The organism is Candidatus Cloacimonas sp., from assembly GCA_035403355.1.
Lineage (GTDB): Bacteria > Cloacimonadota > Cloacimonadia > Cloacimonadales > Cloacimonadaceae > Cloacimonas.
The window spans coordinates 1-46839 of the sequence record DAONFA010000013.1 but is presented as its reverse complement, the minus strand read 5'-3'; the positions used below and the strand labels follow the sequence as shown (position 1 = coordinate 46839).

Annotated in this window: 37 protein-coding genes; 20 read left to right on the top strand and 17 right to left on the bottom strand. The window is 40.4% G+C overall.

The window, feature by feature from the left end; all coding sequences use genetic code 11:
* Positions 1 to 1069: 1069 nt before the first annotated feature.
* From PLE33_04830 to PLE33_04815, 4 genes are all read left to right on the top strand, one after another.
* On the top strand, positions 1070 to 1216 hold the full coding sequence (locus PLE33_04830; GenBank protein ID HPS60568.1) for a hypothetical protein: 147 nt from the start codon (positions 1070 to 1072) through the stop codon (positions 1214 to 1216).
* 337 nt (positions 1217 to 1553) lie between these two features.
* Positions 1554 to 2012, top strand: a complete 459-nt coding sequence (locus PLE33_04825; GenBank protein HPS60567.1) for a Fur family transcriptional regulator — start codon at positions 1554 to 1556, stop codon at positions 2010 to 2012.
* Complete coding sequence (gene feoB, locus PLE33_04820) at positions 2002 to 4182, top strand: ferrous iron transport protein B (GenBank protein HPS60566.1); 2181 nt, start codon at positions 2002 to 2004, stop codon at positions 4180 to 4182. Before PLE33_04825 ends, feoB begins: the two co-directional genes overlap by 11 nt.
* Positions 4163 to 4462: a FeoA family protein gene (locus PLE33_04815; protein HPS60565.1), complete on the top strand. Its 300-nt coding sequence runs from the start codon at positions 4163 to 4165 to the stop codon at positions 4460 to 4462. The genes feoB and PLE33_04815 overlap by 20 nt, the downstream gene beginning before the upstream one ends.
* 92 nt (positions 4463 to 4554) lie before the next feature.
* Here PLE33_04815 and PLE33_04810 read toward each other — a convergent pair whose 3' ends face one another.
* The gene (locus PLE33_04810) at positions 4555 to 4680 is read right to left on the bottom strand and encodes a hypothetical protein (protein HPS60564.1); all 126 of its coding nucleotides are present in this window, start codon (positions 4678 to 4680) and stop codon (positions 4555 to 4557) included.
* On the opposite strand from PLE33_04810, the gene PLE33_04805 reads away from it, so the two are divergent.
* From PLE33_04805 to PLE33_04755, 11 genes are all read left to right on the top strand, one after another.
* Complete coding sequence (locus tag PLE33_04805) at positions 4670 to 7195, top strand: hypothetical protein (GenBank protein HPS60563.1); 2526 nt, start codon at positions 4670 to 4672, stop codon at positions 7193 to 7195. The two genes, PLE33_04810 and PLE33_04805, sit on opposite strands and share 11 nt — an antisense overlap.
* A gap of 38 nt (positions 7196 to 7233) precedes the next feature.
* On the top strand, positions 7234 to 7362 hold the full coding sequence (locus PLE33_04800) for a hypothetical protein (GenBank protein HPS60562.1): 129 nt from the start codon (positions 7234 to 7236) through the stop codon (positions 7360 to 7362).
* Positions 7363 to 7783: 421 nt separating this feature from the next.
* Positions 7784 to 8821 (top strand): rod shape-determining protein, encoded by a 1038-nt coding sequence (locus tag PLE33_04795; protein HPS60561.1) that lies wholly within the window; start codon positions 7784 to 7786, stop codon positions 8819 to 8821.
* A 66-nt stretch (positions 8822 to 8887) separates the two neighbouring features.
* Positions 8888 to 9658 (top strand): rod shape-determining protein MreC, encoded by a 771-nt coding sequence (mreC, locus tag PLE33_04790; protein ID HPS60560.1) that lies wholly within the window; start codon positions 8888 to 8890, stop codon positions 9656 to 9658.
* Complete coding sequence (locus PLE33_04785; GenBank protein ID HPS60559.1) at positions 9645 to 10337, top strand: hypothetical protein; 693 nt, start codon at positions 9645 to 9647, stop codon at positions 10335 to 10337. The genes mreC and PLE33_04785 overlap by 14 nt, the downstream gene beginning before the upstream one ends.
* Positions 10337 to 10831 carry a rod shape-determining protein MreD gene (mreD, locus tag PLE33_04780; GenBank protein HPS60558.1) on the top strand — a complete coding sequence of 165 codons (495 nt, stop codon included), beginning with the start codon at positions 10337 to 10339 and terminating at the stop codon, positions 10829 to 10831. The genes PLE33_04785 and mreD overlap by 1 nt, the downstream gene beginning before the upstream one ends.
* On the top strand, positions 10824 to 12737 hold the full coding sequence (mrdA, locus tag PLE33_04775; GenBank protein HPS60557.1) for a penicillin-binding protein 2: 1914 nt from the start codon (positions 10824 to 10826) through the stop codon (positions 12735 to 12737). Before mreD ends, mrdA begins: the two co-directional genes overlap by 8 nt.
* Positions 12727 to 13947, top strand: a complete 1221-nt coding sequence (gene rodA / locus PLE33_04770; protein ID HPS60556.1) for a rod shape-determining protein RodA — start codon at positions 12727 to 12729, stop codon at positions 13945 to 13947. Before mrdA ends, rodA begins: the two co-directional genes overlap by 11 nt.
* On the top strand, positions 13944 to 14552 hold the full coding sequence (locus PLE33_04765) for a hypothetical protein (GenBank protein HPS60555.1): 609 nt from the start codon (positions 13944 to 13946) through the stop codon (positions 14550 to 14552). The genes rodA and PLE33_04765 overlap by 4 nt, the downstream gene beginning before the upstream one ends.
* Entirely contained in the window at positions 14552 to 14989 is a 438-nt protein-coding gene (gene dtd / locus PLE33_04760) for a D-aminoacyl-tRNA deacylase (protein HPS60554.1), read from the top strand. The genes PLE33_04765 and dtd overlap by 1 nt, the downstream gene beginning before the upstream one ends.
* Positions 14986 to 15744: a carbon-nitrogen hydrolase family protein gene (locus PLE33_04755; GenBank protein HPS60553.1), complete on the top strand. Its 759-nt coding sequence runs from the start codon at positions 14986 to 14988 to the stop codon at positions 15742 to 15744. Before dtd ends, PLE33_04755 begins: the two co-directional genes overlap by 4 nt.
* 904 nt (positions 15745 to 16648) lie before the next feature.
* Here the strand turns inward: PLE33_04755 and PLE33_04750 are convergent.
* The 6 genes from PLE33_04750 to PLE33_04725 are packed head-to-tail and all read right to left on the bottom strand — an operon-like array spanning position 16649 to position 22625.
* Positions 16649 to 18112, bottom strand: a complete 1464-nt coding sequence (locus PLE33_04750) for a bifunctional UDP-sugar hydrolase/5'-nucleotidase (GenBank protein ID HPS60552.1) — start codon at positions 18110 to 18112, stop codon at positions 16649 to 16651.
* A gap of 11 nt (positions 18113 to 18123) precedes the next feature.
* The gene (gene kdsB / locus PLE33_04745; GenBank protein ID HPS60551.1) at positions 18124 to 18852 is read right to left on the bottom strand and encodes a 3-deoxy-manno-octulosonate cytidylyltransferase; all 729 of its coding nucleotides are present in this window, start codon (positions 18850 to 18852) and stop codon (positions 18124 to 18126) included.
* On the bottom strand, positions 18849 to 20696 hold the full coding sequence (mnmG, locus tag PLE33_04740) for a tRNA uridine-5-carboxymethylaminomethyl(34) synthesis enzyme MnmG (GenBank protein ID HPS60550.1): 1848 nt from the start codon (positions 20694 to 20696) through the stop codon (positions 18849 to 18851). The genes kdsB and mnmG overlap by 4 nt, the downstream gene beginning before the upstream one ends.
* A gap of 1 nt (position 20697) precedes the next feature.
* Positions 20698 to 21309 carry a ribosome biogenesis GTP-binding protein YihA/YsxC gene (yihA, locus tag PLE33_04735; GenBank protein HPS60549.1) on the bottom strand — a complete coding sequence of 204 codons (612 nt, stop codon included), beginning with the start codon at positions 21307 to 21309 and terminating at the stop codon, positions 20698 to 20700.
* Complete coding sequence (gene queD, locus PLE33_04730) at positions 21293 to 21673, bottom strand: 6-carboxytetrahydropterin synthase QueD (GenBank protein HPS60548.1); 381 nt, start codon at positions 21671 to 21673, stop codon at positions 21293 to 21295. Before queD ends, yihA begins: the two co-directional genes overlap by 17 nt.
* Positions 21674 to 21692: 19 nt before the next feature.
* Positions 21693 to 22625 carry a magnesium transporter CorA family protein gene (locus tag PLE33_04725; GenBank protein HPS60547.1) on the bottom strand — a complete coding sequence of 311 codons (933 nt, stop codon included), beginning with the start codon at positions 22623 to 22625 and terminating at the stop codon, positions 21693 to 21695.
* Positions 22626 to 22934: 309 nt separating this feature from the next.
* Between PLE33_04725 and PLE33_04720 the strand changes: the two genes are divergently transcribed.
* Positions 22935 to 29036: a carboxypeptidase regulatory-like domain-containing protein gene (locus PLE33_04720; protein HPS60546.1), complete on the top strand. Its 6102-nt coding sequence runs from the start codon at positions 22935 to 22937 to the stop codon at positions 29034 to 29036.
* Between the two features lie 686 nt (positions 29037 to 29722).
* A complete protein-coding gene (locus PLE33_04715) occupies positions 29723 to 32926 on the top strand; it encodes a PDZ domain-containing protein (protein ID HPS60545.1) in 3204 nt (1067 codons plus the stop codon).
* Positions 32927 to 33259: 333 nt separating this feature from the next.
* Here the strand turns inward: PLE33_04715 and PLE33_04710 are convergent, their stop codons facing one another.
* Positions 33260 to 34099, bottom strand: a complete 840-nt coding sequence (locus tag PLE33_04710) for a hypothetical protein (protein ID HPS60544.1) — start codon at positions 34097 to 34099, stop codon at positions 33260 to 33262.
* A gap of 13 nt (positions 34100 to 34112) precedes the next feature.
* The gene (locus tag PLE33_04705; GenBank protein HPS60543.1) at positions 34113 to 35252 is read right to left on the bottom strand and encodes a DNA methyltransferase; all 1140 of its coding nucleotides are present in this window, start codon (positions 35250 to 35252) and stop codon (positions 34113 to 34115) included.
* 622 nt (positions 35253 to 35874) lie between these two features.
* Between PLE33_04705 and PLE33_04700 the strand changes: the two genes are divergently transcribed.
* The 3 genes from PLE33_04700 to PLE33_04690 all read left to right on the top strand — a co-directional run bounded on the left by PLE33_04700 (position 35875) and on the right by PLE33_04690 (position 37738).
* A complete protein-coding gene (locus PLE33_04700) occupies positions 35875 to 36138 on the top strand; it encodes a hypothetical protein (GenBank protein HPS60542.1) in 264 nt (87 codons plus the stop codon).
* Between the two features lie 253 nt (positions 36139 to 36391).
* A complete protein-coding gene (locus PLE33_04695; GenBank protein HPS60541.1) occupies positions 36392 to 36829 on the top strand; it encodes a GNAT family N-acetyltransferase in 438 nt (145 codons plus the stop codon).
* A 3-nt stretch (positions 36830 to 36832) separates the two neighbouring features.
* Positions 36833 to 37738, top strand: a complete 906-nt coding sequence (locus PLE33_04690; GenBank protein ID HPS60540.1) for a phosphatidylglycerol lysyltransferase domain-containing protein — start codon at positions 36833 to 36835, stop codon at positions 37736 to 37738.
* A 20-nt stretch (positions 37739 to 37758) separates the two neighbouring features.
* On the opposite strand, the gene PLE33_04685 is transcribed toward PLE33_04690, so the two are convergent.
* The 8 genes from PLE33_04685 to lptB all read right to left on the bottom strand — a co-directional run bounded on the left by PLE33_04685 (position 37759) and on the right by lptB (position 46464).
* Entirely contained in the window at positions 37759 to 39111 is a 1353-nt protein-coding gene (locus PLE33_04685; protein HPS60539.1) for a glucose-6-phosphate isomerase, read from the bottom strand.
* Positions 39112 to 40845 carry a phosphoenolpyruvate--protein phosphotransferase gene (gene ptsP, locus PLE33_04680; GenBank protein ID HPS60538.1) on the bottom strand — a complete coding sequence of 578 codons (1734 nt, stop codon included), beginning with the start codon at positions 40843 to 40845 and terminating at the stop codon, positions 39112 to 39114.
* Positions 40846 to 41109 carry an HPr family phosphocarrier protein gene (locus PLE33_04675; GenBank protein ID HPS60537.1) on the bottom strand — a complete coding sequence of 88 codons (264 nt, stop codon included), beginning with the start codon at positions 41107 to 41109 and terminating at the stop codon, positions 40846 to 40848.
* Positions 41078 to 42067, bottom strand: a complete 990-nt coding sequence (gene hprK, locus PLE33_04670) for an HPr(Ser) kinase/phosphatase (GenBank protein HPS60536.1) — start codon at positions 42065 to 42067, stop codon at positions 41078 to 41080. Before hprK ends, PLE33_04675 begins: the two co-directional genes overlap by 32 nt.
* A 234-nt stretch (positions 42068 to 42301) precedes the next feature.
* A complete protein-coding gene (gene raiA, locus PLE33_04665; GenBank protein ID HPS60535.1) occupies positions 42302 to 42838 on the bottom strand; it encodes a ribosome-associated translation inhibitor RaiA in 537 nt (178 codons plus the stop codon).
* 15 nt (positions 42839 to 42853) lie between these two features.
* Positions 42854 to 44260, bottom strand: coding sequence for a dihydrolipoyl dehydrogenase (gene lpdA / locus PLE33_04660; protein ID HPS60534.1), 1407 nt, complete (start codon positions 44258 to 44260; stop codon positions 42854 to 42856).
* Positions 44261 to 45718 carry an RNA polymerase factor sigma-54 gene (gene rpoN / locus PLE33_04655; GenBank protein HPS60533.1) on the bottom strand — a complete coding sequence of 486 codons (1458 nt, stop codon included), beginning with the start codon at positions 45716 to 45718 and terminating at the stop codon, positions 44261 to 44263. It lies immediately after the preceding gene.
* On the bottom strand, positions 45715 to 46464 hold the full coding sequence (lptB, locus tag PLE33_04650) for an LPS export ABC transporter ATP-binding protein (protein HPS60532.1): 750 nt from the start codon (positions 46462 to 46464) through the stop codon (positions 45715 to 45717). Before lptB ends, rpoN begins: the two co-directional genes overlap by 4 nt.
* Positions 46465 to 46839: the final 375 nt, after the last annotated feature.

The following is a 46839-nucleotide window of genomic DNA, read 5'->3' as shown; positions in this document are numbered from 1 at the left end:
TCTCAGATCAGATATTTTAGGTTCTTCAAAATAGGGGCTTTGTCAACAGCCTGAGGAACGACATCTTGTCGTTCCACTTGCAGCCGAGCTATTTCTTTATTACGCTTTTTTCAGTAACAAAATAAAAAAAATATAGTGATTGACCAGGAGGTCAACACTTCGGAAAAACGATGTCCTCATCGTCCAATGGGAAACCAGGGTTTTTTTCCTGGATTGGCATTTGGGGTGCGTGCCGGATAATAGTTGTTTTCAAGCGGGGATGATAATAATATATAGCACCACCCATTATGCCGGAAAATCCCTTTTTTCCTTATTTTACAGTTACTTTTATTATAAATTCCATAGCTTTTAGGGTCATATTATATCCTTACCTCAAACTGTCAATCAATTCATTATCATACATTGATCACTCCTTAATTATTAACGCTTGATTAAGGTTTGATTAAGGAGTAATAAACGAGTACAGGTAAGAGACAAAAGAAAATGAAATGGTGCTGACATTTTACGAGGAGCTTTTGGCAGAGGGCAGAGAGCGAAGGGCAAAGGGCAGGGTGCAGAGGGCGAAGAAATATATTTTTCCGCATTTTACGAGGGGCTTACGCCACCATCGCTATTATAGTGTCGCCCTAAGGGGCTTTTGGCAGAGGGCAGAGAGCGAAGGGCGAAGGTCAGGGTGCAGTGGGCGAAGAGATATATTTTTCCGCATTTTACGAGGGGCTTACGCCACCATCGCTATTATAGTGTCGCCCTAAGGGGCTTTTTTATTCCGGAAAAACGAAATCCTCGTCGTTTAGTGGTATCACTGGTTTTTCGTTGCCTCATACCTTCTGGTAAAGAAACAAATCGTAAGAGGTGGGTTGACCGGGAGGTCAACCATCCGATTTTGCCCTTTGGGTTTTTTTTATTCGGAGGAACGACATCTTGTCGTTCATAATTTTCTGCCGGATATACAAATCGGAGGAACGTTTTCCTCATCGTTCATAAGAAACCAGGTTTTTTCGTTACCGATTACTTTGCGGAAGGAAAAAAAGCGTGTGAGGTGGTTGACCAGGAGGTCACCATTGCGGAAATGGAAAAAGCGTGTAAGGTGGTTGACAAGGAGGTCAACATTACGGAAGGGGAAAAAGCGTGTGAGGAGGTTGACGAGGAGGTCACCATTGCGATTTTGCACTTTGGGTTTTTTTTATTCGGAGGAACGACATCTTGTCGTTCATAATTTTCTGCCGGATATACAAATCGGAGGAACGTTTTCCTCATCGTTCATAAGAAACCAGGTTTTTTCGTTACCGATTACTTTGCGGAAGGAAAAAAAGCGTGTGAGGTGGTTGACCAGGAGGTCACCATTGCGGAAAGGCAAATCTACAATTAATACTACTCTGGTAAAAAAATGGTGGTATCAGAAAATAATACTACTCTGGTAATAAAATGTGGGTATCTGAAAGTTATTTCAAATTTATTTCAGCGTTTTTCCCAAAATACTTCTTTACAGAAAATCAGGTTCTGTAAAGTTGAGCAAAGTTGTGAATGATTTTCAATACAAAGAGGAAAAAACGATGGAAGAATATGCAGTTATCTTTAGTCAATACCTAAATCACAAAGGGCTCAAATTAACTGAACCTAGGCGTTGTATATTGGAAACCGTATTCAGTATGCACACCCATTTTAATGCGGAAGAACTGTATGATAAAATCAGGGCAAAGACCAGTTCTATATCTCTGGCGACGGTTTACAGGACTATTCCTCTCTTATTGGATGCAGGTCTTGTGCAACGAGCTATTCGCAGTGAAGGCAGAGAGCGTTATGAACATATTTTTGGTCATCCGAAACACATTCATTGGTTGTGCAGAAATTGCGGTGATTTAATGGAGACGGATTTAAACACACTATATCCTATATTGGAAAAACAGGCGCAGGACTTGAAATTCAAGCCGGAGAGTATAGAATTAAATGTGAAGGGGCTTTGCTGGAAATGCGCTCCAATTGAGAATGAGACGCAATCCGATGAGAAATAGGCCTGTAATTGCTCTGGCGGGAAATCCCAATGTAGGTAAGACCTGCCTTTTTAATGCTTTAACCGGTGCTCATCAAACTGTTGGTAATTGGCCTGGAGTTACGGTAGAACACAAATCCGGAATATGCAAATATAACGGTAAAATTTATGAAGTTGTTGATCTTCCGGGTATTTATTCTCTGGCAGGAGGCAGTCCTGATGAATTGGTAGCCCGTAATTACATTTTAACCGAAAAGCCCGATATAATAATAAACCTGGTAGATGCTTCCAATTTGGAACGCAATCTGTATTTAACCGTGCAATTGATGGAATTGGGTGCTCCTCTTATTATGTGTCTTTCTATGACAGATATAGCGGAGCATAATGGAATTTATATTGATACCGGGCATTTAAGTTCTCATCTTGGTTTTGCCGTTTTTTCTCTGGTTTTGAATAAGCGGATGGATGTTTCTTCTATTCTTAAAAAGGTGGAAGAGTATCTAATTCAGCCACCTGTTCCGGCAACGATTCATTATGATGAAGTAGTGGAAAAACACTTGCAAAATATCTGGCAGATTGTTTTGAAATCGGGTTTAGGAGAGCCGGAAAGTAAAGTTGCTCCGCGTCAATTTTCCGAAAGGGTTTCAACGGCTTATGATATTTTAATTAAAAGTCGCTGGCAGGCATTGAAACTGATTGAAGGGGATGCAGAATTAACTTCCCGGTTAGCGGATGAAGATAGAGCAATTGTAGCAAAGGAGATAGCAGCCATAGCGAAACATAGAGGTCAGGAACCTGCTTTTGTAATTGCTGATGATCGTTATGGTTATATTCGTGGTTTAATTAAAGATGTAGTGAAACGCAAGCGGAAAAACCAATTAACTTTTTCCGATATGGTAGATAAAGTTGTGCTGAACAGTGTTGTGGGTTTGCCGGTCTTTTTTATTGTGATGTATTTGGTTTTCCTGGTTGCAGTTAAACTAAGCCAGCCCTGTATTGACTTGATAGATTTTGCTCTCAGCTGGCTGTTTATAGAGCAGGCGGGAAATTTGTTTAGTTCTTTGTCCTTTCCGCATTGGTTAAATTATTTCTTCAGTGAGGCAATTGGGGGAGGCATTGTAACCATAGGCAGTTTTATTCCTCCTATCTTTTTCATATACATAAGTTTATCCATTTTGGAGGATTCCGGTTATATGGCAAGAGCTGCTTTTATAGCGGATAAATTTATGCGGAAAATTGGGTTGCCGGGAAAGGCATTTATTCCTTTATTAGTTGGTTTTGGCTGCACTGTTCCGGCAATAATGGCTACGCGGACTTTGGATAAACCTCGGGACAGGGTTTTTGCTTCCATTTTAACTCCTTTTATATCTTGTGGAGCTAAACTTCCGGTTTATACCTTTTTAGTAATGTTGTTTTTTCCGCAGCAGGCAGATTTGGTAATTTTCGGGCTGTATCTTTTTGGCATAATTATGGGTGTGTTAACTGGTTTACTCTTAAAAAAGACAATTTTCCTCAGTTCGCCGGGGGATTTTGTAATGGAACTTCCTGCCTATCATCTTCCTACGCTGAATGGCATATTTATGCACACCTGGCAGCGGTTGAAAAGTTTTCTGTTGAGAGCCGGAAAAACCATTTTACTGGTGATTGTGTTAATAAATATCCTGCAAAGCATCCAGATACCGATAGGTAGAGAACAGGAAAAAGCATCAATTCTGGAATTGGGAGGTAAGGTTATTACTCCTGTTTTACAGCCAATAGGGATTAAAAATGATAACTGGCAGGCATCCGTAGCTTTAATCAGCGGACTTTTTGCTAAAGAAGCAATTGTAGGAACTTTGCAGGGTCTCTACCAAAATTCAGAAGGAGAAGAAACAGGAATGAACCTGGAGGAAAATATCAAAACCAGCTTTGGCAGCAATGCCTCTATTTTGGCTTATCTGGTTTTTATTTTGCTATATTCTCCCTGTGCGGCAGCTCTTACAATCCTTTTTAAGGAACACGGTTTTAAATGGATGATTTTTGCTTTTGCCTATTTGACCCTGCTTGCCTGGATGGTGGCTACTCTGGTCTATCAAATTCTGGCTTTTGATATGTTGTCCATCTTCTGGTTTGTGGTTATAGGAGCTATTTTTACCTTCATTTACTTTACTTTACATAATATAGGGAGAAGATATGCTTTCCAGGCGAAATAGAGTAAGAATTCGGAGTTGGGGCAGAAAATTTTCCGGCAGAAAAAGACACGGTGTATATAAAGCAGGTCAATGTATTACTCTGGATCAGCTGCCTGAGGGCAATAGCGCCATCGTTATCCATAATAATAATTTGAAAATAATGGAAAGGGGTTTATATATTGGAGCTTTAATAACAATGTTCCGTAACGATTTTGAAAACAATGTAGTTGTGGCTGTGGGCGATGCAAGATATGTGATAGATAGAAGAATTGCCGGAACGATAAAAGTGAAGGTGGTTTGAGAAGTCAAGAGGTCAAGAGGTCGAGAGGTCTAGGGGGCGAGAGGTCGAGGGGTCAAGAGGGCGAGAGGTCAAGAGGTCAAGAGGGCGAGAGGTCAAGAGGGTGAGGGCTGAATATTTGCTTGACAGTTTTTTCCTGTAGTAAGATACTGAATTAGTTCGTTATCTATCTGAAAAAAGGATAAATACAAAGTAAGGCAAGAGGTGGCTATGCAACGCATAAAATATATTATCTTCGCTCTGATGTTTCTTCTGCTCGGTTCTTTATCCGGAAAGCATTCCGACCAATATTTACTGGCAAATTATTCTTATTTACGGTGCTATCAAAATCTGCCCGGTTTTTACTACGCTTTGCTGGATTCTATGCAAGCGGCAAATTACAACGCTTCAGTAATAACAATGCTTCCTGGCGATTTTCCGCAAAGGTCTGATAAATTACTGAAGGCAATGGATCAGCGAGGTATAGATGTTTTGTTATATGATATGGCATTTACTGAGGGCAGTAAAAATCCCGAATATGGTTCCGAGGCGTTTTCTATAGCCAATTATTGGCGTTTTGAGGCAGAATACGATTCCACCTTTAAAGAAAACATTTTGGATGATATGTATTTTTATAACAATTCGTTAACTACAGGGGTTCCCGTTACTGACGAGCTTGCCTCCGGAAAATATCTGTTGCGGCTAAATAAAGGACAAGCAGGTTTTGCTTTTAACAAACTGGAATTTCGTTGGCAGGATAAAGCCAATACAAATTATAATATCGGCAACGAATTTCGTTTCATTCAAAGAGAAATGAGTGATGGCAGTAAAGGAGATATTAAAGACAATCCGGCGGCAGATGATACTTTATATATTACCCTTGCCTTTAAATGCAGCGATTTTCCTGCCGATCCGAATACGGAATTGATGCGCTTTTCGTTCAACGGATTTGATAAAAACAGGGTTGAACATCAAATTCCGCATTTAAATACTCTCAATTCCAAATCGGGAATGAGCTCACATCTTACTGCAGGAGAATATACTATGCTGCCTCTAATCAGTAAGGACGAAGCTAACAACCGGGTTTGGCAGCATAAGGAAATTGTGTTGCAGGTATCTGTGCAAGACCTTTATAAGGCAGGACTGCTGGATGGAAGTATTTCCTGGAAATATCTGCTTAGCAATCTTAATCCTCAGGTCTATTGGAACGGAAAAGGGATTTTAGAGCTTGATTATGTGGAATTTGAAGATACGATGCATAAGCGTCAGAAAACGGACACAGAACTGATTAAGGCAGTTAAGGATAGAATTCAAGCTCTGGCAATGCGCTATGACAATATCAAGTATTTTTATTTAACGGATGAACCAACTCAGGGACAGTTTGATTCCTTTCGCCGCATAAAAAAGGATATTTTCCCCGATATAAAGACAATTGCTCCTAATTGTTCAGGGTTTTATACCTGCTCTATTTTACACCGGAAAAATGTAAGCAAACCCAATAATATGGGTTACGATCATATTGGTTTATATGCCAAAATTGTTACTCCCGAATTGATTGCCTTTGATATTTATCCTATAAAGGGTTGGATGCAATGGAATAATCCTACGGAAAAAAGGGGAGTTCAAAGACGGCTGGATTACGATATGCTGTCTTATTATAAATACTATAAAGAACTCTGTATGAAAACCGGAGCTCAATATATGCCCTGTCCGCAATCCCACGGGGAATGGAATTACACCAAAGCGGAAAACGGTTTTTGGGCTTTACTGCGGCCTCCTAAATATATGCAGAAATGTTTACAGCTATTACCGCTATGCTATGGTGCTGATGGGATATTAACCTACAAAATTTATGATCGGATTAAAGACCCGCTAACCACCAAACTAACCTTTCAGGAATTTTCTACCATTGATGTTTCTCCTTCAGGGGAATTAACTATGCGTCCCGGTTGGCAGGGTTTGCAAGAGGCGAACCGGAAAATTGTGGCTTATGCGGAGGATATGGAACCCCGGGAATGGCTTGATGCCGATGTTATTCTTACTACCGGTTATCAAAATGCGGAAAAACTGCCAGCAGTGCATACCAAGGCAATTGAAGTTCTGCCTCAGAAACTGGTGCAGAACGAAGTTGACCTATACGATGGCTATGTGCAATGCGGACTTTTTACAGCAGAAGGTAAGTATCCCTATTTTATGTTGGTTAACCGCCGAACTGAATACATTTCTATGGTAAATAACCCCAGTCGTTCAGACAGCTTGTTAAATATAACTCCCGATAAACTGGACAGCTATTTTGTACCGGCACCTCCGCAATCCGTTAAATTCACAATTGATAACAGTGCCAAAGGCATTTTCGGGAAAGATGTGGCTCTTTACGATCCTTTCTCTAAAGAGCTGTTTTATTCGGTTGCCGCTACACCGGAAATAAGTATTGATCCTGGAGACGGACGCTTACTGCAAATGTGTGCTACCCTGCCTAAAAAAGTGGATGGCAAAACGGAAATGAATCACTTGGCTGTTTTACAGGGGGACATCACTTTGGAGAAAAAGACGGAGGTAACCGTTAAACCCGATTGTAAATTGATTATTAAAGAGGGAAGCAAAATAACCCTGAAAAAAGGAGCAAAACTGAATATCCTGGGAGAAACGGAAATTGGTGACAATGTGCAGATTAAACTGCAGAAAGATAGCAATCTCAATTTGAATGAAGCCAGCTGTAAATGGGGAAAGAATGTAAAAATAACAGGAGCAAAGTAAATATTGGGAGCTGGGAAAAAGAGAATGGATTTAGCGAGATGGCGAGATGGCGAGATGGCGAGACGGAAATAGAGGGTGAGAACGAAATAGATTCTTTTTACAAAGAGAGAAAGAGAAAAAGAGAAAAAGAGATTGAATTGAGAATTGAGAATGGAGAATGGATTTAGCGAGATGGCGAGATGGCGAGATGGGAAGAGAGAGATAGCGAAATAGATTTTTTTTACAAAGAGAGAAAGAGAAAAAGAGAAAAAGAGATTGAATTGAGAATGAACGGTGAACGGTGAACGGTGAAAAGTGACGGTGACAGAAGGGAAAAGAAAACTTGGATGCTCATAGCATTTAGAGAAGCATATTCAAGTTTATAAATCCCTTTAGTCCCTATAATCCTGTTCATCCCAGACCTATTATTTCTCTCTGCCCTCAGCCAAAAACTCTTTAGGGCAACATAATCTGCTAAAAAGGGTGCAAGCCGAAAAACCGTTTTTACTTGACATAGCCATCTAAATAAAAAATAAGGTATAAAGTAGCATAACTGTTACTGTAAAAAAACTTACCGCTGCTTGCAAGCAGATAATAGAGAGGTCCTTAATGTCCGTATTTGATTTTTTTGGAATGATGGCAAATGATATTGCAATTGATTTGGGAACCGCCAATACTTTGGTATATAAAAAAAACGGTGGCATTGTAATTAACGAGCCCTCAGTAGTTGCCGTTTCAACAGACAACAAAAAGATTATTGCAATAGGCACTCCGGCAAAACTGATGCTGGGTAAAAATCCTGACGAAGTGCGCGTTATTAAACCTCTGAAAGATGGTGTAATAGCCGATTTTCAGGTGACGGAGCTGATGCTGCGGAATCTTATTTTACGGGCACAAAAAAAACGCCTGTTAGTGCGTCCCAGAGTAATTGTTTGTGTTCCTTCAGGAATAACGGAAGTAGAAAAAAGAGCTGTGCGGGACAGTGCCTTACATGCCGGTTCGCGTGAAGTTCATCTTATTGCAGAACCTATTGCTGCAGCTATTGGAGCCGATTTGCCCATTGATTTGGCTTGTGGAAATATGATTATGGATATTGGCGGAGGAACAAGTGAAATTGCCGTTATTTCCTTATCTCACATTGTAGTGCACAATTCCATTCGCGTGGGCGGAGATAAAATTGATAACGATATTATCAACTATCTACGCAAAAAAAGCAATCTGCATGTTGGCGTGCAGACCGCAGAAAAAATTAAAACTACTATTGGCAGCGCCTATCCTTTGAAGCAGGAATTGACGATGGATGTGCGCGGAAGAGATATCGTATCCGGTTATCCGGTAACAATTAAGATTTCCTCAGAAGAGATTAGAGAGGCAATTTCGGAAACAGTGGTTTCCATTATTGATGCCATTAAGCGTCTCTTTGAAAGAACTGCTCCCGAACTTTCTGCCGATATTGCGGAAAGGGGAATTTTCTTAACCGGGGGCGGTGCACTTTTGAAAGGACTGGATGAAAAGATACGCAAAACGGTAGATTTACCTGTCCATGTAGTTCCCGATGCCTTAGAATGTGTAGTTAAGGGTGCCGGAAAGGTTTTAGATGATATAGACCGCTATCGTCAAGTGCTGATCAAAAGAATTGAGGACTAAAGCCCGATTTATTAACCTCCGCTACGCTATTAAGCTAAAAAAACCTTATTTGGAAAGGGATAGAAGATGTTAAAGAAGAACCTTGTTCCCCTTATTCTGATAGTCCTTTCGCTTTTTATGCTCATTGGCAGCAATGAAAGCCGCGTTAAAAAAGCCGGCTGGATGAGTAATACGGTTTTCTTACCTTTTACCAGGTCTTTGAAAGCGGTGGAAACCAGACAGGAACTAAAGCAGGAGGTCTTTTCCCTAAGCAAAAAATTGGCGGAAACAACGCTGGAAAACCTGTCGCTGCAAAACAAATTGAAGCAATATACCGGGGCTTTTGCCATTACTTTGGATATTGGAGAGGTGGAAATAGTGCAAGCGGAAATTATTGGTATTTCGGGTCAGTATCAGGAACTGAATTTGATTGTGGATAAAGGTATCGGTTCCGGCATTCAACAGGATGCGCCTGTAATTTCGGCAGATGGCATTGTGGGCAAAATTATTCAGGTGGCAGCAGATCATTCCATAGTCCTGCCGTTTTCCAATCCCCGTTTTCAATTGCCGGTAATGGATTCCCGCACCTCCGTGCAGGGCATTTTACAATCCGACATTAGTGGAACCATTTCAATGAATTTAATTAAGCTTGGTTCTGATATTGCCGTTGGGGATACAATTGTAACTTCCAATCTTTCGCGTCTCTTTCCAAAATCCTATCCGGTAGGAAGCATAAAACGCATTCGGGAATCGCAGGATAACTTATTTGTGAGTGCAGATATCTCACCCTTCACTTTGGTGGAAAACCTGGAACATATCTTTATCCTGAAAAAGGCAGTAAAAAATGAGTCACAGTAAACAGACGGAACCAATTATTACAGTCGGGGGTGTAAAATTTGAACGCATTCCTGTTAAAACCGGAATTCTAACCCCGCAGGATGACATTGGCGTAGTTATTAGCAATTATGCTTTGCCTTTGATGCAACCGGGAGATATTTTAACTATCAGCGAAAGCCCTTTGGCTATTACTCAGGGTCGTGCCATTCCCGTTACGGAAATTAAGGTGACGCCGCTGGCAAAACTGCTTAGTCATTTTGTAGCCAAAGTCCCTTATGGCATTGGTTTAGGAGCTCCAACAAGTATGCAATGTGCCATTGAAGAAACAGGAGTGCCGCGCATTCTGTTTGCCGCTTTTATTGGTGCAGTAGGTAAACTTCTTAAGCGGAAGGGTGCCTTTTATAAAGTGGCAGGAATGCAGGCAGCGTTAATTGATGCTGCAACTACTTCTCCCGTGCCTCCATATACCGATACAGTTATCAAAGGTCCGCTGTATCCCGAGAAAGTATGTGCAGAATTGCATTCCCGCTTTGGTTATGAATTTGCCGTGATGGATATTAATGATATTGGTGGTTGTTGGATGATTGGAGGAAGCCCGGGGGTCAGCAAACACTTTATAGAAACGGTGATGAAAGATAATCCTCAGGGTCAGGGAGACGAGCTTACCCCTTTTTGCATTGTGCGGAGAGTGACTGACTGATGATTGGGAAAGGAATTTGGAGTTTTATTCTGGGTTTGTTGTTTTTATATCTCCAAATTCTGGTGATGCCTGCTTTAGCAATCTGGAGCGTTATTCCCAATATTCTTATTCCCTGGCTGATTTATATCGTGTGGACTCGTCCCCGAGACCTGGCTTTAGTTTTGGTTTTTTTAATAGGACTGATGTTGGATACGGTTAATCCGATGACTTTTGGCTTTTATGCTTTTGTGTTTTGTTTGCTGGCATTAGCGATTAACGAATTTCGCAAGCCCTTTGAAGTAGAAAGCGTTGTAGCCAAAATGCTTACAATTGCAATTATCAATTTGCTGTTTTCTATCATTCAATTGCTTGTTTACGGAGTAACTTTCAGTTTTGCCAGTCCGCTCTTAGCAAAATCGCTGTTTGGATTTGGCTATAATGTTCTGCTGTCCATAGTTGTTTTTTGGGGTTTGCAACTTTTAAGCAAAGTCCGGTTAAGCATTAGCAATGATTAAAAACCAAACGAACATTACCTTTTCTCTTGTTCTGGCAATCCTCTTTCTTTTTTTGGCAGGGTCTCTTTTCCGCTTGCAGGTTGTGGAAGGAGCAAAATATCAACGCATTGCCGAAAGCAACTTTATCAGGATTAGGAGAATAACAGCTACCAGAGGAGAAATTTACGACCATAAATACAGACCTATAGTGCAAAATGTGCCCTCCCAAAATCTCTATTTAACAAGCGGAAAAATAAAGGATTTAAATGCCTTAAGCCAATTCCTGCAACGCAATTTCGGCATCGCGGACAAGGACTTGAAAGAACTCGTTATCAAGCAGCGGTTTAAAACCTACGAAGAAATATTGCTGGCAGATAATATTCCTTACGAGACGGTGCTTACTTTAAGTGAAGAACTGAATTACTTTCCGGAGCTTTCCTTCCGCATTGGTTCTACTCGCAATTATCTATATCCTAATCATTTTACCGGTTATGTGGGAAGGATTAACGAGAAGGAATATGGGCTTTATCAAAAAGAGGATTATTCCCTCAATAGCTATATCGGGAAAACGGGTCTGGAACGCTATTATGAAGTTCTTTTAAGAGGAAAAGACGGCAGGGAAATTGTGCAGGTAGATGTTAAAGGCAGGAGTTTGCAGCTCTTTGAAGAAGGGGGAAATATTGAACCCTTAAACGGACTTTCCCTTATTTTAACTATAGATAACGATTTGCAGGAATTTGTTTCCGGCATTTTTCCGGAAGGGATGAAGGGAGCAATTGTTGTTAGCGATGTGCGTAGTGGCGGCATTCTTGCCTATGTAAGCAAGCCGGATTACGATCCCAACCTCTTTATGCAAAAAATCTCGCCCGAAACCTGGGAATATTTGAATCGGGAAGAAAAGCCAATGATGGATAGGATTATTTACGGCACCTATCCTCCAGGTTCTGTCTTTAAACCTGTAACCGCAGGAATCGGTTTGGACAGGGGTTTGGTTACTCCGGAAACGCGTTTGGCTTTTTGTTCCGGAGGATTAAAGGTTGGCAATCGTTTTTTCCGTTGCTGGTATAGTGGAGGGCACGGTAGCAATAATGTTATTGACGCTTTACGGCTTTCCTGTGATACCTATTTTTATGACCTTTCCCTGAAGATAAATATGGAAGATTTTCATAACTATGTAGGCGAATCACATTTGTATGGAAGAACAGGGATTGATTTGCCCAATGAAAGGCAGGGTTTTTTCCCTACTACGAGTTGGTATAAAAAGACCTTTGGCAAGCAGGAAGGTGTTATAGGGCATAAAGTTAACCTGGCAATTGGTCAGGGTGAAGTTTTAACAACTCCCCTGCAGATTAATGCTTTCTATGCTGCAATTGCCAATAACGGTTTATGGATTCAACCGCATTTATTAAAACAAACTGCAGGTAGAGGGCGTCTTACCCGGGAACAGGTTATGCCTTTAGTTAAAAAAAGATTACCGATGCAAATGCAAACCCTGAAAACGATTCAACAGGGTTTATGGTCTGTAGTTAATGCCCCTGGCGGAACAGGAGCTAATGCGAAAATTAACGGAGCCACGATTTACGGAAAAACCGGCTCCGCAGAAAATGTGATGGGCAGAAAAACCCATGCCTGGTTTTGCGGATATTTGGTGAAGGATAAACCGGAAATAGCAGTTACGGTTTTTTTGGAAAATGCAGGCGGGGGTGGAGCAATGGCAGCTCCTTTAACGGCAAAAATATTTAACTATTATCTGGGCAATCTGGAAACTATCAAGCAGGTAACACCCTTACCTCCTCAATTTAAAACTGCCGAAGGAATTGAAACGGAAGAACCGGAACAGGACACTAAGGAAGAGGATATTTCCCCTGCCGAAACTGAAATTGACCCTTCCGCAAACCAAGCTATGGAAGAGAACAATGTTCATTAACCGGAAGAAGTTTGATTTTGTGCTCTTTGCCCTTTTTCTGCTACTGATTATTGTTGGTTGCATAGTAATTTTCAGTGCTTCTACAACCGTTATCGGCAAGCAGATACATCTGCAAAACAGCTGGTGGAAACAAATCCTTTTTGCTTTCCTGGCTTTGGGAGTAATTGCATTGCTGTTACGCCTTCCTATGCCTGTTTTTGATTTGCTTGTTGTTCCGCTGTATATTCTTAATATCCTGGCATTAAGCTTAGTGTTTTTTACCCCTGCAGTGAACGGAGCTCACCGATGGTTTCCTTTAGGAGGCATCAATTATCAGCCCTCGGAAAGCGCTAAGCTGCTAACTATTTTAATGGTCGCCAGAATAATTTCCAAAGAGAATTTGAATGAATATCGGCAAATACTCTATGGTTTTTTATTAACTCTTTTGCCGGTGCTGTTAATTATGCTGGAACCTGATTTTGGCACTACCCTTGTTTTTTGGGCAGCGCTGATTGCAATGTTGATAGCTGCAGAAGTTCCCTTGTTTTATATTTTACTGTGCATCAGTCCTATCGTAAGTATAATAAGTTCTGTCTGGTTTCCTGCTATTCCAATTTGGATATTGATTTTGGTTATTTTATTGTTGAAAGCTCATCTTTCCTGGGTAGCAATCACTGTTTCCGGCATCATCAATGTTTTTATAGCATTAATCACACCTGTTTTTTGGATGGGGCTGAAGGACTATCAGCAGAATAGGATTTTAACTTTTATGGATCCTACGCGGGATCCCTTAGGAGCCGGTTATCAAATTATTCAGGCAAAAATAGCGATAGGCAGTGGCTCCGTTTTTGGCAAGGGTTGGCTGAAAGGAACGCAAAAGAATATGAATTTTTTACCGGAGCACCGCACCGATTTTATTTTTTCGGTGTTAGGAGAAGAATTCGGTTTTGTCGGTTGTATGTTTTTGTTATTGTTGTTTATAGCATTTTTCTTGCGTCTAATCCATAATATAGGGGAATTAAAGGTGCGCGAAAGAAAAGTTGCCACGGCAGGCATTTTGGCTTATCTTATGTTTCAGACCTTCATTAATATTGGAATGAATATCGGTTTAGTTCCAGCCACGGGAATTCCGTTGCCGTTTATCAGTTATGGTGGCTCCAATTTATTGATAAATTCCATCGCCGTGGGAGTTGTGCTTAAATATTTGAATGAAAGAGGTTTTATTAAATGATTAAACGCTTAGGTGGTCCTTGTTTACTGGTCCTGTTGTTAATTTTCATCGGTTCCTGTGCAACGGTTACTACGCTTAGTTTCACAGAACGGGATGTGAAAGATAGCCCCAACCTGATTCAGAATAACAGTTTCAGTCCCTTTTCCACAATTGCCGAAGAGGCATTGAAGGGTTGGATGTTAATGATAAGCCCTCAAAGTATTACTGAAAGCCCGGTTATTATTGATCCGGATGTAGCTTTGGAAGGGAAAACCTCGCTTCGGATTGATGCTTCCGATAAAGCAGTTTTAATTTTGAGCTCTCCATTTAATGTCCGTCGCTATGGTGGTTATTACTTAAGATGTTATTTCAAAACGAATTCCCCTAATCCGCCACGACCGCAATTACGCTTTATTGTTTTTAAAGAAAACGGCAAAATCGTTAATCGTTTTAAAGTAAAAGCCAAATTAAATGAGGACTGGGAACGCGCTACTATCAGTGCCGGTTTTATTAAACCAGGTGCTCGCTTTGGACGCCTCGGAATTTATATTCCTCCTTTTAAAGAAGGGTCTATTTGGATAGACGATACCGGCTGCTTTGAAGTGCACGGTTTTAAGATTGACTGATGCGTATTACCCTGCAAAGAGTTAGCAAAGCAATTTGCCGTGTAGATAATGAAATTGTCGGCAAAATAGAGAACGGTCTTTTAATTTTTGTCGGCTTTGCTGCTTCCGATACCTTTGAAATTTTGCATTATGCAGTGCGGAAATGTTTGGAACTGCGTATTTTTAATGATGAAAACGGTAAAATGAATAACAGCGTTAAAGATATTCAGGGCTCGGTTTTGGTTATTTCTCAATTTACCCTCTATGCCAATTGTAAAAGGGGACGCAGACCTGATTTTACCCAATCTGCCCCTCCGGAGAAAGCAAAAGAGCTCTATGAGGAATTCCTTCAATTGCTGAAAAAGGAAAAGATAACTGTCCAAACAGGTATCTTTGCTGCCAATATGCAAATAGAACTGGTAAATGAAGGTCCTGTTACCATCAACCTGGAATTATGAAAATATCCGCTTGTATCTTTCCGGTCATTGAAAATATTGACCAGGCACTTGCTGAAATGCATAAGTATATAAACATAGCAAGCGCCCAAAAAAACGACCTGATTATTTTTCCTGAAGCCAGTTTAGGGGGTTTGAACATAACAGGTATATACTCCCAGGACAGTCAAAATTGCCTTGCAATAAATTCTCCGGAAATAAAATCCTTACAGCAAAAAGCGAAGCAACACTCAATAGGCATCGGTTTTGGCTTTTTGGAAATAGAAAAATGCTGCATCTATGACAGCTTTGTGCTTTTTGATAAATTTGGGCATATTGCTGTTCATTATCAGAGAATATCCAAGGGGTGGCTGCCTTCTGAAGTTACTGCAAACGATTATTCCTGCGGAGTTAAACCCGGATTTGCAGATACTGTTTACGGAAAAATCGGTATTTTAATCTGCGGGGATTTGTTTGAACCGGAGATACTTAATCAGCTTATCCGGGCAAATCCTGATTTTTATTTCCATATAATGGCAAGGAGTTTTCCCTGTATAAATGACTTTCAGAAAAATTGGGATGAAGAAGAATTTCCCTTCTATCTGAATGAATATCAAAAACTTGGTAAACCAGTTATTGTATGCAATTGCATTGAGGAAAATGCAAAAGAGGAGATAAGATACTGTGGAGGTGCCTGGTTTATTAAAAGTAATCAGATTATTGCAAGGATGCCTTTGTTACAAAGCGGGATATTAAATGTAGAGTTATTGCCTGAATGAAGAAGCGAAGTTTTAACTTACAATTTTCACCTAAATTTTTGTTTTAACTCTAAACCGAGCTTCAGCTTTGACAGTATCGGACAAAGGATAAATTTCCTGTTGCTTCTGCAGATAGTTTCAAACACAAAAAGAATCGGTTTAGAGTCAAAACCAACTGCTTTCCGCAGCATTCATCCCCAAGATATTTGTTTATCAATTCCTTCTCGTTTCTGCTATGCCGCGAATGAGATTCCCGTATCTTTCCCATATCGCGATACCGGAACGATACGGGAGTCATATCGGAATGTTATAGGAAGAATTCCGGGATTTCTTTGGGAACGAGATATCCAGTTTGCTAATGGCTTGCTTTTGTTTTAACTCACAATTTTGCGGTGGTGGAGTTTTGACTCTAAACCGACCCTTTTTGTGGTTGCAACGAGATTTAGAGGTAACAGGAAATTTATTCATTGTCCGATACTGTCAAAGCTGAAGCTCGGTTTAGAGTTAAAACAAAAATTGAGGGGTTGGTGTAACTCGGTTGCCAGTGTTCGGAGTTCTTGTTTTAACTCACAATTTTGAAATGAGGAAATCAGTTGCAGTGCGGTTGCCATTGTTTACAATTTGTGGGTTGTGGTTTCTGTGATGGCATTGGCAAAATTGTAAGTCAAAACCTCCCGCCGTTGAAATCGTGAATTTAACGAGGGGCTTACGCACCCATCGCTATTTTTGTGTTGCCCTTTGGGGTTTTTTTTCCGGAAAAACGGCGTCCTCGTCGTTTAGTGGTAACACTGGTGTTTCGTTGCCGTTTGCCATTCGGTAAAGAAAGAAAGCGTAGAGGTGGTTGACCGGGAGGTCAACCCTCCGGAAAAAAAGAAAGCGTAGAGGTGGTTGACCGGGAGGTCAACCCTCCGGAATTAAACCTTTTTCAATGGGGCTCTTTTATTTGTCTAATCATCACTTCGGGAAAAAGGTCTCCCGTTTCCTGCACCTCAAAGGGTTTAAAATTAAGGTATTTATCCCACTGCCCCAAAATATAGTCAATGCTTACAACCCGGTAAATTTTATCCGGGTCAACCGGTTTTCCATTAATATAATAAACCTCTTTGGGCTTTAGCAAACCAAAAAACCGTTTTTTCTTTTTCCATTGAGTAGAGCTTGTTTGCACAATATCGTAGGGTTTATTTTTGGCGATTTCTTTATTCAGGGCTTCCATAGCCAATAAATCTCTTCCATAACAGGAAAATAGAACTATGTAGTTATTGAAAGGAAATAATTCGGACATATCTTTCAGGGTAACAGGTCCTGCGGGAACAGCTTTTCTGATGCCCCCGTTATTGATAATTGCCAAATCGGGTTTACAGGTTTCATAATATTCCTGTTTTAATGCTTCAGCAGCCCATTTGGAGACGGCTGTCTCTTTAAATTTATCCGGAATCCAGTCCACTGGTATCTGGGTAATAACTTTTCCTGTTTCTTTTTCCAAGCTGTCTGCTATAGTTTTTACAAATTGGTTTAAGGGGGTTGGCGGTAAATTTTCCGGTGCAATTAGAGGAATTAGTTTACTCTTATAAGAAGAAATACGGTCGTTTTGAACCTCTATATTGATAGCTCCCAAATAGTTTAAATAACTTCCAGCGGAGGCAATATAAATTCCATTCACCTTAAAGGGCTCAGAAATAACGGTATGCGAATGACCTCCAATAATTAAATCTATCCGGTTATCCAAAACGGTTGCCAGTAAGGAATCTGCTTCCAAGCCATTATGAGTAAGCAGAATTATCAGATCACTTTGTTTATCTACTTCTTCAAGATACTTATCTATTGCCTCTTTATAGGGCAAAATGGTTAAACTGCTAATATTTTCCCTTTTCACTTTTTCCGGCAGTTCGGTTAAAGTTAAACCCATAATGCCAATTTTTAGGGAATCTAAAGAAAATATTTGATATGGCATCTTGCCGAAGGGCTGATTTTTTTCATCCAGAATATTAGAGGTGATAAAAGGATAATTTGCCAGTTCCCTGAGTTTGATGGTGTTTCTTAAAGAATAATCAAACTCGTGATTGCCGTAAGTTGCGGCATCCAGATTAAGGTAATTAAAAACCTTTATAACAGCTCCACCAATGGCATCAGCGTAAGCTAAGGAGGAAAAAATGCTGCCGGTTTGTTGATCTCCGGCGTCCAAATAGAGCGCTCTGTCTGCTTTTGTTCTTTCTGCATTCAAATAATATTCCAGAGCGGCATAACCGCCAATTTTGCCAGACCTTGAATTTTGAGGTAGATAAGCACTATGAGTGTCATTCGTATGCAAGATAGTTACAGGAACAGCATAACCAAAAACAGTTATGGCTATAAAGAAAAGGCAAAGTAAATTTCTGATAAATCTGTTCATAATATCCCCTTTTAGAGAGAAGAAATCAGTTTTTCAGTAATTTCCAGGTCTGCCGGGGTATCAATTCCGATGCCCTGATAGGCGGTTTCAATCATTTTAATCGGAATCCCGTTTTCCAGAGCTCTAAGCTGTTCCAGTTTTTCTATCCTCTCTAAGATTGAGGGTGACAAAGATACAAATTGCTGCAAACATTCCGGTAAATAGGCATAAACTCCGATGTGACGATAATATTTAACATCTAATTGATTGTCCCGATTAAAAGGAATAACCGAACGGGAAAAATACAAAGCATAATTTTGCTTATCAGTTACAACTTTTACAATGTTTGGATTGTATATCATTTCCCGGTCTTCAATAACGGTCATTAAACTTGCCATCTGCACCCGGCTATCCTGAAAAGCAGAAATAAGCTGTTGTAATGTTTCCTTATCAATAAGGGGTTCATCGCCCTGAACATTGATAACTAATTCTGCCCGGGGAAAATATTGTAAAGCTTCAGCAATCCGGTCTGAACCGCTAAGGTGATTTTCTTTGGTTAATACAGATATTCCTCCAAAGGACTTAACTGTTTCTAAAATAGAGAGATGATCGGTTGCTACACAAACAGTGGAAAACAAACCGGAATTTTGCACGCGTTCATAAACCTGTTGAATAATCGGTTTTCCTTTCAGCAATGCTAAAGGTTTTCCGGGAAAACGGGTGGAATTATAACGAGCTGGAATTAAGGCAATAATGTTCATTTTGCTTTCCTTTTAGTATTTTTGCGCAGCCAAATCATTAAGGCAGCGCTATCACTGTAATTTATTCCGGGAATGCGCATTGCCTGGCCTATATTTTTAGGGCGGATTTTACTTAGTTTTTCGCGTGCTTCGTAGGCAAGAGAAGGAACGGAAAAATAATCCATTTCTTCAGGTATAGCAATTGTTTCAGCTGTTTGGAACTTTTGAATTTCTTCTTCCATCCGGGTTAAATAGCCGGAATATTTAATTTCCAGTTCCAGACGATTTTGGATATCTTTATTTACATCCGCGGGAATTTGATAACCGTAAGATTGCAGGTCACTAATAGCTATTTCAGGTCTTTTCAGCAATTGGGCAAACCGGACGGGTTCTTTTATTTCTCCTTTTGCAAGGCAATTATGCTGTTTCAGGTATTCCAGTTCCCGCTGGAAAATTTCCTGGGTATGCAAAAACCTCTGCCACCTGCTTTCTTCTACTAAACCAAGTTTGTATCCAATTGGCATTAAACGCTCATCAGCATTATCCTGACGCAAAAGTAAACGGTATTCCGCACGCGAAGTAAACATTCTATAGGGTTCATTGGTGCCGCGGGTTACAAGATCATCAATTAAAACCCCGATGTAGGCATCACTGCGTTTTAAAATAAGGGGCTCTTGATGTTCCAAAGCCAGAGATGCATTTATACCTGCTAAGATACCTTGTGCCGCTGCTTCTTCATAACCGGAAGTGCCGTTTATCTGTCCTGCCAGATATAAACCCTTTATTTTCTTACATTCCAGAGAGCTATCTATTTCTTCCGGATCAACAAAATCATACTCTATAGCATAAGCATAGCGGATAATGCGTGCTGCTTCCAAACCTGGAATACTGTGCACAATTTTTTCCTGAATTGCAGCCGGAAGCGAAGTAGAAATACCGTTTACATAACCCTCAAAGGTATTCAGTCCTTCCGGTTCAATAAAAATATGATGACTTTCCCTTTGGGGAAATTTTACAATTTTATCCTCAATAGAAGGACAGTAACGGGGTCCGATACCTTTAATAATTCCGGAATATAGAGCGGATTCAGTTAAATTGGCGCGGATAATTTGATGCGTTTCTTCTGTGGTGTGGGTTATATAACAGGAAACCAGATTCTTCAATTCTATATCCCGGTAAAAAGAAAAACCTTGGGGATTTTCATCCCCTTTTTGCTCTTCCAGTTTGTTAAAATCTAAAGAGCGTAAATCCACTCGGGGAGGAGTTCCGGTTTTAAATCTGCGCACTTTTAATCCCAAAGCGGATAAAGAACAGGAAAGCTCTTCGGCAGATGGCTCTCCACTTCTTCCCCCGGCATAGCTAATTTTGCCGATGTGGATTTTTCCCTGCAAAAAGGTGCCGGTTGCCAAAATTACTTTAGGGGCATAATAACAATGCCCGATTTGGCTGATTACTCCTTTAACGCAACCATTTTCTACGATAATTTCTGCGATGATTGCTTCAATTAAATGGATATTTTCCTGGTTTTCTATTGCTTCCCGCATCAGCAGATGGTATTTTTGGCGGTCATTTTGAGAACGCGGAGCCCAAACAGCGGGACCTTTACTTCTATTCAGCATCCGAAAATGAATTCCGGAGAGGTCTGCACTTTTGGCTATTTCTCCACCTAAGGCATCAATTTCTCGGGCTAAATGACCCTTAGCGGGACCCCCGATTGAAGGATTACAGCTCATTCTGCCGATTGCTTCAATCTTAATTGTGAAGAGAGCAACTTTCAGCCCTCTTTTAGCTGCTGCTAAAGAAGCTTCAATTCCGGAATGACCTGCACCGGCAACGATGAGATCAAACTTGTTATCTGTTTGCATTTCAGCTTAGCTTGCCCTGAATCCAGTTAAAAAGTTGTTCCAAACCGGTATTTTTAAGTGCTGAAACAGGAAAAATCGGCTCTTCCTTCAAGCCCAAACCCTTTGCCAGGTCTTTAACAGTCTTCGCTATTTTGGTTTTGGGAATTTTATCTGCTTTAGTAGCTACAATACAATAATCAATACCTCTTAAGCGCAACATTTCCAAAAGCATCAGGTCTTTGCTGTCTGCCGGATGACGAATATCTACAATAACGATCAGAGAACGCAATTGCTGACGCTGCTCAAAATATCTATTAATCATCCGTCGCCATTTTTCCTGTTCTGCCTGGCTAACTTCCGCAAAGCCGTAACCCGGTAAATCGGTAAATTGCAAAAAACCGGAGCTGTCACTTTCATCAATCTTGTAGCGAATTAAAAAGAAATTCAGCAGGCGTGTTTTACCCGGCGTGGAAGAGGTCTTGGCAAGCCCTTTGTGATTGGTTAACAAATTGATAAGGGTGGATTTACCCACATTACTTCTCCCCGCAAAAGCAAATTCCGGATAGGCGGAAGCGGGATAATCACTTGGCTCTACAGCACTTTTAACGAAAAAGGAATCAACAAATCTGATCATTACTGTAAATCACACTGCTTTTTTCGGATTCGTAAACTTCTACTTCAGAGATGGCTACGGGCTTATCTATTAATTCTTTTTCCATACATTCATAGATGTATATTGCCAGGTTCTCGGAAGTGGGATTGCACTCTGTAAAGGGAACAATTTCATTTAAGTAAGAATGATCCAGGTTTCTTAAGATATTGGCAAGGATAGCTTTGAGAACACCGAAATCCATTGCCATCCCGATTTCATCCTGCTTCTTTGCTTTCACGCAAATTCTTACTTTCCAGTTGTGACCATGCAATTTACTACAGGGACCTTGATAGTCCTTCAGTAAATGCGCTGCGGAAAAGGTATCTATTACATTTAAGTAAAACATCGTTACTCTCCTTAGATTACTAAAAGTATTTCTTGTGAATGAAAATGAGCACTAAGATAAGGGATATTAAAACTGCAATTCCCATTATCACGGCAAAAGCCATGTTGCTATCCTGAAAAGGTAAAGGCACATTCATTCCGTAGATACTTACAATAAGAGTCGGCACTGAAATGATGATGGTTATAGAGGTTAAAAACTTCATCACTACATTCAAGTTGTTGGAGATGATAGAGGCAAAAGCATCCATCATTCCGCTTAAAATGCTGCTGTAAATATTTGCCATTTCTATTGCCTGCTTGTTTTCAATGATTACATCTTCAATCATATCCTCGGCATCAGGATCATTCAATAACCAGCGGGTTCTTTGCAAACGCTCCAAAATAATCTCGTTGGATTTTAGGGCAGTATTAAAATAAACAAGTGATTTTTCCATCCGCAGTAAACGGATAAGTTCTTTATTCCGCATTGATTGATGCAGCTCATCCTCAATTAAATTGTTGCGGCGGTTGATTTCTTTTAGAAATTTCAAAAAATAGATTGCCGTCCGCAAGTTAATATTCAGCAAAAAACTCTGCTGCGTGATATTGAAAGGACGATGCTTTCCTTCCAGATATTGAGTTAAGATCTCATTATCGTAAAAAGAAACAGTTATCAGCTTATCTTCGGTGGAAATTATTCCTATTGGTGCCGTGGCAAAAGAGATTTTGGCAGAACGATGCTTATAATATATAGGCACGCGCAAAATTGTTAACAGCGCTCCCTCATCCCATTCTACACGAGCATTTTCATCAGCATCCTGAAGATCGGTTATAAAATCCTCTTCCAGATTGTATTTCTTAACTATTTGCTCAATTTCTTCCGGAGAGGGGTTCTCCAGATGTATCCAAAATGCTTCCTCCATAGTTAAAGCAGGAACAAAACGCTGACCGCTAACCTCAAAAACCTGGATCATAATAAACCTCCTTTCCTTATCTATTTTCTTCAGCCATTTTTTTATAACGCGTTTTTGTGGCAAGGAAAAAGTGGAAAATTAAAAAACTTGCTTGACAGATTTCCTGAACTATATTATCAGTGTATTATGTAAGAATGAGAAGTTCTACAAATGCATAGTGTGTGGTTTCCTGTTATTACAATAATGCAGGAAGATAATGTCCTAAAGTTAAACTCCGGTAACAGTTTCCGAGGGCAGGATGGTGACTGTTTTTCCGGAAATTAAACCAAAAATAACCCCAATAACAATAAAAAGGGAAAGGAGATAACTATGAAACGATTATCATTACTCCTCGTGATGATATTCATGGTATGCTTGTCCTGGGCTGCAATTGATGAATACTATTCTTTTACAGCCACTACAGGTACATACACACCAATTACAGGGACTAGTGCAGGAATTTCATCTGATGATGCAATTTCCGCTGCTATCCCTATTGGATTCACTTTTGGGTATGGAGATTTTTCTTTTAGCGAAGTAAAAATCTCTACCAACGGCTGGGTTGGCTTAGGTACTTCTCAAACTGGAAGTAACCTAACTAACAATCTTGCCTCCACATCTTATCAACCTGTTGTTGCCCCTCTTTGGGACGACCTTAGTATGGCTTCGGGAACAGTATCCTATGAAATGACTGGAACTGCACCCAATCGTATCTTCACTATTCAATATACAGACGCCAAATGGAACTACAGCGGTCCTGTTGGTTTTAATTTTCAAGTTCAACTATATGAAACAGGAAAGATTAGTATTATCTATGGAGCGAGTGGCGGAACGCCCAATAATCCTTCAGCTTCTATTGGGATAAATATGGGTCCTGGAGGTTCCGGATGGTATTATAGTATTGACCCAATTACTGGAACTGCCTCTACAACTACCGAGACCAACAATATTACTACTTTCCCCGTTCAGGGAACTGTTTACGAATTTAATCCGGTAGTAGCACAACCTAATGATCTTGCTGCAACAGGTATTTCCGGTAACACTACTCCTTCTGTTGGAATATCAGCTACTTATACCGTAACTGTCCGTAACCGGGGTTCCAATCCTCAAACCACCTATCAGGTAAAACTGATTGATGGTAATAATAATGAACTGGGAAATGTAGCTGGAACTGCAATTCAACCTGCTCAGACACTCAGTTTTCAAATTCCTTGGACTCCTACTGTAGCCGGACCAATGACTCTTATAGGTAAGGTTGTTTTAGCCGGTGATCAAAATACTACTAACGACCAGACAGCTCCTTTACCCATTGCTGTTCAACCAGCTGGTGTTCAGGCAGTTACTATTGCCGATGGCACAGAAACGATGCGTATTCCGATGGATTTCTTCTGGAAGAACTCCCTCTCCGAGACCATTTATATGTCCGATGAACTTGGCTTTGTCAGCGGCACTATAACTTCTTTGGCTTTTTACAATAACTTTTTTGATTCCCCTACCAATGGTGCCACCAAGATTTGGTTGGGCTCAACTAATGTTCAGGACTTAAGTGGTGGTTGGATTCCTTCCACGCAGATGACTTTGGTCTTTGATGGCAATATTACCTATCCTTCCGGTGCCAACACCATTACCATTCCCTTGCAAACCCCCTATATGCATACTCCTGGAAATCTGGTAATGATGGTACAGCGTCCAATGGATACGGACTATTATTCTTCTTCTGATAATTTTTATGGTTTAACCATTGGCACCAACCGCACTTTAAAAGTTCAAAGTGATGGAACCGCTTACGATCCTGCCAATCCTCCTGCCGGAACTACTCCTGTAGGACAGGTTCCCAAAACCACAATCTTTTATACTGGGCAGCAGATTGTAAATGATTTGTCTTGTCTTACCATTACCGGAAGCGGAACTCCTAATGTTAATTCACCTGCAACCTATACAATCACGGTTAAAAACAATGGAACTGCCACTCAAACCAACTACACCGTAAAACTGATGAAAGAAGGTGGCGTGCAACTGGCTACTGCTGCTGGTACTTCTATCGCTTCTTTAGAGACAGCTTCCTTCAACCTTAGCTGGACTCCCACTACTGTAGAAACCACCTATTTATATGGTGTAGTGGAACTTGCGGGTGACGAAATTGCTACCAATAATCAAACAGGAAACCTTACTGTTCAAGTAATGGAAGCAGGGCTTACCGTAGTGCAAATCGGTCAGGGAACTGCCACAAATAGCACTACCGGTGCTCCCACACCTTACGGGACCTACTGGAAGAACTTCCGTCAGCAATATCTATATACTGCTGCTGATATCTACGCAGCCGGTGGTGCACCTGGTTTGATTAATGCTTTGGCATTTAATGTTACTTCAGTGAATAACTGCTCCGCTATGCCGAACTACACTATAAAAGTAAAACATACAGATCAGACCGAGCTAACTACAACATTTGAAGTAGGGGAATATACTACTGTTTGGAATAGTCCCAGTTACTTACCTACAGCCGGATGGAATGTGCATACTTTCACTACTCCCTTCTTCTGGAACGGTGCTTCCAACCTCTTAATTGATATTTGCACAGATATTATTCCCGGTACTTATACTCAAAATGCTTCTGTTCCTTACACGCCTACTGCTTATCCCAGCTGCTTACGGTTCCAGAGTGATAGCTCACCTGCATCATCTGCAACAACTGGAACCACTTCTACCAATAGAGCTAATGCCAGATTGTATATGACTATTTCCGATATGGGTTCTCTTACCGGAGTAGTTAGCTCTTCAGCTGCTCCTTTGGAAGGTGCTTCAGTTACAGTTGTAGGAACTGTTTTCCATACCCTTACTGCTGCTGATGGTTCTTATAACTTCCAATATGTGCCGATTGGAACCCAACAAGTTATGGCTACAAAGCACGGTTATAACGAAGTTACGCATACTGTGACCATTGTGGAAGACCAAACCTCAACCCAAAACTTTGATCTTACTCTACTGCCACAAGTTACAGTAACCGGACGCGTAGTTGGAAGTGATCAGCCCACAGTTGGTTTGGCTGGCGCTACAATTACTTTAAGCGGTTATGAACCTTACGAGGCAACAACCAATGCTACCGGTAACTTCACTATTACTAATGTGTTTGCCAGTCAAACCTATAACTATGTTGTAAATGCAACCGGCTATCAACAGGCAACGGGTCAGGTCGTTGTTGGAACAACAAATGTAAATATGGGTGATATCACTGTTAACGAATTAGCATTTCCTCCTTATGCAGTAGTTGCTGCAGAAGCTGCTAATTTCAGTAATGTAACTGTTACCTGGCAACCACCCAATCCTGCTGCCGTAGGTGAATGGCTGCATTATGACAGTGGTGAAAATGACGATAGCATAGGAACTGGTGGTGCTAACGACTTTGATGTTTACATTCGTTACCCTGCATCCGCTCTTGCCGATTATGCTGGAATGAGCTTATATACACTAAAAGTATGGCCTGCCCAGGCAGGAACTTTCTCAGTTCGTGTTTGGACTGGTGGAACTGCTACTCAACCAGCTAATATGGTTGTTGACCAGGCATTTACACCTGTGCTTGATACTTATAATACTGTTGAATTAAATAGCCCCGTAACCGTTACAGGTAATGAAGAACTTTGGTTTGGATATCGTAATGTGGTTACTGGTGGATATCCTGCCGGCTGCGATGCGGGTCCTGCTGTTGACGGCTTTGGCAATATGATGTATTTTGGTGGTTCTTGGACTACTTTGACTGCCCAGAATCCTGATTTGAACTACAACTGGAATATTCAAGGTTATGTTGGATTTTCAGCTCCTACTGCAGCACCTGTTCTTACTGTAAAGAATAGCTCTCTCTTTGTTAAAAATGCTGCAGGGAGCAGAAATGATGACCGTGTTTTGCTTGGCTACAGAGTATATCGTCTCTTAGCTGCCGATCAAGGCAATGAAGCAAACTGGACAACCTTAACTCCCACCAGTATAACTCCTACCACTTATGTAGATAATGCCTGGCAGCCCTTACCTTCAGGTGTTTATAAATTTGCCGTGAAAGCGGTCTATTCTAATAATGTATTTTCCAATGCCGCTTTCTCCAATGAAATTCACAAAGGTATGATGGGAACCTTAACCGGAACAGTAACCGAATTCGGAACCAATCTACCTGTTCAAGGTGCTACCATTACCGCCGGTGAATATACCGGTCAAAGTAATGCTACCGGACATTTCAGCTTTGGTGTTTATGCCGGAACCTACACTGTAACTTGTACTAAGCCAGGTTATCAACCCGGTTCACAGGCAGGTGTAGTAATTGTCGGTTTACAAACCACAACTCAAAACTTCGTGCTTACAGAGCTTACTTTGCCTCCTGTAAATGTGCATGCAGAAGATACCGGCGCCATTGCCAATATCACTTGGGAAGCCCCCGGAACGGCTACAGGTATTACTGAGGGCTTTGAAGGTGCAACCTTCCCGCCTACTGACTGGAGCCAAATTATTACCGATACAGGTGCAGCAGGAACAACTGGTGTCTATCCAACCTGGTGTCAAGTTGGAACCGTAGCTCTTGACCCTGCAGTACCTCCTCATGGTGGTTCCTATCAAGCAGCAATGTGGTGGGATTATGTTAACCAGGATGAATGGTTGATTACGCCTCAATTCCCTTGCCCCAGTAATGCTGTTTTACAGTTCTGGAGCTATGTGTATCTTGGTTCCACTAATAGTGATCACTATTACATCAAGATTTCTACCGATAATGGCGGAACCTGGACTGTCCTTTGGGATGCAACTGCCCAAACCGGTGGATGGAATTATTATGCCACCCCGATTACTGTTAATCTTGCTACCTATGCAGGACAGCAAATTAAGCTTGCCTGGCATGCAGATGATCCGCCTTCAGCTGATGGAATGTGGTATGTTTGGTTCGTGGATGATGTTCTTATCGGATCCCCTACCAAAGTTATAACATTCAGTCCGGAACAGCTTTTTACAGCTTCTCAGGCACCGACACCAGCTCCCAAAATGGTTTATCCTACCAGTCCTATCAGTCGTGTAATTGGAAATGGAACTGAAACTCAACCTGTTGCTAATATCAAATCGCTTCCTCCTGCTCCAGTTCCTTCTTTTGATGGCTACAGAGTGCTGACAGGTTATCAGGTATGGCGTTTACTGCAAGGTCAGGAAACCAATGAAAGTGCCTGGACTTCTTTAACCAGCACTCCTATTAGTGCTTTGAGCTATGCCGATGATGATTGGCCTTCTTTACCGGATGGAACTTATAAATGGGCAGTGAAAGCTGTCTATACCGGTGGCGCTTATTCTGTAGCTACCTTCTCCAATGCTTTACCACAGTATCATGAAATTGGAACTATTGCCGGTATCGTGCGCAATATGCAGAATCAACCAATTTCAGGAGCCACTGTTACCTGCGGAGATGTAACTGCTACTACCAATGCCAGTGGTGCATACAGTATGTCTGTGCTGGCTGGAACTCACAGTGTAACTGCCAGCCATCCCAATTATGCTTCTGTTACGCATTCCGGTATCATAGTTGTAACCGGTCAAACTACTACCGTAAACTTCCAGTTGCCTCCAGTATCTGATTTGTTTAGTGATAGCTTTGAGAACTATGCTAACTTCGCTTTGACTTTTGCTCCGTGGACGCTGGTAGATGTTGATTTAAGTGCAACTTACGGTATTGAAAATTATACCTGGGAAAATGCCTATAGCCCGATGGCATTTATAATCTTCAATCCAACAGCCACAACTCCAGCGATGACTACTCTTGCAGCACACACTGGAAGCAAAATGGCTTGCTGTTTTGCTTCTACCACTCCTCCCAATAATGACTGGATGATTACTCCGCAATTAACAGGAGCAAGTTCCATCAAGTTCTGGGCAAGAAGTTATGTGGCTGATTATGGATTGGAAAGATTCAAAGTAGGTGTTTCTAATAATACTATTCCCGGTAGCTTCACTATTATTAGTGGTGCAAACTACATTCAAGCACCGGTGGAATGGACTGAATACACCTATCAGATTACCCAGCCGGGACCTCTTTACATTGGTATTCAATGCCTTTCCAATGATGCCTTCTTCTTCTGTGTTGATGATGTTACAGTTGCCGGAAACGATATTAATGATCCTGAAATTCCTGTAGTTGCCACAGCATTGAATAATAACTATCCTAACCCCTTCAATCCGGAAACCACCATTTCCTACAGTGTTAAAGATAGAGAACCAGTAACCATTGGTATCTATAACATTAAAGGTCAGCTGGTGAAAACCTTGCTGAAAGGTGTTCAGGAACCTGGAAATCATACCATTGTTTGGAATGGAACCGATGATAACGGTCGCTCTGTTTCCAGTGGCGTCTATTACTATAAGATGCAAGCTGGAAAATACAGCAGCACCAAGAAAATGATAATGATGAAATAAGTTAACTGGTTAACAGGTTAGCAAGTTAACTGGTGAAAAAGGTTAACGAGTTAGCAGGTTAGCAGGTTAACAAGTGATGAAAGCCCCGAACTGAATAAGCTCGGGGCTTTCTTAATTGAGCTCGGGGCTTTATTTATTCGGAAGAACGACATCCTTGTCGTTCAAAGTTAACAGGTTAACAGGTTAAAGGTTAACAGGTTAAAGGTTAACAGGTTAACAGGTTAACAGGTAATACTTTGTACCGGCGCTCGCTTTGTACCGGCGCTCGCTGTAGCGCCGAATAAAAAAAAACGGCGGAACGGCGTCCGCCGGTACATTAGCCGGTACAAGGGCTTTTGGCAGAGGGCAGAGAGCCGAGGGCAAAGAGCGAAGAGTAAAAGGGTTGTGCACCCGTAATCGCGTTACTTTATAATATTTCCTTGTAAATTTTATCTAATTACCTGTTGCCTGGTCATTTCGTTAACGACTCTTTAACGATCCTTTAACAATCCATTTACTTTGTTAAAGAGTCGTTAAAGAAGTTATAAAGAAGTATAAAAGATTCAACTTGGCAGGGAATTATGCGTTGTCTAAAAGCAGGCAACAGGTCTTGCAAAATTGCCTTTAATAAACTTCTTGACGCTTATATCCCGTATCAAAACTATTGCCTTAGCTGTTAAAATTTAATCTACAAAAGGAGCATCCTTATGCACGCGTATTATCGTCAACCTGCTATCTATAAAGATCAAGTGGTCTTTATTGCTGAAGATGACCTCTGGACTTTTAACTTAAAAGAAAAAGTTGCCAGGCGTCTAACTGCCAATTTGGGTATGATTCGCTATCCTCAGTTTTCTCCTGATGGTAAGCAAATTGCTTTTACCAGCACGGAAGAAGGAATTTCCGAAATTTATCTAATGCCTTCCGAAGGTGGCGAAGCAAAACGCATAACTTATTTGGGAGCTTATCTTTATACGCTGGGATGGAAAGGCAGCAAAATTATTTTCGCTTCTTCTCACAGTTCTTTTCTCCGGGGTTATGACAAACTTTTCGAAATTGAAAGTGAAGGTGGAGCTCCGGTGGAATTACCTTATGGAAGGGCATCCGATATTTCTTTTGGTGAAAAAGGAGTTGTTTTAGGTAGAAATACAGGCAATCCTGCAAGGTGGAAAAGATATCGGGGTGGAACTGCCGGCTATGTTTTGATTGATAAAAACGGCGATGGCAAATTCAAGAAACTGATTGATTTAAATGGGAACTTTGCCTGCCCGATGTGGATTGGCAACAGGATTTATTTTATCTGTGACCACGAAGGAATTGGCAATATTTATTCTTGCACGCCAGAGGGCAAAGACCTGCAAAAACACAGCCAGCATAAGGATTATTATGCCCGCGGTGCTTATAGCGATGGAAAAACTATTATCTGGCACGCGGGAGCAGAACTTTGGTTGATGGATATAAAAGAAAACAAGCCCCGGAAATTGTCTTTTGCTTATAGCAGTCCGATGGTTCAGAGGCAACGCAAATTTGTTAGTCCACCCCAAAATCTGGAAAATGTATATCTTTCACCTGATGGTGGTTCCCTTTCTTTAGAATTACGCGGGAAGGCATTAGTTAGTGGAAATTGGGAAGGCAGTGTGCAACAATATGGTTGGCATCAAGGAGTGCGTTATCGTCTGCCCCAAATTTTGCCGGACGGAAAACATCTGCTTTTGCTGTCTGATGAACCTGGCTATGAGCGTTTTGAAATTCACCCTTTGCGCCAGGATTTTGAAAAGGTCACCGAAGAAGTGGTGATTATTGATAATCCCGATTTGGGCAGAGTTACATCTTTTGTCCCTGCTCCTAAGGGCTCTCTGGTGGCTATTGAAAATCACCGTTGCGAGGTGATAGTTTTAGATTTGGAAAGCAAAGAATTCAAAACGATAGACCGGAACGAATTTGGCCTAATTTGGGAACTTAATTGGTCTCCGGATGGACGCTGGCTAACTTATAGCATAAATCGTGACCGTAACACCAGGCATATTATTATCTGGGATAGTAAAGAAAATCAATTGCATATAGTAAGTAAACCTGTGTTAAATGATACCGCTCCTGTTTTTGATCCGGAAGGAAAGTATCTCTATTTTGTGTCGGTGCGCAATTTAAATCCTTTACCGGATGGCATTCAGTTTGATTTCATCTACCCCAATTCCTATAAACCCTATTTAATTCCGTTGAAAAAAGAGCTGCGTTCTCCTTTTATTCAGGAACCGAAGCCCTTTGAAGCAAAACCGGAAACCCCTAAAAAAGATGAGAAAAAAGAAGAAAAAGAACCCAAAGACGAAATTAAACCGGTAGAAATTGATTTTGAAGGGATATGTGACCGCGTAATAGAATTTCCTGTTTCCTCCGGAATTTATGGTGGTTTGAGTGCAATCAAAGACCGCTTGTTCTATGTGAATATGCCTCTGGAAAACAGAGCAGATGATGAAAACAAGTTTGATTTGATGTGCTACGATTTGAACAAACTGGAGAGCTGGACTTATGCCAAAGATATTACAGGTTATCATATCTGCCAGGATGGCTCTGCTATTTTAATTCGCCAAAAGGATAAACTCCGGGTAATTTCTACTAAACTTGAGCCCAAAGCTGAACTGCCTGCAGAGGCAACACCCGGAAAAAAGAGCGGCTATATTGATTTGAGCCGTTTTTCTGTGGAAATTGTGCCTGTTGCAGAATGGCAACAAATGTTTAAAGAGGCCTGGCGTTTACAGACACAACAATATTGGGTGGAAGATATGGCAGGAATTAACTGGCAAAAGGTTTTTGACCGCTATTATCCATTAGTTGAGCGTTGTGCCAGCAGAAGTGATTTTTCCGATCTGATGTGGGAAGTGCAAGGCGAATTGGGCACCAGCCACTGTTATGAATTTGGCGGGGACTATCGTCAAAGTCCAAATTATAGAATCGGCAAATTGGGCATTGATTATCGCTATAATGCTCGCAAAAAGGGCTATGAAATAATCCGTATTTTAAAAGGAGACCATTGGCTAAGCGAAAATCGTTCGCCTTTTATGAACCCAGGTATTAATGTTTCCGAGGGCTGGATAATTAAAGCCGTAAATGGAATTCCCGTAAATAAAACTACACCTCCGGAAAGATTAACTTTAAATTTAGCCGGACAACAAGTTCAGCTAAGTGTTACCAGCCCCGATGGTAAAGAAGAAAAAGTGGTAACCCTGCCTACAATGAAAGATGAAACGCAAGCTCGTTATCGGGATTGGGTAGAAAGTAATCGTGAGTATGTCCATAATGCCTCTAAAGGCAAACTTGGCTATTTGCATATACCGGATATGCAAAAAGATGGTTTGATAGAATTCCATCGCTATTTCTTGGCAGAAGTGGATCACGAAGGACTGGTTATTGATGTCCGTAGTAATGGAGGAGGCAGCGTTTCTGGATTACTGCTCCAAAAACTGGCACGCAAAAGAATCGGCTATGATAAAACCCGTTGGTGGGGTGCCAATCCTTATATGGATAATGCTCCCATGGGTCCTATGGTTTGTATTACGGATGAACATGCCGGTAGCGATGGCGATATTTTCTCCCACAGTTTCAAACTTTTGGGCTTAGGAAAACTGATTGGTAAAAGAACTTGGGGGGGAGTAATCGGAATTTGGCCCAGGCATTGGCTGGTGGATGGAACAATTACTACTCAACCGGAATTCAGTTTTTGGTTCAAAGATGTCGGCTGGGGTGTGGAAAATTATGGAACCGATCCCGATATTGAAGTGGATATTATGCCTCAGGATTATGTAGAAGGAAAAGACCCGCAACTGGATGTTGCCATCAAAACCTGCCTGGCAGAAATAAAGAAAAACCCTCCGCTGAAACCGGATTTTGGGAAAATCCCGCGTAAGACACTACCCTGAAATAGCGAAAATATTTCACGCAGATTACGCAGAGGGAGCAGATTACGCAGATTTTATAGCTCTCACAGATTACACAGATAGCACAGATTAAAAAATGAATAGGTCTGGGATGAACAGGATTTGTGGGATTTTTGGGATTGAACTTTAGAAACAAGGATTTCAGGATTTAAGGATTAAGAGGATTTATTGATTAGCCACCGAAAGCACCGAAAACACCGAAAACACCGATGGCACCGCAAATATAACTATTACATATAACGGCTGTAGCTCTTTACTGCAGCCGTTTTTATTTTGCCAAAAATGTAGCTGATTTCTCCCGTAAAATACAATACTTTATTTGGTAATCATCAGCACTTTGGCGATAGTTGTATAGGATTTTTTATGATAAGTAAAAGCAATTTCATCCTGGGCAGAGACATTGTCATTTGTAAAGAAAGCATCAATTGCCCTAAATATCAGCTCAAAATTTCTTTTCAATTCCCAGCTTTTGGCTGGATTCTCTTTATCCAAAAGAATGATAAATATCCTATTATCGGCTCCAAACCTTTCAGCGCCTTGGTTTTCATACATCCATACAGCTAAATCCAGAGGATTCTGCAAAGCATTAGCTATGTTATATTCTTTGGGGATATAAGTTATTTTTAAATCAAAGGGTTGCCCGGCAAAGAAAAGATCAATTCCTTTTATATTCTTGATAGTTGGAATAACTTTAGGATGTGCCCCAATATGTTCTTCAATATAAACAGTAGTCCAGTGATTATACCAACTGCATATTGCATAATTGGTTACATCATCATGGAGAGTAAGTTTTACATGGTTGATTAAATCATCGTAGTGACAATATCTTCTTACGAACTCTTTTTGAATTTTTTGATCCAACCCTCCTTGGGTAGTGCTCCAGGCGAAATTTTTTACCTTAGAAACTTCATTTCTTAAATCTGCATCTGAGATAAGTTCTTTCCGTTCCTGTATTTTTTGGAGATAGAGGGTTTTAATGAAAGCATCAATAATATTTTCAGGGGGTAGGGGTTGCATTTCTAAAATTCTTTTCGTGATTTCTGAGGTAGAACCTTTTGGGGAAATGCCAAGATTAACTGCTAACTCCTTTAAATTCTCGCTTTTGATACTACTCAATTTCAAATTCAATAATTGTTTATGGCTGAATAAGGGCATCTTGTTCTCCTGTCTATTTCTTCTTAAAAAGCATTACATATTCATGTTTAAATACATAAAAACCACCTACCAGTGCTCTATAACGCCAAAGCTCCTGTTGATTTCTTTTTGCCCGGGTTTCTTCAAAGTTCTTCACAATAATACTTTTAAGCAGGTAACCACTATTTAAGACCTCTTGCATACAGTAAAAGCCCAAAGGTATCCATTCTCCTTTGGAATACTTATCGCCAATAACCAAAATGAGATAGCGTCCTTTTTCCAAATAGGGCGTTACATTATCAACCACTCCTTTAAACATTTTCAGGAATTCCTCTATCGTCTCAGCATTGGAAAGGTCATTTTTGTCATCTTTAGAAAATTTGATAATGTCATGATAAGGCGGATGCATAATAAGAAGCTGAACTTTTTCCGTAGCATATTTATTTAAAGTTGGCTTAATGTCTATCGTTCTGCTGTCACCGATAAGTATATCACTAACTACATTATATTTATTCGGTTCTGTTTTTATTAGTTGTTCTGCCTTGCTTGCAACTTCTGCATTCAATTCTATCCCTATTCCATTTCTTCCCAATCTTTTACTTTCAATAAGCGTAGTTCCACTTCCTAAAAAAGTATCTAAAACCCAGTCCTCTTTTTTGGTATATCTCAGCATCATTTGATGGGGAATTTGTGGAACAAAATTACCCCAATACCAGCCCAAATGAGCTCCGGAAGTATTTCTTTTATCAAACAGCCACAAACTATCGGTTAGGATTTCGTCATATTCTTTCCAGCGAAGCAGATTGATATCGTTAATTTTGCTTGTTTTTTCCTTTTTTATTCCATTTATTAAACGCTTCAGGTAATATTGTGCTCTCTCCAATGTCTGGGATTCCAAAATTTGCTCCAGTTCGGAAAGGAGAATATCTCTCCGCAAAGAAATTGTATCTCCGTTTGCCTCAATATTTAAAAGTCCCTCTTTATCTTTGCTATAATTGGTTATAATCGCTTTCAATTTAGTAACTCTGTTTTTCGTCAGGTCTAAATTAGATGTTTTTTGAATCTCTGCCAGGACTTCTATCATCTTAACCTGATTTAATATAACCCAAACTGAAGATTTTGGATTATCTTCAAAAATAGGTATTGTGAGTTGACTTGCTTCATCTATCTTCATGTTTTCTATTTCCTGCTTATTCGTAATGTAAAACCTTTATGGCATAATTGAGATAGCGGTCAAGCTCTTTTTTTAATGCGCAGGATTAGAGGATTTATGGATAAACCACAGAAATTATTTCACGCAGATGACGCAGATTACGCAGATTTTATAGCTCTCACAGATTACACAGATTTCACAGGATTTCACAGATTAAACGGATTGTAATGATTTATACCGAGTTAAGAGTTTTTTAGTGCGCTAAGTGGTCTTGGAGTTTTGGGATGGAATAAGGGGTGTAATTTTTGCGGTCAGGGAAAGAAAAAAAACCGCGATTGCGGAAATAAATCAACATAATGAGTAAAAAGTTCCACAAATTGCCTCAACCATAAAAGGCACCTAATGTCGTATCTGTATGTATTATATTCGGTTACAAGTGCCTAAAAGTTTGGCACAGCTATTGCTCTCTTAAAATAACGAATCTCAAAAACCGGTACCCCCTTACCGGTTAGTGACTTTTCCCCCAAAAGTCACAATGTGCGACCTCCTAAGTCAAAGACCTAAGCCCCTTCCTTGGAAGGGGTTTTTTTTTCTAAGAGAAAAAGAGGGTTTTGAACAAAGAGGAAAAGAGGAAAAGAGGATTTTGAACAAAGAGAAAAAGAGAGAAAAGAGGTCTTTTGAACAAAGAGAAAAAGAGAGAAAGAGAAAAAGAGAAAAAAGAGGTTTTGAACAAAGAGGAAAAGAGGATTTTGAACAAAGAGAGAAAGAGAAAAAGAGAGAAAGAGAAAAAGAGGAAAAGCTGATTTTTGAACAAAGAGAGAAAGAGAAAAAGAGAAAAAGAGAAAAAAGAGGACTTTTAACAAAGAGAGAAAGAGAAAGAGAAAAAGAGAGGAATGAAGAAGGGTGAAATATCAAGAAGAATTTAGGTTTATCTTCAAATATTCGTTTTCTAATCTTTTATCTGTGTTATCAGTGAAATCTGTGAGAGTTATAAAATCTGTGTTATCAGTGAAATCTGTGAGAGTTATAAAATCTGTGTTATCAGTGAAATCTGTGAGAGCTATGAAATCTACAAAATCCGTGAGAGCTACAAAACGGTGCTTGACAAAAATTAGCATCTTCATCCATAGTTAATAACAGAAGAATATAAACACTGTTAAGTGGCAGGATGTAAATATATTATGATTCAGGCAAGTTATAAAATTGTGCACGAAACCGATGCAAAAGCTGTTTTAGAGCTCTATTTGCAGGCGGGGTGGTGGAAATCGGAAGATGGGGAGCAAGATTTGGATGTTATTGCCCAAATCGTTGCTAATTCCTTTTGTTTCGTTATTGCTACGGTAGATAATAACATTGTAGGTATGGGACGAGCCATCAGTGATGGTATCAGTGATGCCTACATTCAGGATGTAACTGTGCGGAAAGAATATCGTGGCAACGGGTTCGGCAAAGGCATTATTCGCACTTTGGTGAATTATTTGAAGGATAATAAACTGCAGTGGATAGGGCTAATCAGTGAGCCGGGTTACGAGGGTTTTTACGAGGGTTTAGGTTTTAAAGTTATGACTTCTTACACGCCATTTTTACTAAGTGAATAAGCAATGGAAGGTTTGCATCTGATAACTGAAGAGCAGATACCTTTGCTGCGGGATTTTTTAGCTCGGTATCCACGCCGGAATTGCGATTTTAATATAACCAATCTTCTTGCCTGGGGAAAAATATATGGAAATCAGTATCTTCTCTGGCAGGATAACCTGGTTATTTTCAATCCCAAATATCAGAATGTCTGTTTTCCTTTAGGGGATAATTATACGGCGCGGGATTTGGCTGATTTGGTGTTGCTTTTTAAGCAGGAATATCCCGAAGCGGAGTTAAATATCATTCCAGAAGAGTATTATGCAAAAACTCCTGAACTTAACGATTACTTTGAAATCCAAGAGGATAGAGCTTGGGCAGATTATGTTTACAGCATAGACCGGTTAGTTAATCTTTCGGGCAAAACTCTGGCGAAAAAGAAGAACCTGATTTCTCAATTTATCCGTGCCTATCCTGATTATCAGGTTTTGCCTGTAACCAGCGATAAATTTGATGTGCTATTGCGTTTTACCTATAAATGGAAAAGAGAACGCAGCGCTGAAGGAATTTATCTGATGACGGAAATTAAGGCAATTGAAAACGCTTTGGCAATGTGGGACCTTTTACCTGCAGAAGGTATTATTATTTGCCTGCACGATAAAATTGCTGCGTTTTCTATCTTTTCTCCTCAGACACAGGAAATGGTTACAGAGCATTTTGAAAAGTTTGACCCCGATAAAAAAGGTGCTGCTCAATTAGTTAACTGGGAAACGGCAAAATACCTGCAAAAGCGATATAAATATTTGAATAGAGAACAGGATTTAGGGCTAATAGGGTTACGACAGGCAAAACTTTCCTATCAACCGGAGTTTTTAGTTAAGTTTCTGGTTTCTACACTTAAAACCCAATCCGATGTATTGCAAGAAGGGTAGCAGCTATTTCTATATACTGGTTAGGTTAAGCCGTGCTCCTGTTTATACTTATCAATTTCAGCTCGTTCCTGGTCGTAGCCCTTTTTATTCATCAAAGCGTAGGTAGCTATTTTTCCGGCTTCCACTCCGGGTTGGTCTAAGGGATTGATGCGAAGAAGTTTACCGGTAAAAACCGTTTGGATTTCATAGAGCATAATGAATTGTCCCAGGTTGTATTCATCAATTTGAGGAAAGACAATATTACAGTTAGGACGCATTGCTTTGCTGAGGGCAATTTCCGTAGCAAATCGTTCTGCGTTAAGCAGTTCGGAAAGTTTCCTGCCACCTAAATAATTCACCTCTTCTCTTTCAGGATGCAGATTTGGGATAGTGTAATCGTGTTTAAAGTGTTCCACGGTTAAGAAAGTGAAGACCTTATCGCTGGGACCTTCAGTATAGAGTTGCACCTGAGAATGTTGATCGGTGGTTCCTAATGCTTTCACAGGTGTTTGTCCCACATAAATTTCTCTGCCTTTGATGTCCTTTCGTTTACCCAAACTTTCAGCCCAGAGTTGACGATACCAATCGGCAAGAGCATAAAGGGAATTGCTGTAGGGCATCATAACGCTGATATTTTTGCCCTGGCGGTAATAGAGAAAATGAATTAGTCCGTTAAGATAAGCAGGATTTTTCCAAATATCGGGATTTAAACAAATTTCCCGCATATCTTTTGCCCCTTGCAGCAATGCTTTAAGATCAATTCCGGTAAAGGCAGAAGAAAGCAAACCCACATCGGAGAGAACGCTAAACCTGCCTCCCACATTATCTGGAACGGTAAAACCAGAATAGCCCTCCTGGTTAATTACCTGTCTTAAAAACCCCTTTTCTTTGTCCGTAGTGATAATAATCCGTTTTTGGTAGTCCTGCGGGAATTTGCGTTTAATTATATCTGCCACAATCATATAACCAGCCATTGTTTCAGCTGTGGTTCCGCTTTTAGTGATAACATTCACAATAGTAGTATTCAAGTTTATTTGGGACAGGATTTCGTAGAGAAAAACGGGGTCAACATTATCATAAACAAAGAGCTTACGGGGTAATTCCGCCTCCGTTTTCAAGGCAGAATATAAGGCATTATTGCCTAAAGCGGAGCCACCAATGCCTAAAACCAGCATTGTATCAAAAGCGGGATTAAGCTTAGCGATAAAATCGTCTATATGCTTTGTAGAGCAATCCGGTAAAGCATAAAATCCCAAAATATCAGCTTTGCGGTCTGCCATAATTTCGTTATGGGCATTTTTTCCCAGCTCGGTATATTCCTGCAATTTTTCAATCGGCAAATTGCCGTGCATCTGGCAAGAAGCCAATAGATTGTGATATTCGTAGCGTAGCATTTATTCCTCCGTATTTTGATAATAGGGTTTTAAGTCCTTTTCCAATAGTTGTTCCACTGCGGAGAGAGAACTGTTAAAATCCAGGTTTTCGGTTAATGTAAAAAGTTTGGCATCGCATTTATGCACAATGGCTTTAATGGCAAAAAAGCTACCCGGATTTACACTTAATTCCCGAATACCCATTCCAATTAAAAGGGGAACATATTTTGGTTGAGAAGCCATTTCTCCGCATACGGAAAGCGGGGTCTGATATTTAGCGGCATTTTTTACCGTTAGTTTAATCAGCCCAAGGACGGCAGGATGATGTTGAATATAAAAAGATGAAACCATTTCATTATTACGATCGGAAGCTAAAGTATATTGCACCAGGTCGTTAGTTCCGATACTTAAAAAATCACACTCTTTAGCTAATGCATCCGAGCAAAAAGCTGCAGAGGGAATTTCTATCATTGCTCCCAAGGGAATTTCGGGATCAAAGGGAATATTTTGGTTAGAAAGTTCCTGCTGGCACTTGTGGACAAATTCTCTGGCTTTAATAAAATCCTCTACATCCATCACCATCGGAAACATAATTTGGATTTTGCCGAAAGCCGAAGCTCTTAAAATAGCTTTCACCTGAGAGGAAAAAATATCGGGATGGGATAGCGAAAATCTTATTCCCCGATTACCCAAATAGGGATTTTCTTCCAAGGTTTCGGAATTTACGGGAGCAAGTTTATCTCCCCCCAAATCAAAAGTTCTAATAGTAACCGGCAAAGGTTTCATTTGAGCAGCGAATTTGCGGTAGATGGCAAATTGTTCATCTTCAGAAGGCAAACTTTGTTTTCCCAGATATAAAAATTCGGTTCTAAATAAACCAATACCCTCGCAAGGTAATTTACTGATAATATTTAATTCTTCCGGCACTCCGGCATTGGTTAAAAGCTTAATTTTGATACCGTTTAAGGTTTCAGCTTCTCCTGATTGTTGTTGTTTCAGTTGTTGCTGTAAGACCTCTTCCTGTTCAGCTTTCTGCCGGTAATATTTCAGGGTTTTCGCATCCGGATTGATTATTAACAAACCGGAATAGCCATCCACAATTAAGAGTTCATTATCTTTCACTTGCTCTAACACATTGGGAATATTGGCAATAGCCACCATACCCAAAGCCCGGCAAAGAATTGCAGAATGGGAATTATAACTGCCTTTGGCTACAATGTATGCTTTAATGCCAGCTTGAGCAATTTTGCCAACCAGAGAGGGCACAATTTCAGTGAGAAGGAGAATATGGTCTGCATTCAATTTGTGTTGCAGGGTGTTTCTGTTTCCGGCTAAGGCATTTAACAAACGCAAAGAAACATCACGATAATCGGCAGAGCGCACGGCAAAGGTCTCACTTTTCATTGTGGCAAAATGCCTGATAATATTGTTAAAGCACTCAGCAACCGCTTGAGTGGCAAATTGCAGTTTATTCTGAATGGCAGTTGTCAGCTGTTTATAAATTTCGGGGTCATTCAAAATTTCCAGCTGGGTGGAGATTATTTCTGCTTCGTTGGGGGGTAATTTACTGGAATGGAGTTCCTGGTTAATTTCTTCTTCAACGGCAGTAAGGGAATTCTGCAAACGGGAGATTTCCCTGGAGACCTCAGCTGCGGTAATATTTCCCGATTCAATTTCCGGTTCCGAAAGAGCAATATGCAGCGAGAAACCGATAACAATACCTTTATTAAGAGAAGTCCCCTTCAATTTTTGCATTTATTCTCCAAAGCCGTTTTCCATCATTTCTTTAATTTCCGCCAGCAGATAGTCCTCATCTACCCCATCGGCAATCAGCAAAAGTTTGGAACCGCATTCTGCAGCAAGCATCATAACGCCCATAATGCTTTTTCCGTTTATTTTCATCCCGTCCTTTTCAATAAAAAAATCACTACGGTATTTAGTGGCAGCTTTAACTAACAGGGCTGAGGGTCTGGCATGCAGACCCAGTTTATTTGTTACTGTCACTTCTACCTGTTTCATCGCTCTTGCCTTCAATGTTTTTTTGCATTGTTTTTTTGCGGATTTCTTCGTTTATTTTACGGCTAAAGTCCTCAGCTGCATCATAGCCCACACCTTTCAAAATCATATTCATTGCAGCAACTTCCACAATAACCGATACATTTTTTCCCGGAGAAACAGGCAAATAGATGATAGGTATTTTTACTCCCAAGTGTTCGGCATAGTTATTAACCATCCCGATGCGTTCGTAATCCATATTTTCCTGCCAGGGCATAAGTTCAATCTGCAGGTCTATGGTTTTTTGTTTACGGGTATGAGCAATGCCAAAAACACGCTCTACATTGATACAGCCCACACCTCTAATTTCCATAAAGTAACCGAATTCGCGTCCCGGCTTACCAATCAATTGATCGTCAATATAACGCAAAGTTATTAAATCATCACCTACCAAGCTGTGTCCGCGATGCACAAGGTCTAAAGCGCATTCGCTTTTCCCGATTCCGCTTTTTCCGGTTAGCAAAATGCCCAAGCCGAAAACATCTATCAAGGTTGCGTGCAGGGTTTTCTCCAAGGCAAAAATATCCTGCAAATAACGGGAAAGATTGGCTATTAAGTTTATTGTAGTAAGCCGACTGGAGAGGAGAGCAATGTTTAGTTCGTTGGCAATGTATTCAATAACCGGCGGCAGGGAAAGCCCTTTGGAGATAACGATGCAGGGAATATCCATTTTGAACATATCCCGAATGCGGTAGAATAAATCTTCCTCCCGTAAACTTTGTAAATAGCGAACTTCGGTTTCACCCAAAATTTGCACTCTATCGTAGGGGAAAACTTCCAGGTAACCTGCCAAAGCTAAGCCGGGACGATTGATATGAGGTGAACCGATTTTTTTGTTCAGGGTTTCGGGATCGGTTATCAAAGATAATGCCAGGTCTTTCTTTTTGGCATCAAAGAAGTCACGAACGGTAATTTCTTTCATTTAAGTTCCTCACTTATTTTCCGGGTAACCCTATAAACAAGGCAGTGAAATAAATATCCACTTCCGGCATTAGGGTTTCCGAATTCCAATTCGCTATCGGGAACGAAGGCAGTTATCCTTTTTCGGTAAGCGAAATTCGGTTACTCATAACGCACTGCTGATATAGGGCAGCAGCAAAAAAAGAAAAAGAGCTGCCGAAAAAATAACTTCGGCAGCTAAAAAAATACTGAACCATTATGGTTCAAGCAGTTTATAAACCTCGTGGTCTTTGGTTACCAGAACATTTATCCTGTCGCTTTCAATGTTCTTAAAAATCAGGAAATCCTCTTTGCTTGCTTCCAACTTTTCCACGGCTTCGGACAAACTGAGGGGTTCAGTTACGACTCTTTTGGTTTTTATAGTTTTGCGAACCTTGTTTTCAGAATCAACCTGAAAATCTGTGGCGTGGGAATATGTTTCAAATTGTTGTTTTAGAGCACGTTTCTGGTGATCCGTAATGCGATCTTTCAGTTTTTTAATTTGTCCTTCCATCTTTTCCACAGCGTTGTCTATGGCAAGATACATATCCATTTCTTCTACTTCGCTTTGAAGAGAATATTTAGCGGCGTGAAGCGAAAGTTCACAGATGTTGCGGCTGTTTTCCAAAGCCAGAGTAATATGAACATTGATGATATTGTCAAAATACTTGTTCAGTTTGGAACAAGCTGTTTCCACATAATCACGGATAGCTTTGGTCAGCTCAAAATGGCGGGCTGTAATAGTGATCTGCATTTGGGATTCCTCCTTTTAGATTTTGTGAATGGAAATATTTTGCAGGTCTTCCATTGCTTCCATAATTGTTTCTGCCAGAGTGGGATGGGCAAAAACAACGGAATCAATGTCTTCTGCCGTATTGTGATTGGCAATCATTATAGCTCCCTGAGCAATAAGTTCTGTAGCATTGGGACCTATAATGTGCATTCCGACAAGTTCTAAGGTATCTTTACGGGCAATGGTCTTTACAAAACCTGTTGTATTACCCATTGCTACTGCTTTTCCGTTTGCCGAAAAAGGAAATTTCCCCACTTTCACCTCTCCGAAAATTGCTTCAGCATCTTTTTGCAGATAGCCGACGGAGGCAATTTCGGGATGCGTAAAAGTGCAACGGGGAATATTTATATAGTTGAGTGGTTCTACCGGAGCTTCATATTTATCGGGATAGATTCTGGAAGCAATATGTTTTGCAGCAATCAAACCTTGTTTACTTGCCGTATGAGCAAGTTGCAGTTTTCCTGTTACATCACCGATAGCATAGATTTTATCATAATTGGTCTGCATTGTTTCCTCAATAACGATTGCCTCTCTATTTGTTTTTAGTTCCATTTTTTCCCATTTAATATTGTTTAAGGGTTTTCTGCCCACGCACATCAGAACCTTATCTGTTTCAAAACAAGTGTTATTATTCAAGTGCAAAATCAGGCGATTTCCTTTTTTCGTTATTTGTTGCACTCCGGTATTAGTAAGCACTTTCACTCCGTTTTTTTTGAACTGCAAAGTCATTCGTTTGGAGATTTCTTCGTCTTCTGTAGTTAAGATGCGAGGTAAAAATTCTATAATGGTAACTTGCACGCCAAAGGCAGAAAAAATGGAGGCAAATTCACAACCGATAACACCTCCGCCAATAATAGCCAGCTCTTTGGGCAGTTTCGTCATTTGCAGAATGCCTGTGGAGGAAAGGATATCCTTTTCGTCTATTTTAATTTCGGGAAGTTCTCTTGCTTCGCTGCCGGTAGCTAAAATCAGATACTCGCAGCTATAACTTTCTCCTTCCAAAGTTGTTACGATGTAATTTCCGGCTTCATTTTTAACTGAGAAAGCGGTTGCTTTTACAACCGGAATATGCTGTCTGTTAAAAAGAAATTCGATACCACCGACTAATTGTTCTACAACGGCATTTTTGCGTTGCCAGAGTTTGCTGTAGTCCAAAGCAAATTCAGCTTCAGGTAAGCCCCAATTAGCTGCAGACCGCATTTCCGTATATAATTCCGCACTTTTTACCAAAGCTTTGGTAGGTATGCAACCCCAGTTTAAACAGAGTCCACCCAGCCGTTCTTTTTCTATAACCATACAGGTAATTCCATATTGAGTTAGGCGGATGGCAGCTTCATAGCCACCGGGACCTCCTCCAATAATAATCACTTGAGTATGTTGCATTTATTCTCTCCTGAGATGACTGTTCAAAATGCCCAATTCATCTCTGTATTTGGTAATAATTCTTCTGGAAATATTAAGTCCTTCTGCTTTTAAAAGTTCCACCAGTTCCTGATCGCTATAGGGCTTTTTTTTGTTTTCTGTTTCAATTAAATGAATCAAGTGCGATTTAACTTTTTGCCGGGAAATGCTTTGATAATCATCATCAAAGCCAGCGGTGGAAGTGAAGAAATCTTTGAAAGCATAAATCCCGTAAGGGGTTTCCGCATATTTATGTTTCACTACTCTACTGATAGTAGATTCGTTAACTCCCAGGTCTCTGGCAATTACAGCATAAGTGAGAGGTTTCATTTGTCCCGTTCCCAAATAAAAGAAATCATATTGATGATTGATTATGGAAAGGGAAACGCGTTCCAAAGTTCTCATTCGCATATAGATGGATTTTATTAAAAATTTAGCGGAATTGATGCGTTCGCGCACAAATTGCATCGTCTCTTTGTCAAAATAGCCCCGGTTAATCATTTTCCGGTAACGGGGACTGATAATAATATTGGGAGTGATATGGTCGTTGATGATAATTTCATATTTACCGTCAATCAGTTTCATTGTTACATCGGGAAAGACATAAACGGCATTAGTAGAAAGTATTCGTAATCCGGGTTTGGGATCAAGCTTGGAGACCTGTTCTTTGGCTAATAGAATGGTTTCTTCCGAAACACCGTAAGCAGAGGCAATTTTTTGGTAACGGCGGTGAATAAGATTTTCAAAATGTTCCGAAATCAAGCCCACCAAAATGCGATTTTGCTTTTGTTCTTCCGTAAGTTGAGCCAGCAAACATTCTGCCATATTACGGGCGGAAATACCTTGGGGATTTAGGGATAGAATTATTTTATGCAGTTCTTCAGCCCGTTCAGGGGTAAGATCATATTTTTTTGCCAGATTATTGAGGTTAAAACCTTTGGGTAAAAAGCCGTAACTATCACACGAATCAAGCAAATCAGTAATAAAATCTGTTTCGTCTTCCGGTAGCTCAAAAGGGTATAGTTGCTCCAGAAATTTATCTTTACCGTTTTCTTCATAGCGGATAAGTGATTCTGTATGTTCTGTTTCACTATCGGAAGACCAGCTTTCGTAACCGGAGTGATATTCATTCCAGTTATCCAAAATATCTGTCAATTCCTGTGCTTCTGCCAAGGTTTCCAAATGGCTTGTATTTGTATCGCTTTCTTCAATTGGAGTAGGGCTTTCGGGAGTTGGTTGGGCAAAATTGCCTTCGTCAATATCATCTTCATCTTTCTCTTCCCGCAATTCCAGTAAAGGATTATTCACCAGTTCCTGCTTAATATAACTTTCCAGCTCCAGAATCGGCAAGGCAAGCATTTTCAGGGATTGCAGCATTTTTGGCTTAAGAGCCAATTCCTGTTTTTGCTTCAACGAGAGATATTGTTCCATTGCACTCATAGTTGTTGCTCAAAAGGGCTTTCCAGAAATCTTTCGCCCAAATATACTTCCTTGGCTTTTTCGTCGTTTATCAGTTCCAGGGAAGAACCTGAAACAATAATTTTTCCTTCATAGATAATATAAGCCCGATTTACAATTTTCAAAGTTTCCAAAACATTGTGGTCGGTAATCATTATGCCAATATCTTTACTCCGCAATTTAGCAATAATATCTTGAATATCAGCCACGGCAATAGGGTCAATTCCGGCAAAGGGTTCATCCATAAAGAGAAAAGTAGGGCTTGTTACCAGAGCGCGAGTAATCTCCAGCTTTCTTCTTTCGCCTCCGGAAAGAGTGTATGCCTTCTGTTTTGCCAAAGGAGTTAAACCCAATTCTTCCAACGCTTCCTGTAAACGGTTTTTTTGCTCTTTCCGGCTGATTTTAAGGGTCTGCAAAATAGCCAGAATGTTTTCTTCAACCGTCAATTTGGCAAAAATAGAGGGCGCTTGAGCCAAATAGCCCAAACCTAAACGCGCTCTTTTATACATTGGCTTGCGGGAAATTTCCATTTCATCGTAATAAACCTTGCCCTGATTGGGTTTTGCCAAACCGATAATCATATAAAAAGTAGTGGTTTTACCTGCTCCATTAGGACCTAAAATACCCACAACTTCTCCCTGACTCATTTCCAGAGAAAGGTCATTTACAACGGCTCTTTTTCCGTATATTTTTACGAGGTTTTGTGCTCTGATTTGGTGCTTATCCATAATAATAATACTATAGAAAATGCCCTTTTTTTGTCAAGAAATACTTGCAAGTGGATTGAATTTTGCTAAAAAATGAACCCGACAGGGGACATAAAGCAATGCTGATTTCCTGTCAATCCACCTTTTACGCTTTATTTCCGCAATGGTGACCTCCTGGTCAACCCCGGAATTTTCTCCATAACATTCCGATATGACTCCCGTATCGTTCCGGTATCGCGATATGGGATTGATACGGGAATCTCATCCGCGGTATAGGACAAACAAGAAGGATTAGTTAATCAACTATTTTTGAAAGGAAATAGGGTAGTTGCGGCGGGTATGCTGTTTGTTTTGACTCTAAACCGATTCTTTTTGTGGTTGCAACTATATGCAGAA

What these genes read in the sequence shown, in the direction of transcription:
- PLE33_04830 (HPS60568.1), top strand. Translation starts at nt 1,070, where the DNA reads ATGGAAAAAGCGTGTAAGGTGGTTGACAAGGAGGTCAACATTACGGAA.
- PLE33_04825 (HPS60567.1), top strand. Translation starts at nt 1,554, where the DNA reads ATGGAAGAATATGCAGTTATCTTTAGTCAATACCTAAATCACAAAGGG.
- feoB (HPS60566.1), top strand. Translation starts at nt 2,002, where the DNA reads ATGAGAAATAGGCCTGTAATTGCTCTGGCGGGAAATCCCAATGTAGGT.
- PLE33_04815 (HPS60565.1), top strand. Translation starts at nt 4,163, where the DNA reads ATGCTTTCCAGGCGAAATAGAGTAAGAATTCGGAGTTGGGGCAGAAAA.
- PLE33_04805 (HPS60563.1), top strand. Translation starts at nt 4,670, where the DNA reads ATGCAACGCATAAAATATATTATCTTCGCTCTGATGTTTCTTCTGCTC.
- PLE33_04810 (HPS60564.1), bottom strand. Translation starts at nt 4,680, where the DNA reads ATGCGTTGCATAGCCACCTCTTGCCTTACTTTGTATTTATCCTTTTTT.
- PLE33_04800 (HPS60562.1), top strand. Translation starts at nt 7,234, where the DNA reads ATGGCGAGATGGCGAGATGGCGAGACGGAAATAGAGGGTGAGAACGAA.
- PLE33_04795 (HPS60561.1), top strand. Translation starts at nt 7,784, where the DNA reads ATGTCCGTATTTGATTTTTTTGGAATGATGGCAAATGATATTGCAATT.
- mreC (HPS60560.1), top strand. Translation starts at nt 8,888, where the DNA reads ATGTTAAAGAAGAACCTTGTTCCCCTTATTCTGATAGTCCTTTCGCTT.
- PLE33_04785 (HPS60559.1), top strand. Translation starts at nt 9,645, where the DNA reads ATGAGTCACAGTAAACAGACGGAACCAATTATTACAGTCGGGGGTGTA.
- mreD (HPS60558.1), top strand. Translation starts at nt 10,337, where the DNA reads ATGATTGGGAAAGGAATTTGGAGTTTTATTCTGGGTTTGTTGTTTTTA.
- mrdA (HPS60557.1), top strand. Translation starts at nt 10,824, where the DNA reads ATGATTAAAAACCAAACGAACATTACCTTTTCTCTTGTTCTGGCAATC.
- rodA (HPS60556.1), top strand. Translation starts at nt 12,727, where the DNA reads ATGTTCATTAACCGGAAGAAGTTTGATTTTGTGCTCTTTGCCCTTTTT.
- PLE33_04765 (HPS60555.1), top strand. Translation starts at nt 13,944, where the DNA reads ATGATTAAACGCTTAGGTGGTCCTTGTTTACTGGTCCTGTTGTTAATT.
- dtd (HPS60554.1), top strand. Translation starts at nt 14,552, where the DNA reads ATGCGTATTACCCTGCAAAGAGTTAGCAAAGCAATTTGCCGTGTAGAT.
- PLE33_04755 (HPS60553.1), top strand. Translation starts at nt 14,986, where the DNA reads ATGAAAATATCCGCTTGTATCTTTCCGGTCATTGAAAATATTGACCAG.
- PLE33_04750 (HPS60552.1), bottom strand. Translation starts at nt 18,112, where the DNA reads ATGAACAGATTTATCAGAAATTTACTTTGCCTTTTCTTTATAGCCATA.
- kdsB (HPS60551.1), bottom strand. Translation starts at nt 18,852, where the DNA reads ATGAACATTATTGCCTTAATTCCAGCTCGTTATAATTCCACCCGTTTT.
- mnmG (HPS60550.1), bottom strand. Translation starts at nt 20,696, where the DNA reads ATGCAAACAGATAACAAGTTTGATCTCATCGTTGCCGGTGCAGGTCAT.
- yihA (HPS60549.1), bottom strand. Translation starts at nt 21,309, where the DNA reads ATGATCAGATTTGTTGATTCCTTTTTCGTTAAAAGTGCTGTAGAGCCA.
- queD (HPS60548.1), bottom strand. Translation starts at nt 21,673, where the DNA reads ATGTTTTACTTAAATGTAATAGATACCTTTTCCGCAGCGCATTTACTG.
- PLE33_04725 (HPS60547.1), bottom strand. Translation starts at nt 22,625, where the DNA reads ATGATCCAGGTTTTTGAGGTTAGCGGTCAGCGTTTTGTTCCTGCTTTA.
- PLE33_04720 (HPS60546.1), top strand. Translation starts at nt 22,935, where the DNA reads ATGAAACGATTATCATTACTCCTCGTGATGATATTCATGGTATGCTTG.
- PLE33_04715 (HPS60545.1), top strand. Translation starts at nt 29,723, where the DNA reads ATGCACGCGTATTATCGTCAACCTGCTATCTATAAAGATCAAGTGGTC.
- PLE33_04710 (HPS60544.1), bottom strand. Translation starts at nt 34,099, where the DNA reads ATGCCCTTATTCAGCCATAAACAATTATTGAATTTGAAATTGAGTAGT.
- PLE33_04705 (HPS60543.1), bottom strand. Translation starts at nt 35,252, where the DNA reads ATGAAGATAGATGAAGCAAGTCAACTCACAATACCTATTTTTGAAGAT.
- PLE33_04690 (HPS60540.1), top strand. Translation starts at nt 36,833, where the DNA reads ATGGAAGGTTTGCATCTGATAACTGAAGAGCAGATACCTTTGCTGCGG.
- PLE33_04685 (HPS60539.1), bottom strand. Translation starts at nt 39,111, where the DNA reads ATGCTACGCTACGAATATCACAATCTATTGGCTTCTTGCCAGATGCAC.
- ptsP (HPS60538.1), bottom strand. Translation starts at nt 40,845, where the DNA reads ATGCAAAAATTGAAGGGGACTTCTCTTAATAAAGGTATTGTTATCGGT.
- PLE33_04675 (HPS60537.1), bottom strand. Translation starts at nt 41,109, where the DNA reads ATGAAACAGGTAGAAGTGACAGTAACAAATAAACTGGGTCTGCATGCC.
- hprK (HPS60536.1), bottom strand. Translation starts at nt 42,067, where the DNA reads ATGAAAGAAATTACCGTTCGTGACTTCTTTGATGCCAAAAAGAAAGAC.
- raiA (HPS60535.1), bottom strand. Translation starts at nt 42,838, where the DNA reads ATGCAGATCACTATTACAGCCCGCCATTTTGAGCTGACCAAAGCTATC.
- lpdA (HPS60534.1), bottom strand. Translation starts at nt 44,260, where the DNA reads ATGCAACATACTCAAGTGATTATTATTGGAGGAGGTCCCGGTGGCTAT.
- rpoN (HPS60533.1), bottom strand. Translation starts at nt 45,718, where the DNA reads ATGAGTGCAATGGAACAATATCTCTCGTTGAAGCAAAAACAGGAATTG.
- lptB (HPS60532.1), bottom strand. Translation starts at nt 46,464, where the DNA reads ATGGATAAGCACCAAATCAGAGCACAAAACCTCGTAAAAATATACGGA.